This window comes from Methyloprofundus sedimenti (assembly GCF_002072955.1).
In the GTDB taxonomy this organism is placed as follows: Bacteria; Pseudomonadota; Gammaproteobacteria; order Methylococcales; family Methylomonadaceae; genus Methyloprofundus; species Methyloprofundus sedimenti.
Window position 1 is genome coordinate 1248430 of the sequence record NZ_LPUF01000001.1, and the last position, 57671, is coordinate 1306100.

General features: G+C 39.3%; 54 protein-coding genes and 1 other RNA gene (1 of these 55 running past the window's edge). 41 read left to right on the forward strand and 14 right to left on the reverse strand.

Annotated elements, in window-relative coordinates; translation table 11 throughout:
* Positions 1-37 precede the first annotated feature (37 nt).
* The gene (locus AU255_RS05525; protein WP_080521943.1) at positions 38-1321 is read right to left on the reverse strand and encodes a TlpA family protein disulfide reductase; all 1284 of its coding nucleotides are present in this window, start codon (positions 1319-1321) and stop codon (positions 38-40) included.
* Positions 1322-1423: 102 nt separating this feature from the next.
* Between AU255_RS05525 and AU255_RS05530 the strand changes: the two genes are divergently transcribed.
* The 3 genes from AU255_RS05530 (at position 1424) to AU255_RS05540 (ending at position 4594) form a co-directional block, all read left to right on the forward strand.
* Entirely contained in the window at positions 1424-2959 is a 1536-nt protein-coding gene (locus AU255_RS05530; RefSeq protein WP_080521944.1) for a thymidine phosphorylase family protein, read from the forward strand.
* Positions 2960-2971: 12 nt separating this feature from the next.
* Positions 2972-3847, forward strand: a complete 876-nt coding sequence (locus tag AU255_RS05535) for a ribose-phosphate diphosphokinase (protein WP_080521945.1) — start codon at positions 2972-2974, stop codon at positions 3845-3847.
* 486 nt (positions 3848-4333) lie between these two features.
* A complete protein-coding gene (locus AU255_RS05540; RefSeq protein WP_080521946.1) occupies positions 4334-4594 on the forward strand; it encodes a hypothetical protein in 261 nt (86 codons plus the stop codon).
* A 181-nt stretch (positions 4595-4775) separates the two neighbouring features.
* On the opposite strand, the gene AU255_RS05545 is transcribed toward AU255_RS05540, so the two are convergent.
* The gene (locus AU255_RS05545) at positions 4776-5807 is read right to left on the reverse strand and encodes an AI-2E family transporter (RefSeq protein ID WP_198942538.1); all 1032 of its coding nucleotides are present in this window, start codon (positions 5805-5807) and stop codon (positions 4776-4778) included.
* A gap of 197 nt (positions 5808-6004) precedes the next feature.
* Complete coding sequence (locus tag AU255_RS05550; protein ID WP_080521948.1) at positions 6005-6553, reverse strand: DUF4136 domain-containing protein; 549 nt, start codon at positions 6551-6553, stop codon at positions 6005-6007.
* A gap of 311 nt (positions 6554-6864) precedes the next feature.
* Between AU255_RS05550 and AU255_RS05555 the strand changes: the two genes are divergently transcribed.
* From AU255_RS05555 to AU255_RS05575, 5 genes are all read left to right on the forward strand, one after another.
* Positions 6865-8040, forward strand: coding sequence for an efflux RND transporter periplasmic adaptor subunit (locus tag AU255_RS05555; protein ID WP_080521949.1), 1176 nt, complete (start codon positions 6865-6867; stop codon positions 8038-8040).
* Positions 8041-8044: 4 nt separating this feature from the next.
* The gene (locus tag AU255_RS05560; RefSeq protein ID WP_080521950.1) at positions 8045-11158 is read left to right on the forward strand and encodes an efflux RND transporter permease subunit; all 3114 of its coding nucleotides are present in this window, start codon (positions 8045-8047) and stop codon (positions 11156-11158) included.
* A 188-nt stretch (positions 11159-11346) separates the two neighbouring features.
* Positions 11347-12861, forward strand: coding sequence for a sensor histidine kinase (locus tag AU255_RS05565; RefSeq protein WP_080521951.1), 1515 nt, complete (start codon positions 11347-11349; stop codon positions 12859-12861).
* 25 nt (positions 12862-12886) lie between these two features.
* Positions 12887-13408: a hypothetical protein gene (locus AU255_RS05570; RefSeq protein WP_080521952.1), complete on the forward strand. Its 522-nt coding sequence runs from the start codon at positions 12887-12889 to the stop codon at positions 13406-13408.
* Positions 13409-13415: 7 nt separating this feature from the next.
* Entirely contained in the window at positions 13416-14792 is a 1377-nt protein-coding gene (locus AU255_RS05575; RefSeq protein WP_080521953.1) for a sigma 54-interacting transcriptional regulator, read from the forward strand.
* A gap of 233 nt (positions 14793-15025) precedes the next feature.
* Here AU255_RS05575 and AU255_RS05580 read toward each other — a convergent pair whose 3' ends face one another.
* On the reverse strand, positions 15026-15355 hold the full coding sequence (locus AU255_RS05580; RefSeq protein ID WP_080521954.1) for a hypothetical protein: 330 nt from the start codon (positions 15353-15355) through the stop codon (positions 15026-15028).
* Positions 15356-15910: 555 nt separating this feature from the next.
* Here AU255_RS05580 and AU255_RS05585 point away from each other — a divergent pair.
* Complete coding sequence (locus tag AU255_RS05585; protein ID WP_080521955.1) at positions 15911-16114, forward strand: hypothetical protein; 204 nt, start codon at positions 15911-15913, stop codon at positions 16112-16114.
* A gap of 131 nt (positions 16115-16245) precedes the next feature.
* Here AU255_RS05585 and AU255_RS05590 read toward each other — a convergent pair whose 3' ends face one another.
* A complete protein-coding gene (locus tag AU255_RS05590) occupies positions 16246-16632 on the reverse strand; it encodes a hypothetical protein (protein WP_080521956.1) in 387 nt (128 codons plus the stop codon).
* A 179-nt stretch (positions 16633-16811) separates the two neighbouring features.
* Between AU255_RS05590 and AU255_RS05595 the strand changes: the two genes are divergently transcribed.
* Entirely contained in the window at positions 16812-17168 is a 357-nt protein-coding gene (locus AU255_RS05595) for a hypothetical protein (protein WP_080521957.1), read from the forward strand.
* A 396-nt stretch (positions 17169-17564) separates the two neighbouring features.
* Here AU255_RS05595 and AU255_RS05600 read toward each other — a convergent pair whose 3' ends face one another.
* Positions 17565-18275 (reverse strand): hypothetical protein, encoded by a 711-nt coding sequence (locus tag AU255_RS05600; protein WP_080521958.1) that lies wholly within the window; start codon positions 18273-18275, stop codon positions 17565-17567.
* Positions 18276-18653: 378 nt separating this feature from the next.
* Between AU255_RS05600 and AU255_RS21055 the strand changes: the two genes are divergently transcribed.
* The 3 genes from AU255_RS21055 to lipA all read left to right on the forward strand — a co-directional run bounded on the left by AU255_RS21055 (position 18654) and on the right by lipA (position 20603).
* Entirely contained in the window at positions 18654-18776 is a 123-nt protein-coding gene (locus tag AU255_RS21055) for a hypothetical protein (protein ID WP_269844770.1), read from the forward strand.
* A gap of 297 nt (positions 18777-19073) precedes the next feature.
* Entirely contained in the window at positions 19074-19454 is a 381-nt protein-coding gene (locus AU255_RS05605) for a SpoIIAA family protein (protein ID WP_080521959.1), read from the forward strand.
* Positions 19455-19637: 183 nt separating this feature from the next.
* Positions 19638-20603, forward strand: coding sequence for a lipoyl synthase (gene lipA / locus AU255_RS05610; protein ID WP_080521960.1), 966 nt, complete (start codon positions 19638-19640; stop codon positions 20601-20603).
* A 32-nt stretch (positions 20604-20635) separates the two neighbouring features.
* Here lipA and crp read toward each other — a convergent pair whose 3' ends face one another.
* From crp to rsmI, 3 genes are all read right to left on the reverse strand, one after another.
* Complete coding sequence (gene crp / locus AU255_RS05615; protein WP_080521961.1) at positions 20636-21292, reverse strand: cAMP-activated global transcriptional regulator CRP; 657 nt, start codon at positions 21290-21292, stop codon at positions 20636-20638.
* 155 nt (positions 21293-21447) lie between these two features.
* Positions 21448-21816, reverse strand: an RNA gene (gene rnpB / locus AU255_RS05620) — RNase P RNA component class A.
* A gap of 116 nt (positions 21817-21932) precedes the next feature.
* Complete coding sequence (rsmI, locus tag AU255_RS05625) at positions 21933-22790, reverse strand: 16S rRNA (cytidine(1402)-2'-O)-methyltransferase (RefSeq protein WP_080521962.1); 858 nt, start codon at positions 22788-22790, stop codon at positions 21933-21935.
* 106 nt (positions 22791-22896) lie between these two features.
* Here rsmI and AU255_RS05630 point away from each other — a divergent pair, with 106 nt between their 5' ends.
* The 10 genes from AU255_RS05630 (at position 22897) to AU255_RS05675 (ending at position 32779) form a co-directional block, all read left to right on the forward strand.
* A complete protein-coding gene (locus AU255_RS05630) occupies positions 22897-24816 on the forward strand; it encodes a penicillin-binding protein activator (RefSeq protein ID WP_080521963.1) in 1920 nt (639 codons plus the stop codon).
* Positions 24817-24823: 7 nt separating this feature from the next.
* The gene (locus tag AU255_RS05635) at positions 24824-25177 is read left to right on the forward strand and encodes a YraN family protein (protein WP_080521964.1); all 354 of its coding nucleotides are present in this window, start codon (positions 24824-24826) and stop codon (positions 25175-25177) included.
* Between the two features lie 3 nt (positions 25178-25180).
* A complete protein-coding gene (locus AU255_RS05640) occupies positions 25181-25774 on the forward strand; it encodes an SIS domain-containing protein (protein WP_080521965.1) in 594 nt (197 codons plus the stop codon).
* Position 25775: 1 nt separating this feature from the next.
* The gene (locus tag AU255_RS05645) at positions 25776-26366 is read left to right on the forward strand and encodes a BON domain-containing protein (protein WP_080521966.1); all 591 of its coding nucleotides are present in this window, start codon (positions 25776-25778) and stop codon (positions 26364-26366) included.
* Positions 26367-26657: 291 nt separating this feature from the next.
* Entirely contained in the window at positions 26658-27299 is a 642-nt protein-coding gene (gene hxlA, locus AU255_RS05650) for a 3-hexulose-6-phosphate synthase (RefSeq protein ID WP_080521967.1), read from the forward strand.
* 11 nt (positions 27300-27310) lie between these two features.
* Positions 27311-27844 carry a 6-phospho-3-hexuloisomerase gene (gene hxlB / locus AU255_RS05655; RefSeq protein WP_080521968.1) on the forward strand — a complete coding sequence of 178 codons (534 nt, stop codon included), beginning with the start codon at positions 27311-27313 and terminating at the stop codon, positions 27842-27844.
* Positions 27845-27965: 121 nt separating this feature from the next.
* Complete coding sequence (gene tkt / locus AU255_RS05660) at positions 27966-29951, forward strand: transketolase (RefSeq protein ID WP_080521969.1); 1986 nt, start codon at positions 27966-27968, stop codon at positions 29949-29951.
* Between the two features lie 105 nt (positions 29952-30056).
* Positions 30057-30758, forward strand: coding sequence for a hypothetical protein (locus AU255_RS20270; protein WP_198942539.1), 702 nt, complete (start codon positions 30057-30059; stop codon positions 30756-30758).
* 5 nt (positions 30759-30763) lie between these two features.
* Positions 30764-31423 (forward strand): hypothetical protein, encoded by a 660-nt coding sequence (locus tag AU255_RS05670; RefSeq protein WP_080521970.1) that lies wholly within the window; start codon positions 30764-30766, stop codon positions 31421-31423.
* Between the two features lie 372 nt (positions 31424-31795).
* Positions 31796-32779, forward strand: coding sequence for a transaldolase (locus tag AU255_RS05675; RefSeq protein ID WP_080521971.1), 984 nt, complete (start codon positions 31796-31798; stop codon positions 32777-32779).
* Between the two features lie 167 nt (positions 32780-32946).
* Here the strand turns inward: AU255_RS05675 and metG are convergent, their stop codons facing one another.
* Positions 32947-34965: a methionine--tRNA ligase gene (metG, locus tag AU255_RS05680; RefSeq protein WP_080521972.1), complete on the reverse strand. Its 2019-nt coding sequence runs from the start codon at positions 34963-34965 to the stop codon at positions 32947-32949.
* Positions 34966-35143: 178 nt separating this feature from the next.
* On the opposite strand from metG, the gene apbC reads away from it, so the two are divergent.
* Complete coding sequence (gene apbC / locus AU255_RS05685) at positions 35144-36235, forward strand: iron-sulfur cluster carrier protein ApbC (protein WP_080521973.1); 1092 nt, start codon at positions 35144-35146, stop codon at positions 36233-36235.
* Positions 36236-36298: 63 nt separating this feature from the next.
* On the opposite strand, the gene AU255_RS05690 is transcribed toward apbC, so the two are convergent.
* Together AU255_RS05690 and AU255_RS05695 are read right to left on the reverse strand one after the other, a co-directional pair.
* The gene (locus tag AU255_RS05690) at positions 36299-37081 is read right to left on the reverse strand and encodes an enoyl-ACP reductase FabI (protein WP_080521974.1); all 783 of its coding nucleotides are present in this window, start codon (positions 37079-37081) and stop codon (positions 36299-36301) included.
* A gap of 127 nt (positions 37082-37208) precedes the next feature.
* A complete protein-coding gene (locus AU255_RS05695; protein ID WP_080521975.1) occupies positions 37209-37592 on the reverse strand; it encodes a hypothetical protein in 384 nt (127 codons plus the stop codon).
* 150 nt (positions 37593-37742) lie between these two features.
* Here AU255_RS05695 and AU255_RS20275 point away from each other — a divergent pair, with 150 nt between their 5' ends.
* The 11 genes from AU255_RS20275 (at position 37743) to AU255_RS05740 (ending at position 50665) form a co-directional block, all read left to right on the forward strand.
* Positions 37743-37898: a hypothetical protein gene (locus AU255_RS20275; protein ID WP_198942540.1), complete on the forward strand. Its 156-nt coding sequence runs from the start codon at positions 37743-37745 to the stop codon at positions 37896-37898.
* A 287-nt stretch (positions 37899-38185) separates the two neighbouring features.
* The gene (locus AU255_RS05700; protein ID WP_080521976.1) at positions 38186-39112 is read left to right on the forward strand and encodes a 1-aminocyclopropane-1-carboxylate deaminase/D-cysteine desulfhydrase; all 927 of its coding nucleotides are present in this window, start codon (positions 38186-38188) and stop codon (positions 39110-39112) included.
* 22 nt (positions 39113-39134) lie between these two features.
* Entirely contained in the window at positions 39135-41234 is a 2100-nt protein-coding gene (gene ppk1, locus AU255_RS05705) for a polyphosphate kinase 1 (RefSeq protein ID WP_080521977.1), read from the forward strand.
* 368 nt (positions 41235-41602) lie between these two features.
* The gene (locus tag AU255_RS05710; RefSeq protein WP_198942541.1) at positions 41603-43744 is read left to right on the forward strand and encodes an ABC transporter substrate-binding protein; all 2142 of its coding nucleotides are present in this window, start codon (positions 41603-41605) and stop codon (positions 43742-43744) included.
* A complete protein-coding gene (locus AU255_RS05715; protein WP_080521978.1) occupies positions 43744-44721 on the forward strand; it encodes an ABC transporter permease in 978 nt (325 codons plus the stop codon). The genes AU255_RS05710 and AU255_RS05715 overlap by 1 nt, the downstream gene beginning before the upstream one ends.
* Before the next feature lie 135 nt (positions 44722-44856).
* On the forward strand, positions 44857-45336 hold the full coding sequence (locus AU255_RS05720) for a hypothetical protein (protein WP_080521979.1): 480 nt from the start codon (positions 44857-44859) through the stop codon (positions 45334-45336).
* A 146-nt stretch (positions 45337-45482) separates the two neighbouring features.
* Complete coding sequence (locus AU255_RS05725) at positions 45483-46085, forward strand: c-type cytochrome (protein WP_080521980.1); 603 nt, start codon at positions 45483-45485, stop codon at positions 46083-46085.
* 157 nt (positions 46086-46242) lie between these two features.
* Positions 46243-46527 carry a hypothetical protein gene (locus AU255_RS05730; RefSeq protein WP_080521981.1) on the forward strand — a complete coding sequence of 95 codons (285 nt, stop codon included), beginning with the start codon at positions 46243-46245 and terminating at the stop codon, positions 46525-46527.
* Between the two features lie 439 nt (positions 46528-46966).
* Positions 46967-47155, forward strand: coding sequence for a type I restriction-modification system subunit M N-terminal domain-containing protein (locus AU255_RS20670; protein ID WP_233144559.1), 189 nt, complete (start codon positions 46967-46969; stop codon positions 47153-47155).
* On the forward strand, positions 47124-49403 hold the full coding sequence (locus AU255_RS05735; protein WP_233144560.1) for a type I restriction-modification system subunit M: 2280 nt from the start codon (positions 47124-47126) through the stop codon (positions 49401-49403). Before AU255_RS20670 ends, AU255_RS05735 begins: the two co-directional genes overlap by 32 nt.
* Positions 49397-50665 (forward strand): restriction endonuclease subunit S, encoded by a 1269-nt coding sequence (locus AU255_RS05740; RefSeq protein ID WP_080521982.1) that lies wholly within the window; start codon positions 49397-49399, stop codon positions 50663-50665. Before AU255_RS05735 ends, AU255_RS05740 begins: the two co-directional genes overlap by 7 nt.
* Here the strand turns inward: AU255_RS05740 and AU255_RS05745 are convergent.
* Entirely contained in the window at positions 50654-51649 is a 996-nt protein-coding gene (locus AU255_RS05745) for an IS30 family transposase (protein ID WP_143735847.1), read from the reverse strand. The two genes, AU255_RS05740 and AU255_RS05745, sit on opposite strands and share 12 nt — an antisense overlap.
* Before the next feature lie 146 nt (positions 51650-51795).
* On the opposite strand from AU255_RS05745, the gene AU255_RS20280 reads away from it, so the two are divergent.
* The 3 genes from AU255_RS20280 (at position 51796) to AU255_RS05755 (ending at position 53398) form a co-directional block, all read left to right on the forward strand.
* A complete protein-coding gene (locus AU255_RS20280) occupies positions 51796-52071 on the forward strand; it encodes a helix-turn-helix domain-containing protein (protein WP_198942542.1) in 276 nt (91 codons plus the stop codon).
* 164 nt (positions 52072-52235) lie between these two features.
* Positions 52236-52940, forward strand: coding sequence for an ImmA/IrrE family metallo-endopeptidase (locus AU255_RS20285; RefSeq protein WP_198942543.1), 705 nt, complete (start codon positions 52236-52238; stop codon positions 52938-52940).
* A complete protein-coding gene (locus tag AU255_RS05755) occupies positions 52937-53398 on the forward strand; it encodes a DUF4411 family protein (RefSeq protein ID WP_080521983.1) in 462 nt (153 codons plus the stop codon). Before AU255_RS20285 ends, AU255_RS05755 begins: the two co-directional genes overlap by 4 nt.
* Before the next feature lie 53 nt (positions 53399-53451).
* Here the strand turns inward: AU255_RS05755 and AU255_RS20290 are convergent, their stop codons facing one another.
* Positions 53452-53610, reverse strand: coding sequence for a hypothetical protein (locus AU255_RS20290; protein WP_198942544.1), 159 nt, complete (start codon positions 53608-53610; stop codon positions 53452-53454).
* Positions 53611-53749: 139 nt separating this feature from the next.
* Between AU255_RS20290 and AU255_RS05760 the strand changes: the two genes are divergently transcribed.
* The 3 genes from AU255_RS05760 to AU255_RS05770 form a co-directional block, all read left to right on the forward strand.
* On the forward strand, positions 53750-54358 hold the full coding sequence (locus AU255_RS05760; protein ID WP_080521984.1) for a DUF6088 family protein: 609 nt from the start codon (positions 53750-53752) through the stop codon (positions 54356-54358).
* Positions 54355-55335: a nucleotidyl transferase AbiEii/AbiGii toxin family protein gene (locus AU255_RS05765; protein ID WP_080521985.1), complete on the forward strand. Its 981-nt coding sequence runs from the start codon at positions 54355-54357 to the stop codon at positions 55333-55335. The genes AU255_RS05760 and AU255_RS05765 overlap by 4 nt, the downstream gene beginning before the upstream one ends.
* Before the next feature lie 88 nt (positions 55336-55423).
* Positions 55424-57671, forward strand: the 5' portion of a protein-coding gene (locus tag AU255_RS05770) for a type I restriction endonuclease subunit R (protein ID WP_080521986.1). The gene runs 854 nt beyond the window's last position; the window shows 2248 of its 3102 coding nt (coding positions 1-2248); it begins with the start codon at positions 55424-55426; the stop codon falls past the right edge of the window.

Genomic DNA, 57671 nt, shown 5'->3' on the forward strand with positions numbered 1-57671 from the left:
GGAAAAGATGCGCATTGAAACTGAAATAAAGCTTTTTTTAGAAAACGGTTTTTAACTTCTGTATTAACGCTGCCAGCGCTGTTAGTAAAACAGCTGCTGAAATCACACCTACTGAAACCAGCATATTACTAAGCCATTCCGGTTTTAACAGTAATATCATCCCCAGACCTAACATCATGCTACCCGAGAGCAATTTTAATAAGCGCCCATTCTGTTCGGACAGTTTTTTTTGCCCCATCGTCAGGGTAAACAACAGGACAATCACTAATAAAGGAATAATGTAGACGATGTTATACAGGAGCAGATACAGGTAATATTGTGTTGTGCTGAGTTCATTCAGGGTTAGCACACGCGTATAAACCATCGGCAGGCCAGCAGTGCAGAGTAGCTCATAACTGTTGGCGGCAATTGCCAGGATAACGGTGGCAGAGATCATGGTCGTCAAACTTCCGCTCTGGGTGAGGGCGCGTATGCGGGTAAACAGCCTGGATCTGCTGGAATCTGATAATGACAGGGAAACGCCCTGTTTAAAAAAGAAATAATCCTTGATATTGATCAATCCAAAACTGATTGCAATAAGTCCAGCGGCTGCGGTAATCATAATCAGTTCTTCAGTGATCAGAAACAGGTTAAGCCAGGCGCTCATAAACAGGAAGTACATCACTCCGGAACAGAAGACAAAAATTCCGCCAATAAGCAGCATTCTACTGCGAGTGCGGTGATGTACCATTAAGCTGAGCAGAAATAACAGAATAAAAAAAGCACAGGGATTAAAAGCATCCAGTGCGGCAATAATAAAGGTAAATACAGGTAGAGAAAAGTCCTGGTAATGAATGCTGCCCAGGCCGGGAATATTGAAATTTTCTTGTATTCCTGGGGTGTTTTTTTGCTGATGACAGGCCAATAATTTTTCTTTGAGTTCCTGACCTGTGGTTTCAGCGCGGTCATAACCGACCAGCATTTGATCACAAAAAATAAATGCAGGGACTGAATTAGCGGGCTGTTGTAATTGTTCTGCCATCAGTAAATAACGTTTCTGATTTTCGCGATTATCAACTAAATCATAGCTATATACCGTTAACCAGGGGTATATTTTGGGCAGAGCGTTAATCAGGGGCTTGGCTTCTTTACAATGCGGACAATAGCGCGACCAGAAATAATGCAGGGTCACTTGCTTGCCAGTAGATGATTCTTTAATAGTTTCTGCTTTTAAAGTTGTCGCAGTCAGCAGGCTACTTAATAAAAATAACAGGCCTACAAAAATGATAAATTTGCTTGATAGGACGTGTTTATATTGGGGAATATTGAGTATGCGGGGCATTCTATTGTAATAAAAGCTGATTGGGCTAATATGCTTAGACTTGTTAGATTTGACAAGATAACATCTTTTAAGCATCATTAATAATAAAAACCCAAAAAAATTATGAGTATCGATACTTTAAAAATACGTCGCATAGGGATAGACACCTATCATGAAAATGTTGCGTATCTAAACCGCGAATGCAGTATATATCGTGCCGAAGGTTTTCAGGCTTTATCTAAAATTCAAATCAGCATTAATGGTACTCGACTACTTGCAGTACTCAATGTGGTTGATGATGATGCTATTGTTCAGCCTGGCGAACTCGGTCTTTCCCTGCAGGCATTTAATTATTTGAATGCCAGCGAAGGAACACTGGCCACTGTTGATCATGCTGAAGCCCCCAAGTCTATGGATGCCGTGCGACGCAAGATTAACGGCGAACGTCTTGATCAGGCAGATTTTGATGATATTAGCCATGATATCGTCGAAACCCGTTATTCAAAAATGGAAATGGCTGCCTTTCTGGTTGCGACCGGTCAAAATAATCTTGATCGTGACGAACTGTTATATTTGACGCGTTCTATGTTGAATTCAGGTGAGCGGATGGATTGGCACGAACCCCTGGTAGCTGATAAGCATTGTATCGGCGGGATTCCCGGCAACCGGACTTCGATGTTAGTTGTGCCTATTGTTGCCGCGCATGGCATGTTAATTCCAAAAACCTCCAGTCGCGCGATTACCTCCCCATCCGGCACGGCTGATACCATGGAGATACTCAGTAAAGTCAATCTCACGCCTGATCAGATGTCTGATATTGTGCGTCAGGAGCGGGGTTGCCTGGTTTGGGGCGGGACAGCTAAACTGGCTCCCGTTGATGATATATTGATTGCAGTGGAAAGGCCCTTGGGCATTGATTCGCAAGGCCAGATGGTCGCCTCGATTTTGTCAAAAAAACTGGCAGCTGGTTCTACGCATTTGATTATTGATATACCGGTAGGTCCCACAGCAAAAGTGAGACATATGCGTCAGGCCCTGGCCTTACGTAAACTATTTGAGTTTGTTGGCGACCGGCTTAATATACACCTGGAAGTCATGATTACAGATGGCCGGCAACCAATAGGCCTGGGTATAGGGCCGGTTCTTGAAGTACGGGATGTAATGCAGGTACTCAATAATGATCCTGAGGCACCTGCTGATTTACGCCAGAAATCTCTCCAGCTAGCCGGTAGAATTATTGAGTTTGATCCTGATGTGCGTGGCGGGCAGGGCTATGCCATTGCCAGAGATATCCTGGAATCAGGACGGGCGTGTGCAAAAATGAAAAACATTATCAAGGCACAGGGTGCCAATGAAATAGACTTACAGCCCGGGAAACTGAGTTATCCTGTATGTGCTGACCGGGATGGCGTCGTAACCCATATTGACAACTTTCAAACAGCTAAAATTGCCCGTATTGCTGGCGCTCCGATGGATAAAAAAGCAGGTGTAGATTTATTTAAAAAACTGGGCGATAAAGTAACAAAAGGTGAAGCATTGTTTCAAATTTATGCAGAATTTCCTGCGGATTTCAAGTTTGCCACAAAACTGGCACAACAGAACAGCGGTTATAGTATTGGTGAAAAGGAACAAATTCTACAACCATTAATTGCCTTTTAGGAGAAAGAGACTATGTTGATACTGGCTTTTCCAGATTATCTGCCTCAGGCGAAAAGATTAGCATTAGCACTTGGTGCGCCATTGCAGAAAGTGGATTTGCACCAATTTCCTGACGGCGAAAGTCTTTTGCGATTACCCGTAGACTTGCCCAAACATATCATTATTTGTCGCAGCCTGAATCAGCCTAATGATAAATTGATCGAATTGCTATTGTGTGCAAAAACCGCGCGGCAGCAAGGCGTGCAAAGAATCACACTTGTCGCACCGTATTTATGTTATATGCGCCAGGATATTGCTAACCAACCTGGTGAAGCTGTCAGCCAGCGTATTATTGGACAAATGCTGGCGGAACTGTTCGATGACGTAATTACTGTAGATCCTCACTTGCACCGTATATCCAGATTAAATCAGGCAATCCCGATTGATAATGCGATTAGCCTCTCGGCAACGGATGAAATTGGTCTTTTTCTCCTGCAACATTTTAAGCATGCGGTATTGCTAGGGCCAGATAGTGAATCTGTACAATGGGTTGTCGCGATTGCCAAAAAAACAGGTTTTGAGTATTCTATAGCGGAAAAAGTACGCCAGGGCGATACACAAGTTAGCATGTGCCTGGCTGAATTTGATTTCCACAATAAACCCGTCGTCATTATTGATGATATGGCCAGTACCGGTCGAACATTGGCAAAAGCCACGGGCTTATTATTAGCAGCCGGCGCACAACGCGTTTATGCAGTCATTACCCACCCTTTATTTTGTCAGGATGCCGAAGCTCATATTATGCAGGCTGGTGTACAACAAATCTGGAGTACTGACAGTATTAGCCACACCAGTGCCTGTATTCATCTGGATAAATTACTGGCACAGGCGATAAAAGAAATATTATAGATGCTGACTTCGAATTATTCCGAAATTACTCAGGGGAATAGTTGCACCTAAAAACCGCAGTTGACCGCAATAAAACACTATAAGTGACTGAGTATAAAATATAATGATCGTAAATGCTTGTCACCTGTTGGGTGACTCTACTCAGCTTCACGGTTTTGTGCATAAATCCGAGCACGAAATACTGCGTTTCAGCTCTTGCCAAGGGCTACGGCCATTGCCTGCGAGCTGTGCCTTGTCTTTTATACTCAGATTTCCCGCAATATCTGTGCTCAACTGCGGTTTCTAGGTTGCAGCAAACACATCAAAAGAGGCGAAAGCAAATTATCAATAAGCTAAAATCCGGGATATTTCTCAACTTATTGGCACCATCCTTCAACATAAGTTGCATTCTCAAAATTTAGAGCTTATTATCAAACCAGATGATGATATCTACGATGTAATTTAGTTTTCTCATACCCACTCAAGATCTTATAAAGGAAAAATAAAATGTTTAAAAAATCGATTGCGTTATTTTTTACGGGGATTCTTATCATTGGCATTTCTGCTTGCGAAAAAGAAGAGGGTCCAATGGAAAAAGCGGGTAAAAGCATGGATAAAGCTGCTGCAAGCGTTCAAGAATCTACGGATAAAGCAGCTGAAAGCGTTAGGAAATCTTATGAAGAGACCAAAGATGCCATATTAGACAAAGGTCCTGCAGAAAAGGCGGGCGAAAGCATTGATGATGCAGTTGAAAATATTAATAAATAAGACTATGGCATCTGGCGCAGCAAGGTTATCAGCAGCTTCTGTTGAAGGCGCTTAATTCAAGACTCAAATATGCCGCTCCACAGCAATATATCGTTTACAAACCGGGTTTAATTTTTTAATGCACCGCATAAAAAATTAAACCCGACCTGTAGAATTTTTTAAAACAAGCATTCCTGGCGGGCTACAATCCGGCCTGAGTAGGCACTTCGCTATCTATTTCTGGCAAATCATTCTCTGAGCCTAATAATATCGAAATCCAGCGGGTATCCGTGTTCTTTTCTAAAACAATTTTAGCAATCATGGTAAACGGTACTGATAATAACATGCCGACACTACCAAAAACCCAGCCCCAGAAGGTTAACGATAAAAAAACCACGAGCGTTGACAAGCCTAGACCTCGCCCCATAATCCGCGGTTCCCATATATTACCTACCAGCATATTGACCAGAAAATAGCCTAAGGCTACTAATAATGAGCTATCGACACCCAATTGTACCAGGCTGAGTAACACGGTCGGAATGGCAGCAATAATTGAACCAATGGTAGGTACAAAATTAAACATAAAGGCAATTACACCCCAGAGTATAGGGAAATCAATACCTAATATTGATAACCAGATAGTAATTAGCAAACCGGTTACCAGACTCGTGATTGCTTTTATAGCAAGGTATTGGTTTATTCTGGCAACTATTTCTCGGGAATGATTGATAAAGTTAGAGTCATCAAAAGCAACCTGAATCTTTTGCGGTAATGAATAACTTTCAAATAATATAAAGATAACTGTCAGCTGGATCAGGAATATATCTGCAAAAACAGCCCCTAAACCGGTAATCAGTCCACCAATAAATTTCATGACTTTACTGGCATTAAACTCTTTAAATGAGTCAATATTAACCGCGTGCTCTATACCATGGCTATTCAGCCACTGAGTCAACGTGTCTGTTTGTAGTTTTAAATTATTCTGGTAATAGGGTAATTGCTGGGAAAATTCATTGACTGAACTAATGATATAGATACCCAAGGTACCAATTATTATAAATAAAGCTAATATTACCAGTAATATAGCCAAAGTAGATGAGAGACCTTTTTTATCTAGCCATGCCAGTGATGGCAGGCAAATAACAGCAATAAAAATCGATAGGAATAAGGGATTTAAAATCGGTGCTGCCGCCTTCATGCCGGCAATAATAATACAAATTGCGGCTAAGGACATAAGGATAGGAGTACGTTTAGTAGGCATATTCAACTTTTAGTGTGCAATTTGAGTCTAAACTGAGGGATTTAATAACACCTGAAACGAGACGCATAAGATGTGCTGAATAAAGTAGTGAGGCACTAGAGGGTATCCTGACTATCATACTTGTAACTTAATGTGTAGGGTACTGATTCAGCACCCTACTTGACTACGTATTATTTAAACCAGGAATCATAAAAGCGGGGATTAAACATTTTATTAATCGCATAAGCTATACGAGCCTTGGATTGTTTAACTGTGGCGCCCTCTTTGACATCACCAGTAGCCAGCCCCATCCAGATTACATAACCAGTATTTACATCTAGTGCTACAACGATTAACGCTGCTTTAGGAACATTTTCAGGGATTTCAACATCTTTTGCCGGGTCAGCTTTTAACTGTTGGGCTTCCATGTCTACGCCAGTAAAGAAACTTATTGCGACTTCTGCATCCTGATCGGCTACTTCTGTTAGACCTTTTGCGCGTAATTCACTGTCTATCAGAAATTTAATATCGCTGGAAACATCAAATTTTGGTGGTTGCCATTTTCCTTCGGGGTCGTTTAATACTTCTGCAGAGCCTAACCAGGCATATGTTGTATAAGCCTTTAAATTCACTTTAGGATCAGATGCTGTTTCAATTTCTATATCTTTAGTTGTAGAGGCACAAGAAGATAATAGTATAGATAGAATTAATAATATTAAAGGCGAGTAAAGTTTTTTCATGAGTTTTTAATTATATAAATTAACGAAACATCACTTTACCTTAAAAAGTATGCTGATTCCATTGCAATATCACCAAAGCAAACAATAATTAACTAGAATGAATTATAGACTTTTATACCTTATAAGCCGTATTTTGCATTAAAACTGAGAGTTTTTAAGTTTAAGGAAACACAAAGATTGCATAACTTGAGTTGCCTTAAGCGAATAGCCGGAGTTGAGTATTAAGAACTCAAATAAAACATTCTACTTGTCATGGGCTTGTGATTTAATAAGACTGTTATGCCTATTAGTTCACATTATAAGAGTTTATTATGCGTCTTTTTTTACACCGTTGGTATTGTCAGTTTCTGGTTGGTTTGTTTGCATTATTTTTGCTTGCCTGTGAGCCTAAAAATGAATATATCACCCCGCCGGCTCCAGAAGTGACTGTTAGCCTACCCATTCAGAAAAGTGTCACAAAATATTTAGAGTTTACCGGCACCACGCAATCAGTCGGGTTTGTCGAAGTTAGAGCTCAAGCAACAGGTATTTTAAAAAGCATGCACTTTGAAGCTGGAACAAACGTCAAGCAAGGCGACTTATTATTTATTATCGATCCCGAACCATACCAGGCGTCTCTAGCTGCGGCACAGGCCGGATTAATCAGCGCTCAAGCACAGCTAAACCGTACTCAGGCAGAATTAGACCGTGCCGATGAACTGATCAAAAAAAACTATATTTCGAAAACCGAGCATCTGCAACGTAAAACAGAGCGTGATGTGGCGCAAGCGGCAATTGGATTAAGATCTGCTGAGGTAGAAAGTGCAAAAATTCAACTGAGTTATACACAGGTCACTGCCCCTATTGCCGGACGCGTTAGTCGTAATATCGTTGATATTGGCAATTTAGTGGGTGAAGGAAAAGCCACATTATTAACGACCGTAACGCAATATCAGCCTATGTATGTCTATTTTCATTTAAATGAACGGGATTTATTAAGCATAATGAAATTGCGTGGCGAGAAAGCCCGGCAAATGGGTCATGCTCCTGACAAACAACCTGATCAGGGATTAAACATTCCTCTGTTTTTGGGTTTAGCAGATGAAGACGGTTTCCCTCATGAAGGGAAATTAGATTTTGCAGAGTCTGCATTGAATACCAATACCGGCACTATCGAATTACGCGGGGTATTTTCCAATACAGAGGTCCCAGAGCGTCTGATTCCTGGCTTATTTACCCGTTTACGCCTGCCTATTGGAGAAACGCCTGACGCTTTACTTATTGACGAACGTGCAGTAGGGGCTGATCAAAGTGGACACTATCTTTTAGTCGTCAATCTGGAAAATAAAGTTGAAAAACGCCTTGTCACCTTAGGTCAAAATATTGACGGCATGGTGGTTATTAGTAAAGGTATCAAAGCAAACGATCAAGTCATCATTAATGGTTTACAAAAAGCCAGTTCGGGTAGCATCGTAAATCCAATAACCGCTTCTATCACAGCAGGATAAACGCATGTTTTCTAAGTTTTTTATAGAACGTCCCATTTTTGCCGCTGTTATTTCCATTGTCTTGTTAATCGCGGGGACAGTCTCTGTGTTAACTTTGCCCAGTGCGCAATACCCTGAAATCACCCCTCCTACAGTTGAAGTTAAAGCAAGCTATCCGGGAGCAAATGCTCAGGTTATTGCTGAAACAGTCGCCGCACCGATTGAACAGCAGGTTAACGGTGTAGAAAACATGCTGTATATGTCCTCCACTAGCGCAGGAGATGGTTCCTATACCTTAACCGTCACTTTTGACGTCGGTACGGATTTAGATATTGCTCAGGTCATGGTGCAAAACCGTGTTGCTTTAGCCGCACCCAACTTACCCGAAGAAGTTAACCGCCAGGGCGTTAGTACCAAAAAGAAATCAGCCAATATTATTTTATTTATTGCTCTGACATCGCCGGATAGTACTTTTGATGAACTCTATTTAAGTAATTACGCTACCTTAAATATACGCGACCAATTAGCCCGTATTAATGGGGTGGGTGATGTTGTGATTTTCCCCCCTAGTGATTACAGTATGCGGGTATGGCTCAACCCACACAAAATGAAATCACGCGGCATTACCACACAAGACATAGTGAACGCTATGCGTGAGCAAAACGTACAAGTTGCTGCCGGCCAAATTGGTCAACCGCCTGTGCCACCAGGTACTAATTTCCAGTACACCATTAATGTATTGGGGCGCTTAACGGATGTTGCCCAGTTTGAAGATATTATTATTAAAACAGGCGATGATGGCAGCATGACGCGTTTAGCAGATGTTGCTCGTATCGATTTAGGCGGCAAAACTTACAACATTAGCGCCAATGTAAATGGCGTACCAGCAGCGAGTATTAGTATTTATCAATTACCCGGTGCTAATGCCTTAGACGTTGCAGATCAAGTACGCAAGACCATGGATGAGCTGGCGCAAAACTTTCCCCAAGGGCTAGAATATAAAATTCCTTATGACACGACACTTTTTGTTAGTGCATCAATTCATGAAGTCTTTGTTACCTTGTTTCAAGCCGGTGCTTTAGTATTCATTGTTCTGTTTATTTTCTTACAGGATTGGCGCTCTACACTGATTCCAGCGATAACAATCCCGGTATCCTTGATTGCTACCTTTATCGTTATGTCCATGATGGGCTTTTCCTTGAATATGCTCACACTGTTCGGCCTGGTACTCGCCATCGGCATTGTAGTCGATGATTCGATTGTTGTGGTTGAGGCAACCACGGCTTATATTGAAAAAGGATTCTCATCAAGAGAGGCTGCAATTCAGGCGATGAGTGACGTATCAGGCCCGGTTATCGCAACTACGCTGGTATTATTAGCGGTCTTTATACCCACCGCTTTTTTACCAGGCATTACTGGGCAAATGTATAGTCAATTTTCTTTAACCATTGCTGTCTCTACAGTGTTTAGTTCTATCAATGCTTTAACGTTAAGTCCAGCCTTGGCGGGTTTATTATTACGCCCTGCGCCAAAAGATAAAAATGCTTTTTTTCGTAGTTTTGATAAATTTTTTGAAACCAGCTCTAATGGCTATGCAAATTTTTTGAAAGTCGTCGTCCGCCGTGGATTGTTAATGATGCTATTAGCCTTAGGTATTGCCGTTATCAGTGGCTGGCAGTTTGGTCAAATTCCTGCAGCTTTTTTACCGGTAGAAGATCAGGGTTATGTGATCACTGCGGTGCAATTACCGGACGCTGCCTCTAAGCAACGTACAGAGGAAGTGCTAAAGAAGATTAATATCATCTTAAAAGAAACCCCAGGAATCCAGGACTGGATATCGTTAGGTGGCTTTTCTGCTATCGACGGTACTAACGCCTCAAATGCCGCAACAATTTATGTAGTCATGAACCCGTGGGATGAGCGTACTGCTGAAAATGAAACGCAAGCCGCTATTCTACAGCACTTGAATTCAAAGTTTCGTCAGATTCAAGAAGCCATTGTTGTTACCTTTATTCCTCCGGCTATTCCTGGCTTAGGGGTTTCTGGCGGCTTTCAAATGCAGATTCAGGACAAAGCTAACGTCGGTTTAGATGAGCTGCAGCGCATAACCACTAAAATGATTTCGGATAGTCGCAGTCAATCAGGCTTAGCAGGAGTCAACTCAACTTTTAGAGCCAGTGTTCCGCAAATATTTGCTGAAGTGGATCGCACCAAAGCAAAAACCTTAAAAATTCCTTTAGATGATGTTTTTAACACCTTACAGGCGTATTTAGGCTCGGCTTATGTGAATGACTTTAATCGATTTGGTCGAACCTGGCAGGTCAAAGTCCAGGCGGATGCGGAATTTCGCTTAAAAGCTGAAGATATACGCCAATTAGAAGTCCGTAATATAAAAGGTGAAATGATTCCGCTAGGTACAATAATTAGAGTTGATGACACAGTAGGGCCGCAAACCATTTTACGCTATAACCTCTATCCAGCCGCATCTATTACTGGTAGTGCTGCCCCCGGCTTTAGTTCAGGCGAAGCTTTAAGTTTAATGGAACAAATGGCGCAGACAAATTTCCCTGATTCTATTGGCTTTGAGTGGACGGGTATGTCTTACCAGGAAAAGCGGGTAGGCAATGAAGCCGTTATTGTTTTTGCTTTGGCAATTGTTTTGGTATTTTTGGTTTTAGCAGCTCAATATGAAAGCTGGAGTTTACCTATGGCGGTGATACTGGTAGTTCCCTTAGCCTTATTAGGCACAGTTGCCGCCTTAATGATGCGCGAATTCGATAACAATGTTTACACTCAGATTGGTATCGTACTCATTATTGGTATGGCCAGTAAAAATGCTATTTTGATTGTTGAATTAGCCTCAGAACTACGCGCTAAAGGCACCAGTATTTTTGAATCCGCAGTTGAAGCCTCAAGACTGCGTTTCCGTGCCATTTTAATGACGGCTCTTTCCTCGGTCTTAGGTTTTATGCCATTAATGGTCGCTAGCGGTGCTGGAGCGGCAAGTCGTCAAGCGATTGGTACTGCCGTGGTCGGCGGCATGGTTGCCGCTATCTGTATGTCGTTAATTTTTACGCCGATGTTTTATGTTGTGATGCAAAGATTCACTGAATGGTTTAGTCAGCCAAAAGCCCGTTAATACGAGTTTAACTTTATTATTTGTGAAAAAACTATCCTGGTAGACTTGTAACTCAATTTAACAAAGCTGCAGGGCGGTACTTTAGCTCACTAATATTACCCAGGCAACGGAGATCATTTACAACTTAATGAATCACGATAATAGTGCCGAAGATTTTTCCTTAGCAAGTTTCTTGATAGTTGATTTCTATGCAAGCAAATAACTCCGCAGCATCTGAGCAGCCTTTACGGGATTGTCGTAAACGAAATCGGTGGCAATTGCGTCACCTGTTTCAGGTAGGTTCTATCTTTCAATGGACAATTATTATCTTTTTTGCGGTAACATTGCCTTTGATTTTAACGCTAGTTTACAGTGTCAAAAGTATTCAGAATTATACTGATCAAAGTCATACGACATTGTTTCAAACAGTGCGTGTCTCTGAGAACAGTGAGGCTCTGCTCAAACATTTATTAGATATGGATCGAGGTATCCGTCAATATCAAATCCTTGAAGACCTTGCAATATTTACTGCCTTTCAAAATAATCATCAGGAATTTGTTGAAATTGCAGCAAGGACAAATCACTTTCAGCTCCCTCCACAGATAAAGAAACTATTAGTTAAGCTTACTGAAGATGAACTTAAATTGTATGATCAACTCTTGCGTATAAAAGGTTCAGGTACAGGTCAGTTGTCGAAAGAAGATATTAAGGAATATGTACAATTGCGTGCGGATGTACGTGAATTAGTGGCCCAGGGTAATAGGCAAATTTATATAGAAACCGAGTCATTATCAGTCTTAGCAATATTAGTCAGAAATCAGGTAACCAATTCAGCATTGATTTCTGTCATACTCGCTCTTTTGCTGGGCTTGTTATTATTGTATCTAATTAATAAACCCATTAAGAGTATTGCGCAGGCTATACACAAACTGGGAAATGCGCACTTTAATCAGCGCATTTATATTGAAGGGCCACGTGACTTACGTGAAATAGGGCTGCACCTGGAGTGGCTTAGACAAAAACTTAATCAACTTGAAAACAGCAAGCAGTTCTTTATCAAAAGCATATCGCATGAACTAAAAACGCCATTAGCAACATTAATGGAAGGTGCAGATCTGCTTCAAGATGAAATTGTTGGCGAGTTAAATGCGGAACAGCACAAGATTATCCAATTGTTACAAATGGCTAATATTAGATTACACAGCTTGATTGAGAACTTAATTGAATATCAACAAACGACTTCTAAATTGGCCGCAATGAATTATTCGCAATTCAATTTTAACCAGTTAGTACAGTATGTTTGTGCGGAGCATCAGTTACTACTTGATATTAAAAAAGTTAGTGTTGAATATCAAGACAAATCCGTTAATATTGTGGCTGATCGTGATAAAATCAGAGTTGTGATGAGTAACCTGTTTTCTAATGCGCTTAGGTTTTCACCTCAAGGTGGTCAAATTCTGATTAAGCTTGATGTTATAAATGATAGGCTACAATTATTAATTGCAGACCAGGGACCAGGTATTGCAAAAAGCCTTCAAGCGCATATTTTTACTGAATTTTATAAACAACCTGTGCCGGAAAACTGGAAAATAAAAGGTTCAGGTATAGGGCTTAGTCTTGTTAGAGCTTATGTCGAGGCTCATCAAGGTCAGATCAAAATAATGGCATCTGATAAACACTATTGTGGTGCTCACTTTTTAGTTATATTACCTTTAGCGCCCTAAGAATCTACACCAAAAATATATCAATATGAAGTGCGCTATATTTATACTCGCTGCTTTGTCAGTCAGTTTGACCGCTTGTCAGCCCGTTTCACGAGTTTACTCAGTTGAAAAAGCACCAGAAACATCTTTTAATTTTAAACAACTTTCTGAATATGGCGTGAAATTTGATTCTGAATATAAGGCTGCAGCAACAGAAGCCTGTACAAATTATACAAAGCTATATCAACAGGGTGACTGGCGTGCAGGCTGGATTTTAGCATTACAGGTTACCGAGCCCATTAAGAAAAGCTGTGTGAATAGTGAAGAAGCAATACAAATTTTAACAACGCTAGAAAATCAAAATAATATCAATCCTGAATTATTATGGTTATTGCGTGTGCATTTGAGCTGGCTAGAAGAACTGAAACTGCAAAGTAAAAACGTCAATCAGCTAAAACGCGCTATTAGCCGAAAGCAGTCTCAAATGCATGAGTTGGAACAAGAAAACCAGGATTTAGTGGAAAAACTTGAAGCGCTGAAAGCAATTGAAACCAGTATAAATCTATGATTAAACAATGAGTAACAATTTCCCTGATCAATTTAATAAACAAAGCATACTCTTAGTAGATGATGATTCAAGTTTATTGGAACTACTCTCTTTACGTCTAAAGGCTGTCGGATTGAAAGTTAAAACAGCAGTCAGCGGTATTGAAGCCTTGAGTCTTATTCCGCAGTGTCATCCTGATCTTGTTATCACTGATTTACGTATGGATGATATGGATGGGATGCAACTTCGCAAGTTGATTCAACAAGACTATCCTACCTTGCCCATTATTATTATTACTGCGCATGGCACTATTAAAGAGGCAGTTGAGGCTACCAGTGAAGGGGTGTTTGGCTTTATTACCAAACCGATAGATAGCAGCGAACTTCTGGATAAAATTGCTAAAGCTTTAACGCTTGGTTCGGGTAACCCGCACAGTAAGAAAGTGGAAGACTGGCGCGCTAATATATTGACGCGCAGCCAATTAATGGAAAACCTGTTAAGTGAAGTTAAACGCCTTGCTCAAGGTGATGCCAGCTTGTTTATTCATGGAGAAAGTGGTACCGGTAAAGAGTTAATTGCCCAGGCTATTCATAAAGCAAGTCCACGTCATCATGCTCCCTTTATTGCTGTAAATTGTAGTGCCATTCCAGAAGACCTGCTTGAGTCTGAATTATTTGGCCATTGTAAAGGCGCTTTTTCAGGGGCTTTTGAGCATCGACAAGGTTTATTCCAGGCGGCAGATACAGGAACTTTATTTCTGGATGAAATAGGGGATATGTCCGCTGCTTTTCAGGTCAAGCTATTGCGGGCTCTACAGGAACGGCAAATTCGGCCTGTCGGTTCCAATATTAGTATAGCTGTTGATGTACGTATTGTTTCGGCTAGTCACCATGATCTGGAAAAAAAAGCGCATGATGGTGATTTTAGAATAGATTTGTATTATCGCTTGAATGTCGCGAAACTGACTTTACCTAAGTTATCTGATCGACGTGAAGATATTTCCCTGTTAGCTAATTATTTTATTACTCATTCTGAGAGTACTTACAGTTATGTTGCTAAAGGCTTTTCGAACCAGGCAATGGAGCTTTTACTTAGCTATGATTGGCCAGGTAATGTCCGGCAGTTACAAAATGTAGTTGAGCATGTGTCTGCTCTTGCAACTACCCCTATCGTTCCAGCTAATCTGGTTGAAAAGGTTTTGCAGGAAAAGAACACTACTTTACAAGGCTTGAAAGAGGCTAAAACTCAATTTGAAAAAGACTATCTTGTCAGGTTGCTAAGATCGGTTGATGGAAATGTCAGCCAGGCGGCGCGGCTAGCAAAGCGTAACCGTACTGAGTTTTATAAGTTACTGGATCGGCATCAATTAAAGCCAACGGCATTTAAACAAATAAATGTCGAGTAAGCTTTCTATGTTAGGTTATGACCTCATGTCGTAAAAAGGCGACGCTGTATACGCTAAATTAGTAATAGGCGATGTTCTCGTTTGAGGGATTTTAAGGTATTGTTGTTACTGTTCAGAGACCTTAAGAATGTGAGTTGAAAAGTAGTACGCTGATATTAATTATCTGCAGATTAGTAAAACAATGAAAACCTGGATTTTTAAATGAATCCAGGTTTTCATTTTAGAGGGCAAAATTAAAATTTATTTAATCCAGCTTTTGCTCCATCAATTGCACCATTAGTGCCTTCTTCAACGATAGAGTCAGTTGCAGCACCGCTTACTGCGCCATTAACGCCATCAGTGGCACTATCTGTTGCTACTTGTTTAGCCATATCTGTAACAGATTGCTCTTCTACAGCGCTTGTTTGCTCAGAAACTTGTTCTGCTGTATCAGTTAGTTCTTGAGCGGAATCAGATGCAGCATCAATACTACTAGAGGCGTTATTAGCATCCTCTAAGTCATATGCCATTGCATTTTGAAAGCTAAAAATGAATAAACTTGCGAAGATAATTTTTTTTAACATTGTCTTTCCTTTAAGTAATTAATTGTCACTCTTGACAGAGGGCTGTTAAGTATATTAATAAAAATCAATATCAGCTGCGCAACTTGTTTCAATTCCTGTATTTACGCTGCACCAGGAATCCACGACTGGGTATTAATTAATATTATTTCTAGTAAGGCAGTTTTGATGCCAATTTATTTTCTATAAAATTATAGGCCTTTAGTATTGCATCAGAGGGGAGTTTAAACACTATAAATAAAAAATAGTTGTACTATTGTGAAGCTTATTTTTTACAGAACTGATTTTTTATTGGGCTTATAGCGTCGTGATATAGCGACGACCAACTTAATTTTAAGAAATAGTTGTCAGTATATGGCGTAGTGAAATAGGTATTTCATTGCTGAGGCCTTTTTAATAGTCTCCCAAAAAAACTGGATAATGATGCAGGTGGTCGTATTTGAGAGACATACGCTATTTGGAGAATGTAAACCATAGAAGAATTTATTAGCTTGGCTTGTCATCTTTATTTAACATTAGCAACGCATAATGTTCTTTTTTATAAAAATGAGAATGTAGATGAAAGCAAACCATTATTTACAAAAACTGATTGTGGAAAGAATCTCAAATGATGATGAATATCTTGGTATAGGTGCCGATTTGGGTCCGGAGGTTATTGATTTAATGAGTTTAAAAAAACAAACTATCGGTGATCATAATGCTTGTTGTTCAGACAAACATGCGATAAAACTAGATGAGTATGAGTTGGCTATGGCCAGTTGAATTAGTGCTTAAATATTTCGCGGCGGCACTTGCTAAAAAGGGCGCGTAGTCAGGATGTGGAGTTGCGTTCTGTGCCCTGGGCTTAAGTATTGTTAATTAAGCCCAGGGCACATTTCTGATGATGTAAAAGCCTATCTTTTGAGAAAATAATAAAGATAGTTACAATGTAAGATCATTTCATTACCTTCCAACTTTACGGCTTTACAGCGTTCAGTTTTTGATCTTCCTGGCTGGATTTGTTTTATGATCGCTCCACCTTCGACAGAGTATGTAACATCTACAGCTTTTATTCCATCGAGTCTTGGGTCAAATGCTGTAGACGTCAAGATGCCGTTATCGCGAAAGTTCCACTTATTTTGCACCATTTTCTTTTCTTTGTGTAAAGCAGGGGTTTCAGCATAAAGCTTCCATTCGCCTAGTATGACCGAGTTATCTTCCAGTGGAATTGTTTTTTCTGCGTAGGCCGACGAAACAAATAACACGCTAGCCAGAGTTAAGAGTTTTATTGTTTTTTTCAATTTTTGTCTCCAGACTGAGTTGATAATATTAGGAATTTCTATAATAGCACGATAGAAATATCGGTCGAGTTTATTTTAAGTTCAGTAAACCTTATATTAGTTGTCTTGAATATTCCATTTTTACAACTAGGGTGGTAAAATAATAAGCTTAAAAATAATAATGAAAAGAGGTGGAAACTATGAAATTTAATGTATTTTTTTTATTTGCTTTGCTATTTGTTTTTTCTAATCAATTGCTTGCGGCAAGTGAGGGTTCATGGGTTACCGAAAATGTGACAGGCGACTTGAAGCCAACTGCTGGTTGTAAAGATATAGAACTGGCAAAAAAACAGACTGCCCCAGGTAGTTACCGCTTCAATAAATATACAACTGAACTTTGTAATGGTAAAGGCTATGGTTGGGGAAAAATGAAAGTTGAAGATAATGGTGAAATGGTTTGCGAAGCTTGTGAAGGTGAATATGAAGGCATGGAAAAATACCGTTGTTTTATGAAGGATGTTACTGTGCAATGCAAGATAGTTAAGCGCGGTTTCTAACTGTCCTGATGTTTATCACAGTTTATTGACTACCAGTTTTTAAACGAGTTGGTAGTCAATTTTCTTCTTCAGAAGAACTATTAAACCACTATTCTGAACAAAAAATTGATAGAAAACAGGCTTGTCATGTCAGAGAGCGTATAGATAAAAAGTGAGGTAAATGAGGACAGAGACAACTTACATGTTATCCACTTACATTTTGAAAAAACTGTTTTAAGACAATGATAATTTTGTCATGGACATCAAGTTAAAATCACTCAACTGACCAAGGACGTCGTGGCAATTTAGCGATAAAACAGGCTACCCCTTGGGTTTATTAATAATATATAGGGAAATGAGAATAGACTGCCCGGTCTTTTATAGGAGCTGGCAGTCTAATGAGCAATTATCAGTACATTAACCCTCAGACCCATCCGTAGGTGATGATTCTTTTTTATTAGCTCTGGACATGAAGGCCATGACCGAGAGAATCATGACTATGATAATAAAAGGAATCAGTATTTTATACGGGATGGCGCTTTCTTCTGATTCTAAACCTACAGAAAAAGGCAAGTGCGAATCGATAGTCTCTCCCTCGTTAAGTACGGTGACATGGAGTAGGTAATTGCCCACTCCATGTTGTCTAAAGTCAACTTTTGCATTAATTGTACCTTTTTTAATTTGCTCAGGGCTGTGGTAATACACCCGGGTTCCTTCCGGTTCTTTGGTAACCTCAAATTCAACTGTAGTTTGTCGCAGTTTCGACCCTTCATAATCAATTACCAAATCTGTTAATCCTGCTTCCGGGATGATATGACAAAAGCTTCTACCACCTGATAATGCAGGTGTGTAGGCTGAAAAATGGATGACTTCTTTACCTACAGATATTCGACAGGTATCTATTTCACCTTTTGCACCTCTATGCGCATTTGCAGTCAATGGTATTATCAGAATTAAACATAAAATAGATAATAATATGCGTGAGTTGTATCTAATTATGCCGGATATATCAGAAAAAAAACCAGAGCTATTTTTGTACCCTGTTGCATTATTGCATTGTACTCTTATTAAGTGAATAGCATTATTGCTATTATGATAAATCATTGAAGTTAAAGCTGATTTTTTCATGTCATATCCTCTTAAAATACAGGCATTCGTATTCTAAACAATAGAACACTGTCTGCGTTTAATGAAATTGAATTTCTATTCAATATTTATTTGGCCGGATGGTTATTTTACTGACAGGATTTAATGTCGGTGTTGTGCCCTCCAGCTCTTATTATGCCGAAGCTGTTGATTTATAAGCCTGAACTATTGTCAGGCTAGTGTGATCATAGGTTACAAAGCAATCACCAGTCAAATACTTAAGAAATTTTAGCGCTCTGAATTGTTTCTTATGCTAATATGCCGTAGGCTGAAATAAGGTGTCGAAGAGCACTGTTTGTAGGGCCTAACTATAGCGTATAGCTATTTCTAAGTTCATTAAAAGTATTTACGAGGATTAACATGACTGAACTAATTTATATACTGACTATTCTTTATGCTCTCTATGTTATTGATAATGTAGTTGGAGATAAGTTGGTTTTATTCTTTGCTCTTTCAGCATTAGTTATTGGTATAGTTCATTAATGCCCGTTACTTTTGTTTAAAATGACGAGTGTATTTTCTTTTGTATAATAATCTAGCTACCGCATCGTTGTCTTGCAAAAGCATAATTTACAATTTTTACTTAAGTAGATTTGACTATTCGTTCAATTTTTTTGCACAGGCGCATTTAATACTCGTTCATAATGAACTAGAACAAAAGCTTGAGCCAAGAGTTTCCATGGATATCGCTAATTTAGCAGGTATTTCATCTGCTTCCGAAATGCAGGTCAGATATGTTTACTTTAATCGGGGATTATCGGTTCAAAAAAAGGAGTTAATTTGAGTTTAGTAAGACATGGTGTATCAATTGGCATAGCAAGAATAGATAATGAGTTTTTTCTATCCATAAAAGCATTTGGTAAACTCAAGCATGAGGATTATTTGACAATTAATCCAATGATAGACTCAGCACTGGAAGGCGTTAAACATCCTTATATTAATGCATTAATTGACGGTTCTGAGTTTCAAGGCTGGGAATTAAGAGCTGCATGGGATGATTCAAAGCTAGACTTAAAGCATAGTCATAAATTTAGCAAGATTGCTATTTTTGGTAATAAGAAATGGCAAAAGTATGCAGCAAAAATTGGTATCTGGTTTGTTTCAGGTGAAATTAAATACTTCGAAGATTCTGAGCAGGCAATAGCTTGGTTGCAGGAGTAAATCTATGTGACTGTACTTATCTGTACTTATCCTTTGTTGTAATAGTCAACTATTCCGGCATATATCCTGCAGTGGTAATTTAGCAGGTTAGTTATTAGTCGCTAAATGATTTGCCTGGCGCATGGAGCATTACTATTAATGCACTCAAAAAAATTTAAGTCCTATTTTATCAATTAATTATTTATGTCTACAATTCAGGCTCCATCACGTACTACTCCCAGCACGCACCAGCGTAATGCCGAAAAATTATCTAGAATTCCAGTAAAAGTAGTGCCCAGCAATACAGTTTTACGTAAACCAGACTGGATTCGAATTAAATTAACGGGCAATGAAGATGTGGTACGTATCAAAAAAACTTTGCGTGAAAACAAATTGCACAGTGTTTGTGAAGAAGCGGCTTGCCCAAATTTAAATGAATGTTTTAGTTTAGGCACAGCAACTTTTATGATTATGGGTGATCTATGTACCAGGCGCTGTCCTTTTTGTGATGTAGCGCATGGAAAGCCCGAACCTTTAGATGTAAATGAACCTATAAATCTTGCTAAAACGGTCAAAGAATTAGCGCTTAATTATGTGGTGATCACTTCGGTTGATAGAGATGATTTAAGAGATGGTGGGGCAGGGCATTTTGTTGCATGTGTAAAAGCGATCCGAGAGCAATCACCCGAAACTAAAATAGAAGTTTTGGTGCCTGATTTCAGAGGACGTGTCGTTGTTGCGTTAGAGCTGTTGCAGACTAGTCCTGTAGATGTGTTTAATCATAATCTGGAAACTATTCCTCGTTTATATAAGCAGGCTCGGCCGGGTTCTAATTATCAACAATCTCTTGATTTGTTAAAAGCGCATCATGAAATATTGCCGGAAATACCCACAAAATCTGGACTGATGTTAGGTATAGGTGAAACTCAGGAAGAAGTGCTTGACGTAATGCGTGACTTGAGAGAGCATCATTGTTCAATTTTAACTTTGGGACAGTATCTGCAGCCGAGCACTGATCATTTAGCAGTTCAGCGCTATTTAACGCCGGAAGAATTTGATGAGTATGCCATGTTGGCTAAGCAAATGGGATTTAAGCAAGTTGCAAGCGGTCCGATGGTACGTTCGTCTTATCATGCCGATGAGCAGGCGCGTGCGTTGCTAGCTAAATAACTTCAATGGAGAGTCTGTGCTTCGTTATAGGGTTAACGAGATCCAAAGACAACGATAGTTTTACCGTGGGCTGAAATTAATTGTTTGTCTTCCATTTCTTTTAAAATGCGCCCGACCATTTCTCTTGAGCAACCTACGATCCGACTGATTTCCTGGCGTGTTGTATGTAACTGCATGCCGTCAGGGTGGGTGATAGCATCAGGTTCTTTAGTTAAGTCCAGTAATGCACGGGCTACTCGTCCTTCAACATCTATAAATGCCAGGTCACAATATTTTCTACTTGTTATCAGCAGTCTGCAGGCGAGTTGTTCACCAAATAAAGTGAGTAAGTAGACTGCATGTTTGGCAAGTTCATTATGCATGGCTTGGTGTAGGCGAACATAACTGATTTCAGCGAGTTTACATGCTACGCGTGTTTTAACAGTGACCTGTCGATCGCCAGGAGGTTTAAAGACTCCAATCTCACCAATAAAGTCATTTTTATTAAGATATGCCAGAATAAGCTCATGCCCCTCTTCATCTTCAGCACACACACTGGTAGAGCCTTCGACTATATAGTGTAAGATATCACCTTTATCACCCGGTCGAATGATAGTAGTCTTAGCAGGATAGCTATGTAAATGACACAGCGTAAGTAATTTGGAAATAGCGACAATTTCTTCAGGACTTCTTGAGGAGTTGCTTATCATAAATAAATAAATTTGTTTTCAAACTTTGAAAAAGTACTTCCTCTAAATTTTAGTGTAACTGCATCAAAACTCCCTCACCCAAAAAAAGGGGATAATAGAAATGTTAAAATTAACAAATACATTTGCATATGATTAATTTTATCCTGATGCTAGAAAGTTAGAGTTGGTCGATAAGCCGGGTTTTGTCTTGGACAGTCATTCATCTAGGCCATAAGTCACCTTATAACTCAAGCGATCTACCCAGGAGCCGCGCGGGCCGCGCGTCTGCCCCTCTATTTGATCTTGCTCCAGGTAGGGTTTACCATGCCGCTTCTGTTACCAGTCACGCGGTGCGCTCTTACCGCACCATTTCACCCTTACCCAGCCCATGAAACTTGGTTTCATGGGCTGGGCGGTTTATTTTCTGCTGCACTTTCCGTAGACTTGCGCCTCCCAGATGTTATCTGGTACCTTGCCCTGTGGAGCCCGGACTTTCCTCTGTATTACTAAAGTTCAAGTAATACAGCGACTGTCTGACCAACTCTGTAAAATATTATAGCTGAATTTGACAGATAAAAAAGTATTAGTAATATTTTATGGATTGATTTGCTTGGGGTTGGTATGGATGGCTCTCGAATTATCAAGCATCATAATAAGAGAGTTATTCTTGAATTTCTGCTAACTCTAAAGCCGTTTGATAGAGTAGTTTTTTACGTGCGCCTGTAATCTCTACGGCTAATCTCACGGCTGTTTTAATTGAGCATTCAGTTAATAGCACTTGCAGTGTTTTTAATTGCTGGTCGCTTAATGAATCAGGTTTTTTTTCTATTTTGGAGCCGGAAACCATGATCACTAATTCCCCACGCTGCATGTTACTGTCTTGTGCAAACAGTTTAAGCATCTCTTGTATGCTAGTTTTTATAATAGTTTCGTGTAATTTTGTTATTTCGCGGGCAATTGCTATGTCATGATCTGCTGGTAATACACTAGCAAGGTCCTTTAGGCAGGCATCTATGCGATGGCAAGACTCATAGAATACCCATGTTGCAGTATTATTTTTCTGTTCTTCAAATAGACTGATTCGTGCGCTAGAGGTGCGAGGTAAAAAGCCTAGAAATGAAAATTGGGTAACAGCGAGCCCTGATGCAGATAAAGCGGCTATTAAGGCGCATGCTCCAGGTATTGGAGATACTTGAATGCCAGCCGTTTGTGCCAGAGCAACAACAGGCATACCAGGATCACTGATTAAAGGCGTCCCCGCATCTGAAATAATGGCAATTGAGGTGCCTTGAAGAATTTGCTGAATTAAACTCTCTGCCTTTTGTTGTTCGTTGTGTTGATGAAGTGCGATGCAATGTGTTGTAATGCCATGGTGTTGTAGTAAGGTGCGTGCATGTCTGGTATCCTCGGCGCAGATAAGATCGACCTGCTGTAATATTTCGATTGCCCTGATGCTAAAGTCGGCTAAATTGCCGATAGGTGTTGCTACAACATATAATTTGCCATGCTGATTAGGCATACTAGAGTCCTGAAGTGAAAGTAATGGCTTAATAGTATACTTCGAGCAATTGAGACTGAGTAAAGAATTTTTCCAGGTTTAAGAAATGTAACTGATTGTGGTGTTTATGAAACGATTTGCAGAGCTAATATTGAAAAGCCTGGCTATTAAAAAATTTTCGTTGCTTAGTGTGTTACTGCTAATCTCAGGTTGTGCTTTGCACACTGGCGAACAAGATCCAATCGCTGTGATAGAGAGCGCTGAGGAACGCAAAGCTGGTCAGTTATTTGAGCAAGGTAATTATAGTGACGCAGCCTTGTTATATCAGCGTCTTGCACAAAAAACATCTGCGCGACAAAATATTTTACGGCTACAGGCTGCGCAGGCCTTTTTAAAAATACCGTTGAATAATAAGGCAAAAATAACTCTTGAGTTAATTGCACCAGAAAAATTAAATAGCGGGCAGCGTAATCAATTTTATTTGATGTATGCACAATTAAGCATAAATTCAGGCGATATTGAACGGGCTTTAGATTATTTAATGCGTATTTCTGTGCCTTCATTAAGTCGTACTCAAAAAACTGTTTATTTTAAAATGACCGCCTTTACATATGCATTAACCGGGCAGATTGTTAAGAGTGTGCATGAAAGGATTGCATTAGATCTATACTTGTACACGGAGCAGGAGAAAGAGAGTAATAACAGTGCTATTTTAGAACTATTAAGTTTAATGCCAGAACACGTGCTGCAGGAGCAGCGTCAACAACAGCAGAAATCCATTGTTTATTCTGGATGGTTAGGTTTAGAGCAGACTAGGCGGGAATTTCCGGGTGGTACGCAACGGAAGCAAGCATTTAATGATTGGGGAGTTCGATACCCTGGACATCCAGCGCAAGTATTAATTTCTTCTGGGTATTTTCTGGTTTCTGGTTTTCAATTGGCCAATGTGAGTGTTATAGCTGTATTATTACCAGAATCAGGTCCTTATAGTCCTTATGCAGCAGCCTTGAAAGCAGGTTTTATCGAGGCGTATAAACGGCAAGAAAATATAGGCATGAGGCCAGATGTGCGTTTTTATGATACCCTGCAAACTGATATTTCAGTAATATATAGAAAAGCAGTTGCAGACGGAGCGCAATTGGTTATAGGCCCGCTTAATAAAAAGTTTATTAAGGAACTGGCGGAGCGCAATGACTTTAGTGTGCCTGTAATGGCGCTCAATTATGTAGAAGGGCTGGTAAAATCTAATTTGTATCAATTTGCATTAAGTCCTATTGATGAAGTTCAGCAGGCGGTGAAGCAGGCAAGCAAAGCTGGGCATCGTAACGCAATAATTCTTGCCCCCAAAAATACTGAAGGCAAGCGCATGGAGCAGTATTTTCAGAATGCATGGGAAGTCTCGAGTGGGCATGTATTACAAATACAGCGGTTTAACCCGGGGGTGAAAGACTTTAGCTTTCCAGTGAGGGAAATGTTAGGTATTAATGAAAGTCAATATAGATTTCAACGATTACAAAAAGTAATTGGCAATATTGAATATGAACCTAGACGAAGGCAGGATGTTGATGTGATATTTCTAGCCGCTAGTGAAAAAAATGCGCGATTAATTAATCCGCAGTTTTATCATAATCGTGCTGGCTCTGTTGCTGTCTACGGCTTATCAAAGGTGTATCAAGGTCGTATGGATAAGAATAAGGACATAGATCTTGAAGGTGTTACTTTCTGTACTATTCCCTGGTTATTTGATGAAACTTATCAGGGGAATTTAAGTATGTCATCTCTACAAGATATCTGGGCAAAGTTTCCAGAAAAGTATTTGAGCCTTTTTGCTTTTGGTATAGATGCATATGCAGTGGTTGCACACCTTAATGATTTGGCAACAATGCCATATTATGGTGCAACAGGTGGTTTGTTATTGAATGATCATAATCGTATTGAACGCCATTTGGCATGCGCCAAATTTAAAGGCGGGGAAGCCCTGGTAGTTGAATCAGCTGAAAAATATGATACAGAACTTCCTGCAGAAGCTATTTCGACGGTTAACTGATTATAGGATGCAAACTAAATTTACGAATAGTATTCAGCAGGGTCGGTACTATGAAGACCAAGCTTTAAGCTATCTTCTCGACCAAGGCCTGGAATTGGTAGCTCGAAATTACAGATGCAAATGGGGTGAGCTGGATTTGTTGATGCTAGAGCGGGGCGCGTTAATTATTGTAGAAGTGCGCTATAGAAAAAACAATCATTATGGCAGTGCTGTTGAAAGTGTGACAGCAAATAAGCAGGAGCGTATTGTCGCGGCGGCTAAACACTATATAATGACCTATAAAATAAATCAGCCGATTCGTTTTGATGTTCTAGCGATAACAGGAGATACTCAGACTGATTGGATTAAAAACGCATTTTAAGCTATGAGTTTGAAGAATAATATCAAGCAGCAAATCACTGAGAGTATACAGACGCAACAATTGGTTCTGGATGAGGTAAGTGAATATATCGAGTGCGCTGCACAACAAATTGTGAATGCGCTATTGGCGGATAAAAAGATTTTAAGTTGTGGCAACGCTGCTTCAGTATCCAATGTGCAGTATTTTACTTCCATTATGATTAATCGATATGAACGTGTGCGTCCATCTTTGCCAGCAATATCATTGGTAAATGATGTGCAAATGATCACCTCAATAGCGAATACACAGCACTATGATGATGTTTTTTCTAAACAATTGCGTGCATTAGGTCAGGCGGAGGATGTGTTATTAATCTATAGTGTGGAAGGTAGCGCTCTAAATCTAGTAAGGCTAATAAATGCTGCACATGAAAAACAAATAGCAGTGATTTTATTGGTAGGCGAAAATGAAACGACACTGCCCGCATTGCTTCATGAGGAAGACGTTTGTGTTAGTGTTCCTAGCCAGTCTGCGCAAAGAATTCATGAAGTGCACCTTTTGATTACCCATTGTTTGTGTGATTTAGTAGATAGTCAACTATTTGGTAATACTTTTTAATATGAAACAAGGCTTGATATTTATTTTGATTTTTATGCTTACAGCATGTAGTAGTTTTGGGCATGGGTTGGCTGAGTTAACCGGACTTTCTTTTTTGCATGATAGGCGAGATAGTAAAGCTATAATGCTTGATGAACAAATTGAAGATAGTGCTGTTATGAATTTGCACGGACTGGATGAGATAAAAGATAAATCACACTTTAATATTACTTCTTATAATGGTAAAGTACTCGTCACAGGTGAGGCAGAAACAGAAGATGTGCGTGAAATAATCATTGCTAATGTCAGGATTGTTTCGGGTGTAAAATTAGTTCATAACGAAATGATTGTCGGTCCGATTTCTAGTATGCAATCGCGTGGTGAAGATTCATTACTGACCATTAAGGTCAAAGATGCTTTAGCTGAAATACAAGATAAACCAGGCTTTGACGCAACTCGGGTAAAAGTCATAACCGAAAATAAGGTAGTCTATCTGATGGGACTCGTTCATGAAGGAGAGGGGGTGACTGCAGCAGAAAAGGTACAAAATGTTGCAGGGGTGAAGAAAATTGTAACCGTTTTTGAATATATAGACTACCCCAGTAAAAAATAAACAAAGAAATTTGGAATGTTTCTTTACAGGCTAATTTTTTAATAGAGATTTCAATATTTATCATTAGGTAAATAGTGTGACTTACTGTTTATAAAGAAGAAGAATAAAATTATACAGTGAGAAAAAGGCTTAAGCTAAGCTTAAAAGGTGTGTGAATAGAGCGATTGGAGGTTAGTTAAAACTTTAATGCAGGCATTAGAGTTTGACATTAGACTGCTTTCTGTTTTAAAGTTCTGTCCGCATAAAAATAAAAGTATGTAACAAAATTATAACTAAATCGGAGTACATAACATGGCAACACCATTAATTCAAATGGCATTAGATTCACTAGATTTCGACGCAACTGTTGCACTTGCTGAGCAAGTAGCTGATTCTGTTGATATCTTCGAGATCGGTACACCATGTATCAAACACAATGGTGTTAACTTAGTAAAAGAATTAAGAGCTAGATTTCCAAATCATTTACTTTTAGTTGACCTTAAAACAATGGATGCCGGAGAGTATGAGGCAACTCCTTTCTATGCGGCAGGTGCTGATATCTGTACGGTATTAGGTGTTTCAGGTTTAGCGACATGCACGGGTGTTATTAAAGCTGCAAACGCACATGGCGCAGAGGCACAAATTGATTTAATTAATGTTGACGATAAAGCCGCTTGTGCAAGAGCATGTGCAGAAGCTGGCGCACAAATCGTTGGTGTGCATACTGGTCTTGATGCACAAGCTGCTGGTCATACACCTTTCAATGACTTGGCATTAATTGCGGACCTAGGCTTAAGTGTTCGTGTTTCAGTTGCAGGTGGTATTAACCAGTCTACAGTTCAAGACGTAGTACGTGCAGGCGCAGACATTATTGTTGTTGGTGCAGCTATCTACGGTGCAGCATCTCCAGCAGAAGCGGCTCGCGAAATTCGTGAATTAGTTGACGCTGCATAAGGGTTAATATTATGCATCAACAACTTGTCGTAGATAAACTAACAAGCATTCTTTCAGCAACTGATGATTCTTATGATGAAAAGTTGACGACAATGCTTGATAAAGCAAATCGTATTTTTCTTGCGGGAGCTGGTCGTTCTAAACTTGTGGGTAACTTTTTCGCCATGAGATTGGTGCACAGCGGTTACGACGTTAGTGTTGTAGGTGAAATTGTCACGCCAAGCATTAAACAAGGTGATTTATTAATCATTATTTCGGGCTCAGGTGAAACTGAACAATTGATTGCCTTTACAAAGAAAGCGAAAGGTGTTGGCGCTGATATTATGTTGATCTCAGCAAAAGGCGATTCGACTATCGGTGATTTAGCTGATGGCGTGTTCCAGATTGGTACTCCGGAGATGTATTCCAAAGTTAAGGGTATGCCAATGGGAACTGTATTTGAATTGTCAACATTATTATTTTTGGAAGCGACTATTTCCCATATCATTCATGATAAGGGTATTCCTGAAGAAATAATGAGAGAAAGACACGCTAACATGGAATAACAAAAAAACGAGTGGCAAAGCCACTCGTTTTTTTATTGCTAGACAAAATCACACAAATAGACATGAAGAAATCTCATGTCTATTTTTCGTTTAATAATTAAAAAAAACTCTGGAGAACAATATGTCTTCGCGTAGAGAACTTGCGAACGCCATACGCGCTTTAAGCATGGATGCTGTTCAAAAAGCAAAATCAGGTCATCCTGGTGCACCTATGGGTATGGCGGATATCGCCGAAGTATTGTGGAATGATCATTTAAAACATAACCCGACGAATCCTGAATGGGCTGATCGCGACCGTTTTGTTTTATCAAATGGTCATGGTTCAATGTTAATTTATTCGTTACTACATTTGACAGGCTATGACCTGCCTATGGATGAATTGAAAACATTCCGTCAATTACACTCAAAATGTGCGGGTCACCCTGAGTATGGATATGCACCTGGTATTGAAACAACAACAGGTCCTCTAGGCCAAGGCGTCACAAACGGAGTTGGTTTCGCAATGGCTGAGAAGCTCATGGCGAATCAATTCAATAAACCGGGTCATGACATTGTTGATCATAATACCTATGTTTTTTTGGGTGATGGATGTTTAATGGAAGGTGTTTCGCATGAGGCATGTTCATTAGCCGGTACCTGGGGCTTAGGTAAATTAATTGCTTTTTGGGATGATAACAACATCTCAATCGATGGTCATATTGATGCCTGGTATACTGATGACACGGTTAAACGTTTTGAAGCGTATCAATGGCATGTACAATCGATAGATGGGCATGACTCAGATGCAATCAATGCGGCTATTGAAGCCGCTAAAAAAGTAACTGATAAGCCTTCTCTAATTTGTTGTAAAACAATTATTGGTTTCGGTTCACCTAATAAGAGCGGTAGCCATGATTGTCATGGTGCGGCTTTGGGTGATGAAGAGGTTGCACTTACTCGTAAAGAGTTAGGCTGGGAGTCAGCTCCGTTTGAAATTCCTGCGGATATTTATGCAGGTTGGGATGGCAAAGAAAAAGGTAAGGCGGCTGAAAAAAGCTGGGATGCTAAATTTGCAGCCTATGCAAAAGAATTTCCAGAGTTAGCGGCAGAATTCAAACGTCGTATGGAGAAACAATTACCTGCAAACTGGAAAGCAGCAACTGATGCAATGATTGCTGATACTAACGAAAAAGCAGAATCATTAGCTTCTCGTCAAGCATCGCAAAAAATTATCGCTGCATTAGCACCTGTATTACCAGAATTCTTGGGTGGTTCTGCAGATTTAACAGGTTCAAATCTAACCAGTTGTGCAAGTTTTACGCATGTCGATGGTAAGAAACCAGGTAACTACATCTCTTATGGTGTACGTGAATTTGGTATGTACGGGATCATGAACGGTATGGCACTGCACGGTGGTTTAATGCCATTCGGTGGTACTTTTCATATGTTCTCTGACTATGCAAAAAGCGCGTTCCGCATGGCTGCATTGATGAAAATCCGTACGGTTGCTGTTTTAACTCATGACTCTATCGGTCAAGGTGAAGACGGTCCTACTCATCAACCTATTGAAAATACATCTGCAATGCGTTACATTCCTAATATGGATGTATGGCGCCCTGCAGATTCTGTTGAAGTTGCTGTTGCCTGGACTGCGGCTGTTGAGCGTTTAGATGGCCCATCTAGCTTAGTATTAAGTCGTCAAGGTATTCCTGGTCGTAAACATGATGTTGCTGATTTTGCAGCTATGCGCAAAGGTGCATATGTGTTATCAGAAGCTAAAGGTAATGCACAGGTTATCTTAATTGCAACAGGTTCTGAAGTTGATTTGGCCGCTAAGGCTCAAGAAGCTTTGGCAGCTGAGGGAATCCATGCACGTGTTGTTTCTATGCCATCCACTAACGTGTTTGATCGTCAAGATCAAGCGTACAAAGATAGCGTCTTAACTCCAGGCGTTAAACGTGTTGCAATTGAAGCGGGTGTAACTGACTTCTGGCGTAAATATGTTGGCCTGGAAGGTGGTGTTGTTGGTATCGATACATTTGGTGAATCTGCACCAGGTGGGGTATTGATGGAATACTTCGGCTTTACAGTTGAAAACGTTGTTAAGACTGTAAAAGAAGTTTTATAATCTAAATACGTATTGAAGTAGTTTTACCTCATTTACGAATAGCCACTGATTAGTTATACTTGATCAGTGGCTTGATTCGTTTCTTACTACCTATAGGTGAATTGCGTGAAAAAAAATAATATAAAGAAAGGCATATTTACTGCCTTGTTACTTGCCAGTCCTTTCGTGACGGCAGGTACTCAATATCCGGCAGCTGATTTTCAACCCAAGGTTGTCTATCAAGATGAAAGTTATCAACATCAAAGTTCTGAATCATCTAACGCTACCAGTAATTCTTCAAGTAGTGAAAAATCAAAAGCAGATGCAAATTATCCTGCAGCGACTTTTCAACCTGAAGTGTTATATATCGATAAAGATTACAAGCATAATGCTGGATCAATACCAAGTAAATCGGTTCCACTAAAAAAGTCTACCGAAAAAGTGGCTTATGCTGCAGAAGAAAATAAGGCGGTAGCAGAGGAATCATCAATGAATCCATTGTTTGCTATTGTTGTCTTGGGCGTTGCTTTTTTCCTTTATAGTAAACAATCCAAAGGGACTGCTAAACCTAAAAAAACTGTTGTATCAAGAAGACAGACTCATTCAGGAAATTTTCGTAATGCTAATGGTGACAGTGGCGTAGCTAAATACTTGCAGAATAAGGTACCCAAACTTTCTAGTGTTGATAAATATTTACAAGCAAACCAGTCTGCACCTAAATCAGGCGTTGCAAAATACGTTGCAAGAAGAGTTGTAGCCGCAAAACAAGCAGCTTCTGAAAAAGTAACTGGTGTAGAAAAATACATGCGCAACCAAAATCGGGGATAATTAATATGGGATTTTTATCAGGTATTTTTTCCAGCAAACAAACTAGACAAGATATCTATCGTGATGATTTAGAAGAATCATCAAATGAAGGATTAACTAGTGTAGCTAAATATATACAAACTCAAACCAGTAAACCTGTTGAGCATGGTAGCTATTCGAAAAAGTTAAGTGGCGTTGGTGAGTATATAAATACTCATAATGCTAGATCGGTAGAACTTACTAGAGCTGAAAAGGACGTGATAAATGCCCGCATTAATGAGACGATAGAACTAAGAAAAATAGAGGAGAGCTTGATGAGTGCAGAAAATGAAAAATTAAGTGGTGTGGCTAGGTATGTTGAGAGTCAGGCACAAGCCATAAGAGAGGCTCAAGAAGCAGCTGGAACTGTAACCGGTGTTGCAAAATATGTATCAAATTTAATTGAAAATAAACCTGTTATTACTGGTGTTTCAAGATATTTGTTTAATCGTGTTGATGCGCAGGTAAGTAGTGTTGATAGATATGTGATTAATAAGTCTCTAGCGGATAAAAATAAGCCAGTGAAGGTCATTATTCCACCGTCAAGTGTGACGAGATATTTAGAAAGCAGACCTACAATGTTGACTAGCAGTGTTGCAAAGTATATTGCAAAACAAATAGTTGCAGGAAAACAGGCAGTTGCCTAATTAGTTTATCCTGTAAGTTCCTTACAGGATAAATTGCTTTGTATAAATTACTTTCGGCTACCAGGCCGAAAGTAACAAATACAATGTATAGCTTTATCTCATGCCATATTAAAATCTGTTTTCCTTAATTTCGTCGTATATTAAGGAAAACAGATTTAACCTCTGCGACAGCTTTTTTATTGCTTGTATGTCTCTAAGATACAATTTCATTATGAATAGTACAATTTTTGTGAAGAGGCAGCCGTCCCGGGTGGAATTTTTACAAATTTGGTAAATAGCAAAGATTTCAAAGCTAATCAGTATCCGTTAACGCAGTTTTAAAATGTGTTGACTTATTTTAACTATAATTACAATATTTAAAGGTATCTAACAATGGCTAATTACTTAGACCAACTTAAAGCAGTAACTGTTGCTGTCGCTGACACAGGCGATATCGGTGCAATTGAAAAATTTACACCACGTGATGCTACGACGAATCCTTCATTGATTACTGCTGCTGCACAAATGCCACAATATCAAGGTATTGTTGATGATACTTTGAAAGCAGCTCGTACGACGCTTGGTGCCTCCGCTTCTGCATCTGAAGTTGTAGGATTGGCATTTGACCGTTTAGCAGTATCTTTCGGTTTAAAAATTCTTGAAATCGTTCCGGGTCGAGTTTCTACAGAAGTTGACGCTCGTTTATCTTATGACACAGATGCTACGATTGCTAAAGGTCGTGATTTAATTGCGCAATACGAAGCTGCTGGTATAGATCGTAAGCGTATCCTGATTAAAGTTGCAGCTACATGGGAAGGGATTCAGGCAGCTAAAGTGCTGGAAAAAGAAGGAATCCATACTAATTTAACATTGGTATTCGGCTTACATCAGGCAATCGCATGTGCTGAAAATGGCATTACTTTGATTTCTCCTTTTGTTGGACGTATTCTAGACTGGTATAAAAAAGATACTGGTCGTGATTCATACGAGCCAGCTGAAGATCCTGGTGTGGTTTCAGTAACTGAAATTTTCAACTATTACAAAAAATTCGGTTTTAAAACTGAAGTTATGGGTGCAAGCTTCCGTAATATTGGTGAAATTACTGAATTAGCTGGATGTGATTTATTAACGATTTCTCCAGGATTACTGGATGAATTGCAATCAACTGAAGGTGTATTGCCTATCAAGCTAGATGCTGTTAAAGCACAAGCTATGAATATTGCAGAAATCAATGTTGATAAAGCGACATTTGATAAAATGCATGCTGAAAACCGTATGGCAACAGAAAAACTTAAAGAAGGTATTACAGGCTTTGAAAAAGCACTTATACTTTTAGAAGAGGTATTGGCAGCTCGTCTTGCTGAATTAGAAGCTTAATAGTTTAATTAAGTCATCTAGGAAAAGGCCTACAACGTAGGCCTTTTTTATGTCTGAAAGAAAAGTGTAGATTTCCAGTAGATGGCTAACAGTAGTGCAGATAGAGATTTATTGGTTTACATTTTTATTGCTGCATAGCAAAATTTAACTCAAGCTTTACTATATGCTTACTTAACTCTCATTCCGGCAATGGCTCCATCATCCGGGTGGAGCACCCATAATTCTTCGCCACCTGGTCCTGCAGCAAGAACCATACCTTCAGACAGACCAAACTTCATTTTACGTGGCTTTAAATTGGCGACGACTACCGTTAATTTGCCTTCTAGATCTTCGGGTTGATAGGCCGATTTAATGCCCGCAAAAACATTTCTGGTTTCATCGCCAATATCAACAGTTAATTGTAATAACTTGTTGGCACCTTTTACGTGTTCAGCTTTAATGATTTTAGCGATGCGCAAATCAATTTTTGCAAAATCATCAAATTCGATTTCATCCGCAATCGGATCAAACTTGTTTGCTACTGGTTCAGCTATTTTTTGCAGGTTTTCTTTGGAGTCTTCTACTATGGCAGCAATTTTTGTTTCGTCTACCCTTGTCATTAAAGCTTTAAAAGTCTTTATTTTATGGTCTAGTAAAGGCTCAGCTGCACTGGGCCAGGACTGTTCAGGGATATTTAAAAAATCTTCACTTTCAATTGCTAATACTGGAAGTACTGGTTTTAAATAAGCGACTAATAAGCGGAACAGGTTAATACCCATAGAGCAAATATCGTGTAATTCCCGATCTTTTCCATCCTCTTTGGCAACTAGCCAAGGTTTTTTCTCATCTATGTATTGATTAGCTTTATCGGCGAGAGCCATAATTTCACGCATCGCTTTTCCGTATTCGCGTGATTCATATAAAGCAGCGATTTCTTCACTTGCAAGAGTGAATTGTTGGAATAATTCAGGTTCTGAACAATGAGCAGATAATTGATCATCAAAACGTTTTTTGATAAATCCACTACAGCGGCTAGCTATGTTAACGACTTTGCCCACTAGGTCGGAATTTACTCGCTGAGTAAAGTCTTCAAAACTCAAATCAATATCATCAACACCTGAACTGAGTTTAGCTGCAAAATAATAACGTAAATATTCAGGATTCAAGTGGTCTAAATAAGTACGAGCTTTGATAAAAGTACCGCGCGATTTAGACATTTTTTCACCGTTAACGGTTAGAAATCCATGTGCAAAGACTGCGCTAGGGGTTCTAAAATTTGCCCCTGCTAGCATTGCCGGCCAAAATAAGGCATGGAAGTAGATAATATCTTTACCAATAAAATGATATAACTCTGCTTTGCTATCCTTTCCCCAAAACTCATCAAAATCGAGATTTTGTTTAGAGCAGAAGTTTTTAAAACTAGCCATATACCCGATTGGAGCATCTAGCCAGACATAAAAATATTTGCCTGGAGCATCAGGGATTTCAAAGCCAAAATAAGGAGCATCGCGCGATATGTCCCATTCCTGTAGACCACTTTCTAGCCATTCAGCTAGTTTATTACTGACTTCTGCCTGTAAATGGCCCTCAGTAGTCGTCCATGTTTTGAGCATTTCATTAAAATCAGCGAGTTTGAAAAAATAATGTATTGAGTCTTTTTCTATAGGTTTTTCACCTGAGACTGCAGAAATCGCGTTTTTTAGTTCGTTAGGTGAGTATGTGGCTCCACAAGACTCGCAATTATCACCGTATTGATCTTTAGCATTACATTTTGGACAATCGCCTTTAATAAAACGATCAGGTAAAAACATTTTTTTAACTGGATCGTAAGCCTGGGTAATATTCCGTGAAGTAATATGACCATCATCGCGAAGGCGTTCATAAATTAAACTGGAAAAATACTTGTTTTCTTCTGAATGAGTGCTGTGATAGTTATCAAACTGAATGCCAAATTCTATAAAGTCACTTAAATGTTCTATACCAACTTGGGCAATTAATTCTTCAGGTTTAATGCCTTCACGGTCAGCTTTTAGCATAATAGGCGTGCCATGGGCATCATCAGCACACACGTAGTAGCATTGATTGCCACGTTGTTTTTGAAAACGAGACCAGATGTCAGTCTGTATATATTCGACTAAATGGCCTAAGTGGATAGGTCCATTGGCATAGGGCAGTGCACTGGTGATAAGAATTTTTCGATGTGGCATAACGAATTAAGTCTGTTTAGGATTTGTGGCAAAATAATCAGTTATTATGGCATAAATTAGTTTATTATTTCGAGCTGAAATCTGATATTGAACAGGAAAACTAGAAAGTTACACAATAACCTAGTAAAATACTAGGTTATTAACTTATTTATAACACTGCTGCGATGGAGTAGCTAAAATGTCGATGATTGAAAAAGCAGATATAGAAGACTTATTAAAAAATATTATTGATCCAAATGTTGAAACTGACTTAATGAGTGCGCATTCAGTAAAATCAATTGATGTCCATGGTGGGCATGTGCTGGTTAATATAGAATTAGGCTATCCAGCAAAAAGTTTTATTGATGGGTTCAAGCTGCAAATTACCGACCAAATTTTAGCACTCGAAGGTGTCAGTTCAGCGGATGTCAATATTATTGTTAATATTGTTACACATGGTGTACAGAATAATCTTAAACCTATTGCCAATATAAAAAACATTATCGCTATTGCATCGGGTAAAGGTGGCGTTGGTAAATCTACAACTTCAGTAAACCTTGCTTTGGCTCTGGCGGCAGAGGGGGCTAATGTGGGTATTCTGGATGCTGATATTTATGGTCCAAGTATCCCAACTATGCTCGGTTTATCGGGTTACCCTGAAAGTCAGGATAATAAAACCATGATGCCAAAAGTTTCTTATGGTATCCAGACTATTTCAATTGGCTATTTAATCGAGCCAGACCAGCCAATGATCTGGAGAGGCCCTATGGTAACTAATGCCTTGCAGCAATTATTAAATGATACCAACTGGTCGAATGTAGATTATCTGATTGTTGATTTACCACCAGGGACTGGAGATATTCAGCTGACACTGTCACAGCAAATTCCAGTCAGTGGCGCTGTTATCGTGACTACGCCCCAGGATATAGCGCTAATCGATGCGCAGCGTGGTTTAGGGATGTTTGAAAAAGTCAATGTTCCTGTTTTAGGTATTGTGGAAAATATGAGTATGCATATCTGCAGCGAATGTGGCCATGAAGAAGCTATTTTTGGCTCGGGTGGCGGGATGGCGATGGCTGAGAAAAATAATTTAGAGTTGTTAGGCTCTCTACCACTGGATATACATATACGCCAGTTTGCTGACAGTGGAAGGCCCACGGTTGTAGCTGATCCTAATGGCCGAGCAACTGAAATCTATAAAGAAATTGCGCGCAAAATGTCTGCTAAATTAGCACTGAAAAGTAAAGATTATAGTAGTAAATTCCCTAATATTGTTGTGCAGAATACTTAAAGACTGGATAGTCTTATACTTCGCGCGATGAGCGTGCGAAGTATAAGTCAAAAGGGATATCTATCAGGATGCGGCAATCCCTGCAATATTGTAACCACAGTCTACATAAGTGATTTCGCCTGTGACACCTGAAGCTAAATCAGAGCAGAGAAACGCAGCTACATTGCCGACTTCTTCAATGGTGACATTTTTCTTTAAAGGTGCAGTATCGGCGGCTTTGCTTAACATTGACTTGAAATTGTTAATACCGGCAGAAGCTAATGTTTTAATAGGCCCCGCAGAAACAGCGTTAACTCTTGTTCCTTCAGCGCCTAAGGCAACGGCCATATAACGTACATTGGCTTCCAGACTTGCTTTAGCAACTCCCATGACATTGTAGTTAGGAATTGCACGTTCAGCGCCCAGATAGCTAAGAGTCAGTAGTGAACCATTACGCCCCGCCATCATTTCTCGTCCTGCACTCGCTAAAGCGGTAAAGCTGTATGAGCTTATATCGTGGGCAATCCTAAAGTTTTCGCGTGTTGTCGCAGAGACAAAATCACCATCCAGTGCTTCACGAGGTGCAAAAGCGACAGAATGCACAATACAATCCAGTCCATCCCATTGTTTACCCAATTCGGTGAATACCTTGTCAATTTGCTCGTCACTACTGACATCACATTCAATAGTGATATTAGAATCACATTCTGCAGCCATCTTCTCTACGCGGCCCTGTAATTTATCATTTTGAAACGTAAAGGCGAGTTCGGCACCTTCGCGGTACATCGCTTGAGCAATGCCCCAAGCAATTGAGCGGTTGCTGGCCAAACCAACAATTAATACGCGTTTGCCTTGCATAAATCCCATTTTTATTTCTCCAGTGAGTGTTAAAAAGTGTTGTTTGTTAAGTATCTATGAGCAGTGTTCAGAAATCCAGTTTTAGTCAAAGCATTTAAGTGCCTGGAAAAAGACATCGCTGCAAGTAAATCGGTCTTTAATCAATTTTATCCTCAGTGACTACAATTTCATCATCACTGTGATGAGTAGAAGGCAAGTTTAGATTGCGTCGCACTTCTAAAATGAACTCTAAACCGATGGGTGAAAAGACGTTTTTTCCGATAGACTGTAAGCTAAGCGCTGTCATCATCGTGGCCTTTTGAAAATCAGAGCATTTGCGCATCATAACAGAGAAAATATAGAGAGCACTTTCTGCAGTTATTTCTTCGCTGTTAATCATATATTGCGCTATTTCGGTAAGTTGTATATAGGCCTTTATTCTTTTTTTGCGATTAATAAAACCTATAGAAGGCATATTATCGATAAGTTTCTCGTAGGCATCCGTCGTTCTTTCTTCTAAGCTGATATCTTCTTCTAACATAGAGGGGAATAAAATTCTTTTGTTCTAAAATTGGAAACAATAAGTTTGAAAATGAGTATATTGTTGTTTAATTTATTGCAGCGTAAAATAGCTAGCAAATGAAAGGTCAACATTTAGCCTTTTCACAGCGTATTTTAACAGGATATTAACATGACAAACCTTAATAGAGACATAACAACTGCTACTTTATTTGTTGCCGGACTGTGGGGCTTCATTACAGGCCAGTTTATTATATCAACGGTATTATTTGCTAGTGCAACTGTTTTGAGCAATATCACCACAAAAGCTGAGTTATCTAAGTTATAGAATTTATTTAAGCTGAAACCCTATAGCAGCCTTGAACTTAGGCAGAAATATGATTTAGCACTTTAGTTTTTTAGCCTTCCTCGTGTGAAAAAGTATTCAATGCTCTTTATCTTGCCCTCTTTACCTTTTGGTATAGGGGGCTTTTTTTTGCTTGAGAAAAAACTGTCTTGATGACGTGATTAAGTTAAAATCTCGTTGTTAACTGGCTCATGGCTTTATTCATATGGGTTATTAAATTTTCCATGTTAATATATTCATTTGTATGGACTTAAGGTATCAAGTGCTTAATGAATCAACAACTTATTGAGCTAGAGTACAAATTGGGTGTGTCAAGGTTAGACAAAATTGACGAACCATTTATACAAGAGCGAGGAATAGAGCTTTGGTTAAAGCGAGATGATTTATTACATCCTGTTATTTCGGGTAATAAATGGCGTAAATTAAAATATATTCTGGATCACGCCTTATCATTAAATACGCGAAAGATAATTTCTATGGGAGGAGCTTATTCTAATCATTTGCATGCCCTGGCTTATGTTGGCAACAAATTAGGTATAGAAACGCAAGGAAAAATTCGTGGTGAGCGACCTGAGGTTTTGAATCCAAGTTTATTAGATATGTCTGAATGGGGCATGTCTTTGGAGTTTGTCTCGCGTAGTGAGTATCGTCAACTCAGAACGTATAAGCAAAATAGATTTTTGCCATCATTAATACCTGCTGAGTATTGGCTGCCTGAAGGGGGATCTATAGAGTTGGCATTACAAGGTGTTGCTGAATTAGTCGATGAAATTGATATAGCTTATGATGTGCTTTGTGTGCCCTGTGGTACTGCAACTACCCTGGCCGGACTTATCAGTGCAGTGCCCGCAAATAAAAGAGTACATGGCTTTGCTGCCTTAAAGGGAGCAGATTTTCTAGCTGATGAGGTAAAAACGTTATTAAAGCACACTGACTGTCATGATGTTGACTGGTTGATTCATTTACAATATCACTTTGGTGGTTTCGCAAAAATAACACCTGCTCTAGGTTTTTTTATACAACAGTTTGAGCAAACGCATAGTATAAAATTAGAGCCTGTGTATACGGGGAAAATGCTCTATGGGATTTATGATTTAATAAGACAAGGCTACTTTACATCCGGACAAAAAATTATTGCACTCCATACAGGGGGATTGCAAGGTAATAGAGGTTTTACAACTAAATATTCAGGCTAAAAGGAAACGGGTATATAAAACAATGGCAGAAAATACAGAAAATACTGAAGTGCTAGATGAAATTAATTTAAGTGATCCGTCACTATATTTTAATCGTGAATTGAGTCTTTTGGAGTTTAATGTCCGTGTTTTGGCGCAAGCAAAAAATGAAGACTTGCCTTTACTGGAGCGTTTAAATTATTTATGTATTTCTTGCTCTAATTTAGATGAGTTTTATGAGGTCAGAGTCGCTAGTGTTATTCAATTAGCTAGCATAGATCCGTGTGCAACCATGAGTGATGGCTTGAATGCACAAGAGCAACTGGATGCAATTGCACCAAAAGCACATGAATTTGTGAGTGAGCAATATCGAGTACTAAATGAATTACTTATCCCGCAGTTAGCCAAGGAAAACATTCGTTTTATTCGTCGGCATAAGTGGACGGATAAACAAAGGGAATGGTTGAAAATATTTTTTCACGAAGAGTTATTGCCCATTTTAACGCCAGTTGGCCTGGATTCAGCGCACCCGTTTCCCCGGATATTAAATAAAAGTTTAAATTTCATTATTTCTTTAACCGGAAAAGATGCCTTTGGGCGTAATAGTGGACGTGCGATTTTACAAGCTCCAAGAGCTTTACCGAGAATTATCCAGCTACCGAGCGAAGAAACAGGTAGCGGTCAATATGACTTTGTATTTTTATCATCTATTATTCATGCTTTTGTTGATGAATTATTCAATGGCATGACGGTTAAATGTTGCCATCAGTTTAGAGTGACACGAAATAGCGATCTTTTTGTCGATGATGATGCTATTGATGATTTACTGAATGCTGTAGAAGGTGAATTAGCCATGCGTAATTACGGTGATGAAGTGCGTTTGGAAATTGATGCTGACTGTACTGAAGGGACGGTTGAATTTCTAGCAAAACGCTTTGGCATTACTGAAGATCAAGTTTTTTTAGTGAATGGCCCGGTTAATTTAAGCCGCGTACAAGAAATATCAAGTCTGGTAGACCGTCCTGAATTAAAATTTCCACCTTATACACCGTCAACGCCTAGTCAGCTAGGGCGTAATAAGAACTATTTTGATGCGATTAAAAATCAGGATATTTTGTTGCATCATCCCTATGAGTCTTTTGCACCAGTAGTTGAATTTATCCGCCAGGCCGCTCAAGACCCTGATGTTTTGGCAATTAAACAAACACTGTATCGAACCAGTACTGATTCACCTATAGTGAATGCTTTGTTAAAAGCAGCACAGGCAGGTAAAGAAGTCACGGTGGTTATTGAGTTACGCGCGCGCTTTGATGAGAAGGCTAATATTACCCTGGCTGCAAAATTACAAGATGCAGCAGTCCATGTGGTGTATGGTGTAGTCGGGTATAAGACCCACGCTAAGATGTGTTTAGTAGTGCGTAAAGAAGGTAAGCAATTTAAGGATTATGTGCACTTGGGAACCGGTAATTATCACCCTAATACCGCACGATTTTACACAGATTACGGCTTGTTTTCGAATAATCATGAGTTAGGCGAGGATGTAAGAAAAATATTTGTCCAGTTGACTAGCCTGGGAAAGGTGACTAAGTTAAATAAATTGTTGCAGTCTCCATTTACTTTACATAAGGGTTTATTGGAAAAAATTGAAAGAGAGATTGGAATTGCCAAAAAAGGTAAGCCTGCAAAAATTATTTTTAAAGTAAATTCGGTTGTTGAAGATAAACTAATTCAGGCTTTATACCGGGCTTCTCAGTCAGGAGTTGAGGTTAAATTAATTGTGCGTGGTATTTGTTCATTAAGACCGGGTATTAAAGGCGTTTCTGAAAATATAGAAGTACGTTCCATTATAGGAAGGTTTTTAGAGCATACTCGCGTCTATATGTTTGAGAATGGTGGAGATCCAGAGGTTTATTGCGCTAGTGCGGATGTCATGAGTCGTAATATGTTCAATCGAGTCGAGGCCTGTTTTCCGATCGAAAAAAAGCAATTAAAAACTCGGATCCTGGATGATCTGGCTGCATATTTAAAAGATAATGCGAGTTCATGGATAATGCAAAGTGATGGCAGTTATATACAGAGCGTAGCTGAGGGAGACGTTTATCAAGTTCAAAAGGCATTGATGGAACAGTACTCTGCTAACTAAATTTCTGCGTGCAGGGTTGAGCTATCAGTTTTTTGCTTATAGAAAGTATCTTATTAATTTCTTCAGAGCTTAAGTTTTTACACAAGCATCCTGAAAATAAGTCCTCACAAAGTAGAGCTGATAAATTTTCACTGTATGATATTGGAACTATTTGGTAAAGTTCTTTCTATCTTAGATGTATACTTCGCGCGGTGACGGTTGCGGATTTTATAACGAGTCGATTTTTGTTGAGAGCAAGGCGCTGAAACAGGCGCATAGCTAGCTACGCAATTGTTTCAGTAACGCAGCTATCTGCAAAAAGCGGCCGATAGGAAACCGCAACCGTGGCCGTGCGAAGTATACATATTACAAATAAAAATTCCTTTACAGTGACTTACCTATTTAAAATCGTCTTTTTTATTTTAAGCTTCTCAAGTTTATCTGCCTGTAATGATCTGGTACTTAACAGCCCTTATCCGGCATCTGCAGAAAAAAATCAGTCTGTTTTGTATTCGTCATTTTCAGAACGCCCACGGCATTTAGATCCTGCAAAGTCCTATAGTTCCAATGAATATACATTTATAGGTCAAATCTATGAACCACCTTTTCAGTATCATTATTTGAAACGCCCTTATGAGCTTGAGCCGTTAACAGCCACTCAAATGCCTGAGGTTACTTATATGGATAGTTCGGAAAAGGAATTAGCCATGGACGCACCCGCAGATGAAATCGCTTTTTCCGATTATATTATTGAGATCAAGCCGGGTATTAAATTTCAACCTCATGCTGCCCTGGCCAGAAATCAAAAGGGCGAGTACTTATATCATAAGTTAAAGCAAACGCAACTGTCTGATATCAATGTGCTCAGCGATTTTACCCGGACTGGAACACGCGAATTAACTGCTGCAGACTACGTACATCAGATTAAACGACTGGTGCACCCTCAAATTTCCTCACCTATTAACGAGCTAATGAAGCAATATATTGCCGGTTTGGATGATTATGCAGTAACGATAAAAGATAAACCACTTCTAGCGCTAGAAGATTATGCGATTAGTGGTGTACAAGTGTTAGATAAATACCGTTATAAAATACGTATTAAAGGTAAATATCCGCAATTTATTTATTGGCTGGCGATGCCATTTTTTGCGCCTATGCCTTGGGAGGCGGATGCCTTTTACAGTCAGCAAGGCTTGATTGATAAAAATATAACGCTGGATTGGCAGCCGTTGGGTACCGGTCCTTTTATGCTTGAGGAAAATAACCCAAATCTGCGCATGGTTATGCTTAAAAATCCAAATTATCATGCCGCTTTTTATCCGCAAGAAGGTGAGCCAGGTGACAAAGAAAAAGGTCTGTTACAAGATGCTGGAAAGCGCTTGCCTTTAATTGATAAGGCTGTTTATCAATTGGAAAAGGAAACGATTCCTTACTGGAATAAGTTTCTCCAGGGTTATTACGACGCCTCGGGTATCGCATCAGATAGTTTTGATCAGGCTGTGCAATTTACAGGAGGTGGCGAGCTTGGTTTGACACCTTCAATGCAGGATAAAGGCATACAATTACAAACCGTAGTTACCAGTTCAATTTTTTATATGGGCTTTAATATGCTCGACTCGGTCGTTGGCGGCGATAGCGAACAGGCGCGTAAGTTACGCCTCGCTATTTCTATTGCTATAGATTATGAAGAATATATTTCTATTTTTATGAATGGGCGTGGTGTCGCGGCGCACGGTGTGATTCCACCTGAAATTTTTGGTTTTCATGCTGGAGAGCAGGGTATTAATCCTTACGTCTATGACTGGGATGGTAAGCAGGCACGGCGCAAACCTTTGCAGACGGCCATGCAGTTAATGCAGGAAGCGGGTTATGCGGAGGGTATTGATAAAAAAACCGGTGAAGCCCTGATTTTATATTTAGATACAGCAGCCAGTGGCCCTGATGATAGAGCGCGTCTGAACTGGTATCGTAAGCAATTTTCTAAATTAGGCATACAATTAGTTATTAGAGCAACCGACTACAATCGTTTCCAGCAGAAAATGCTCAATGGTAATGCGCAAATTTTTATGTGGGGCTGGAATGCGGATTACCCTGATCCGGAAAACTTCTTTTTCCTTTTATATGGTCCGAATGGCAAAGTTACGCATGGTGGAGAAAATGCGGTAAATTATCAAAACAGGGATTTTGATCGTTTATTTAAGCAAATGAGTTATATGGAAAATACCCCGGAACGTTTAGCTATGGTCAAAGAAATGCAGGAAATAATTCGCCATGATGCACCGTGGGTTTATGGGTTTCATCCCAAAAGTTTTTCCTTATCTCATAACTGGTACTACAATTTAAAGCCTAATTTAATGGCTAATAATAAATTAAAATATCAGCGTATAGATCCGAAACAACGTGAAATTTTGCGCAAACAGTGGAATCAGCCAGTTTTATGGCCGATTGTGTTGGTAGTTTTTTTAATAGTCCTGTTAGTTCTACCTGCGGTTCGAAGTTTTCAACGACGTGCCAAGGAGACTATTAAATAATGTTTAACTATATTCTGCGGCGTTTTTTATATGCTTTTCCTTTATTATTGGGGGTTAATATCCTGACCTTTGTTTTGTTCTTTATTGTAAATAGTCCTGATGATATGGCGAGAATGCAATTGGGCCAGAAGCATGTCACAGCAAAGGCGATAGATAACTGGAAGCAGCAACGGGGTTATAATTTGCCTCTACTGATCAATCAAAATGAAGCGGGAGTGGATAAAATTACAAACACTATTTTTTATCAAAAATCTTTGCGCTTATTCGCTTTTGATTTTGGTATTTCGGATAGTGGCAGAAATATAGGCAAGGATATACAGCAACGAATGTGGCCCAGCTTAGCTGTTGCTTTACCCACTCTAGTGGTCGGTTTATTGATTAATATCAGTGTTGCTTTAATGATGGTTATGTTTCGGCAAAGCTATCTGGAGTTTAGCATCATCGTGCTGTGTATCATTATTATGTCGATCTCCTCTTTATTTTATATTATCGGTGGCCAGTTTGTAGTCGGAAAACTAATGATGCTAGTACCGATTTCTGGTTATGATACCGGGATAAATGCTTATAAGTTTCTTATTTTACCGGTACTTATAAGCGTAGTGTCTGGCGTAGGAGCTGGGGCGCGCTGGTATCGCACTTTATTTTTAGAAGAAATAGAACAGGATTATGTGCGTACCGCGCGTGCAAAAGGGCTGACTGAAACACAGGTATTATTTAAACATGTATTAAAAAACGCCATGATTCCAATTTTAACGGGCGTAGTGGTCGTGCTGCCGCTATTGTTTATGGGCAGTTTGATTACCGAGTCATTCTTCAGTATTCCAGGTTTAGGCAGTTATACTATTGATGCTATAAACAGTCAGGATTTTGCTATTGTCAGAGCTATGGTTTTTCTGGGGTCTGTGCTTTATATTATTGGCTTATTGTTAACCGATATTTCTTATACCATAGTCGATCCTCGCGTGCGCTTATCTTGAAAATCTGGCCTGTAGAGGACGGGGCTGTTCACGGTGAATCGTGATAGACTTGTCATTTTCTACTAATACCCTACTTGATATACAACCGCATCCGTGGCTGCGCGAAGTATATACATTAACCATGCGAGATATCAAATGGATAGTCGAGATAAATTCGAACAGCTAGCGCGAGAATTTGATTTAAAACCAGTGGACTTTTACTTTCTGGATCTTATTCCATTAATCGAAGTGATGTGGATAGATGGAAAAAATCAGCAGAGCGAGTTAAATATTCTGTATCAGTTTGTACTTGAACATATCGCATATTTAGATAGGGCAGCAGGTGCTTATATTCTCACTGTTGAGGATGCCAATGATTTTCTGGATCGTTTTGCTCACCACCACCCCCCGCAAAAACTATTAACAGAGTTACATGATATTATTGCTAAAGAAACGGGCATTGTAGAGCACCGTAAAAAGAATATACTTGAGTATTGTCTTGATATTTCAGCCGCCTGTGTCCTTCATTATCCCTATGGTATCCGTGAAAGAATTCGGCATGACGAAAAAGAATTTTTGTTGAAGTTATTTGCTGAATTTAATATTTCTCCAAAAAAATCCGTTGAATTTTTGTAATGTTCTTAGCTGCAACGATTGATTTATCAGAGTAGATGCCCCCATGTATTTTTATGTAGCATGGCATTTGGAGTATGTACTGTTAATAAGTATTTGTTTTGCGTAAAATACCTTTAAATTTTTTAATATTAGGAAATAGATTTATTATGAATAACAAAGCAATGGCATTGGCTATAGGTCTCACCGCATTATCAAATATCCAGCATACAGCACAGGCTGCTAATATTGATGCAGGAAAAGATGCTTTTGAAAGCTGCAGAGGCTGTCATAGCGCACCGGGGTATAGCAATGTTTACCCTACTTATTATGTACCTAAAATAGGAGGACAGGTTGCCGCATATACTGTCGCAGCTTTAACCGCTTATAAAGAATCAAATCGTCCGCACGGCACAATGAAGGCAAACAGCTATGGTCTATCAGAGCAAAAGATAGAAAATATTGCGGCATATTTGGCAACCATAACGGATGGCTCAACAAAAGCCAATGCAAACGGCGGTGATGCAGCGAACGGTGAAAAATTAGCCGCTTCTTGCCTGGCTTGCCACAATGACGATACTAAAGCAGGCGCGACTAACCCACGATTAGCTGGACAGCATGCAAATTACATGGAAAGAGCGATGCGGCAATATCAATCTGGTGAACGTAAAAATGCGCTAATGCAATCAATGGTGCAAGGACTATCTCCTGATGAGATAAAAGATATCGCTGCATATTTCACTAGCTTAAAAGGTTTAACTGCTACAAAATAAGTGCGTCTAAAACGGGCAGATAGTGTTAATCTGCCTGTTTGACATTCCCATATAGCACAGGGCATTAATGTTGCAGCGATCATGCTAATACAACAGCTAATGCTCCTAGCAAAGCTATATATTCAATAGTCTGAAACAATATTAAGAGAAACGATAAATGGCAGAGACAGTAGAAGAGCTAACAGTGACCTATGAAGATGATGGTATAGAAACCGTCAAAGAACTAGACAAAAAAGTATTAACAAAAGGCGCATGGGCAACCGTTATCTATCGTTATAAAGACTGGAATCGAAGTAAAGAAGAATACAGTCCGGATAAGTTTACTATACGTCGATATCAAAAGAGGGATGGGGAGTACCAACAAAAATCAAAATTCAATATCTCCAGCGAAAAGCAGGCCAGAGAGATTATTACAGCTTTACAAGACTGGTTAGCAGAGTAACAATTCGCCTGCTAGCCACGAAAAATCAGTTGTTTTTCTGTTTTCATCCTTCGTCAAGCGCCTGGGATGAAATAGCATGTCCACAACACGCTTCTTCTTTTTCGGCTATCGTTTTAACACGCGCCCTACAAGTCTATTGAATGTCCCGTCTTAAGTTTGTAGCCAATTTTGTTTGGGCTTCCCCATTTTTACCAATGCTGTATATTAATTTCCCCGAAATTTTTCGCGTCCTGTTTCCTTCTCCAAAGGAAGAATGCATGGATGTAGAAAAAATGTATTACAAGAACGTAAGGAACGATTAATACTTATATTAATTACCTCATTCACTATTTGTGGTGACTTCACCATATCCGTTTTTTGAAGGTAAAATAACCTTCAATAGACGATTTAGGACTACTTTTTAAAAGTAGTGCACACAGAAAATGGACTCACCACTTTAATGGCAATAAAAAAGAACCAACTTTACTCTTCACTCTGGGCGAGCTGCGATGAACTGCGTGGCGGTATGGATGCTTCTCAATACAAGGATTATGTACTGACACTGCTATTTATGAAGTATGTGTCCGATAAATATGCGGGTGATCCACATGGCATGATTGAGGTGCCAGAAGGGGGGGGCTTACACTGACTTAATCGCATTAAAAAACGATAAAGAAATTGGCGATAAAATTAACAAAATTATCGGTAAATTAGTAGAAGTCAATGACCTCAAAGGTGTCATTGATGTGGCTGACTTTAATGATGAAGATAAACTCGGTAAAGGTAAGGATATGGTGGACCGCCTTACCAAGTTGGTGGGCATCTTTCAGAGCTTAAATTTTACAGCTAATCGTGTTGAAGGTGATGATCTGCTGGGTGATGCTTACGAATACTTAATGCGCCATTTCGCAACGGATTCAGGAAAAAGTAAGGGGCAGTTTTACACGCCTTCTGAAGTTTCTCGTATTCTTGCTAAAGTCGTGGGTATTACGGATAAAACGAATCAGAATCAAACTGTCTATGATCCCACTTGTGGTTCAGGTTCATTATTATTGAAAGCGGCTGATGAAGCACCGCGTGGTCTGACGATTTATGGTCAGGAAATGGATAATGCGACGGCTGCCTTAGCACGCATGAACATGATTTTGCATGATAATGTGTCGGCCAAAATTTGGCAGGACAATACTTTAGCCAGCCCACAGTGGAAAGATGCTAACGGTAATCTAAAAACCTTTGATTTTGCTGTCGCTAATCCGCCATTCTCGTTTAAATCATGGAGTAGTGGTATTAATCTCATTAATGATGAATTTAAGCGTTTTGAATACGGTGTGCCACCTGATAAAAACGGTGATTTTGCTTTCTTATTGCATATTCTTAAATCACTTAAAAGCACCGGTAAAGGCGCAGTTATTTTACCGCATGGGGTTTTATTCCGAGGCAATGCCGAAGCGCGTATTCGTGAGAAATTAATTCATCAAGGTTATATCAAAGGCATTATTGGCTTACCTGCTAATCTCTTTTACGGGACAGGTATACCCGCGTGTATTATCGTCATGGATAAAGAGTATGCCAGTGCAAGAGCCTTCAGCCAAGATAAAAAGCAATGCATTTTTATGATCGATGCCAGCAAAGGGTTTATTAAGGACGGTAATAAAAATAGGTTACGCAGTCAGGATATTCATAAAGTAGTCGATGTTTTTACCAAACAACTCGAACTCCCACGTTTCAGCCGCATGGTTAGTTTTAGTGAAATTGCCACTAACGACTATAACTTAAATATTCCGCGCTATATTGATTCCAGTGAACCTGAAGACCTGCATGATTTAAGTGCTCATTTATCAGGTGGTATACCTAATCGTGATATTGATGCGCTGGATAGCTATTGGCAAGTCTTTCCCAGTATTAGAGCTTCGCTATTCAAGCCAGCTCGTGAAGGCTATAGTGATTCGCTTATTGAGGCGAGTCAGGTCAAAACCAGCATTCTCAATCACCCTGAATTTAAAGCGTTTGCAGAGACGTCATTAGCCATTTTTACCCAATGGAAAAAAAACGCCCAGCTTAAAGATATTACCCAAGGCGATAAACCCAAAGCATTGATAGAGCGTATTTCTGAAAGTTTGTTAAATGATTATGTGGCTGCCGATTTACTCAGTAAATACGACATCTATCAAATCTTAATGAATTACTGGGAAGAAGTCATGCAGGATGATGTTTATGTGTTAACTCAGGATGGCTGGGCCGCAGCTAAACAATTGCGTGAATTGGTGGCTAAAAAAGGTGAGAAATTAAAAGAAACCCCTGACCTGATTATTAATAAAGCCAAATACAAAGCTGAATTAATTTCCCCTGCGTTAATTGTTAAGCGTTATTTTCAGACCGAACAAACCGCACTTGAAAAACTACAAACCAAATTAGACACCGCGACTCAAACGCTGGAAAGTTTTATAGAAGAACATAATGGCGAAGAGGGTTTATTAGTCGATGCACAAACTGATGCAGGGAAAATAACTAAAGCCAGTGTCGCCACGCGATTAAAACTAGCGATAGATGCCGATGAGATTAAGGTTTTAAATCAGTGTAAACAATGGATTGAGGCAGAGGCCAAAGCCAAGCAAGCCGTTAAAGACGCACAGGAAAAACTGGATAAGCAGGTTTTTACTAAATATCCTGAGTTGACGGAAGAAGACATTAAAACGCTGGTGGTTGATGATAAATGGCTCGCTACTTTAGAATCCAATATTCAGGCAGAGATTGAACGCGTTACCCAGCAGTTAGCTAATCGAGTGAAAACACTGGAAGAGCGCTATGCAGAACCAATGCCGCAAATTACTGAAGAAGTGAGCGAGTTGTCGGCTAAAGTGGCTGAGCATTTGCAGCGGATGGGGTTGGCGTGGTGATAAATGAGGCGCAGGCTAAATATTTAAATACTGGCGAATCGAAAAATCCAATATTAGAAAAGATTGTTTGCCCTAAAGGTTATAAGCTGACTGAGGTTGGGGTGATTCCAAGTGATTGGAATACATATAGGATATCAGATGTTGTAGATAAAATTGTTGGTGGGGGGACTCCAAGCAGGAATATTCCAGAATATTGGGGAAATGCAATCCCGTGGGTTACGGTTAAAGATTTTACTACTTTTAATCCAAATCAGGCGCAGGAGTATATATCAAAAAAAGGACTGTTAAATAGCTCAAGTAACCTCATACCAAAAGGTGTATTAATTACATCAACAAGAATGGCTCTTGGAAAAGCTGTTATTTATGATGTTGATGTTTCTATAAACCAAGACTTAAAAGCAGTTTTCCCCAAAAAAATATTGGACACCAAGTTTTTATATTATTGGTTCCAAAAAAATGCTGATTTAATTGAAGAGCTTGGAAGTGGAAGCACTGTCAAAGGTATATCTTTATCTGATTTAAGAGGAATGATTTTTGTTACACCTCTAGTGGCTGAGCAAGCAACCATAGCCAAAGCCTTATCTGATATAGATGCCTTAATCATCTCATTAGAAAAGCTCATAGCAAAAAAACAAGCGATCAAAACCGCCACTATGCAACAACTGCTAACAGGCAAAAAACGCTTGCCAGGCTTTGGTGAAGGAAAAGTCTATAAACAGACTGAGCTGGGTGAGATTCCTGAGGATTGGGAAATAAAACCGCTTGGAGAAATATTAAAAATTAGGCATGGTAAAAGTCAAAAAGAAGTAATTGACGATAATGGTGTGTATCCGATTCTTGCAACTGGTGGAGAAATTGGTCGAACGAATATAGCTTTATATTCAAAGCCTTCTGTTTTAATTGGTAGAAAGGGAACAATAGACGTACCTAGATATATGAATTCACCCTTTTGGACTGTTGATACTTTGTTTTATTCTGAAATAAATAACAACTCTGATGCTAAATATATATTTTATAAATTTGGATTTATTGATTGGTATTCGTATAGCGAAGCTTCTGGAGTTCCTAGTTTAAATGCTGCAACAATTGAAAAAATTCTTCAAGTATTACCATCTAGTAAAGATGAACAAATAGCAATTTCAGATGTAATAACAAATTTTGATGAAGACATTAAGCTGTTGCAAGTTCAATTGGTTAAAACACAACAAATCAAACAAGGCATGATGCAAGAATTACTAACAGGCGCGAATTCAAGCAATTAATGCAACACCCTGTGATTTATTTATATCAACCCCCGTTATTTGGCAAAATACTTCCCATGGAGTTCTGTAATTTAACCCTTTTCTTGGACGATGATTAAGTGCTGTAATGGCACTATCAACCTCATCTTGAGTTACCTTATCCAAAGGTTCTTTTTTAGGGAAGTATTGCCTTAATAAGCCATTGTGGTTTTCATTTAAACCTCGTTGCCACGAATGATACGGTTTGGCAAAATAAGTGCCGCAGTCAAGTGTTTTTGCAATGGCTTCATGCCCACAAAACTCACGTCCATTATCAAAGGTAATCGTGTGAACCCAACGTTTAAAAGGCTCAAGAGCATTGATAATCGCCTCTTTCGTTAATTCAGATTCTTTACGCTCAATTGAGATGGCGAAGTTGAGCTTTGAGACCCGTTCAGTCAGCGTCACCAATACGCCTTTATGTCCTTTACCGATAACAGTATCTGCTTCCCAATCACCTAAACGCGTTTTATCATCAACCACTTGTGGTCGCTCATCAATATCAACACGGCTGGGTATCGTTCCGCGATAATCATTTTTTCCATATCGCTTACGATAAGGTTTGGCTTGATGCCTCAAATAAGTATACAAATCGCCACCGGCTGCTTTGTTAGCTAAAATATAACGGTAAATAGTCTCATGACTGACGGAGTCCTTACCTTGTTGTTTTAAGCGTCCTGAAATACAGTCAGGGCTCCATTTCTCTTTGATTAAAGGCGTTATTATCTGTTGTAACTCAGCCGTCATCTTGATGTTTTTGGGCTTATCAATATGGCGTTGTTTAGCTATTCTCTCAGCTTGCTTGTAACGATAACCACACTGACCTGTATTACGCGTAATTTCACGTCCAATAGTCGATTTATGACGCCCCAATGTGATGGCTATTTGATTCTTAGAAACGCCTTGTTTTAGTTGCGTATAAATGTAAAATCTTTCCTCTTGGGTTAGATGGTTAAACGTGTTCATTGAGCACCTCTTTTTAGTTTCAGGTTTTAGTCGACGGAAACTATACCATCTAACCCTTTAAAGAGGTGTTGCAGTTATTATATGAATTCGGGAGGTAAAACACGTTTAATTTAGCCGTTTTAAGTAAAAATGCTAGAATTTCACTTATGGCTACTGAATATGCACAGATTAAACCCGAAAATATTCGTTGGGCGCGTGAACGCGCTCAGTTGAGTATTGCTGTGCTTGCAAAAAAACTGCATGTAGCAGAAGAAAAATTACTGGATTGGGAAAGTGGCGAACAAAAAATCACCTTTAAGCAAGCTCAAAAATTAGCCGATCAGTTGCTTATTCCTTTTGCCTATTTGTTTCTAAATCACTTCCATGAAGAGCCATACCTATTCCTGATTTACGCACTCTGGAAAACCAAGGCGTTAATGTAGCAAGTATTGAGTTACGCAAAATCATTGCTAATGTTCAGGAGCAACAGCAATGGTATAAGGATTATTGTATTGCTCAAGGCGTTACGCAACACAATATTGGTAAACGGTTTGACTTTGAAAGTCCTGTTGCCGATATTGTTGCAGATATGCGTAGCCAACTTAACATGCAGAAAAGTCAACGCAAAGGAAGCTGGGAAGACTTTTTAAGATTGCTGATTAAGAAAATAGAGGCGCTCGGTATTTTAGTGATGCGGCAAGGCGATTTAGGCCATCATAGCAAACCTTTATCTGTTGATGAGTTTCGTGGTTTTGCCATTTTTGATGAGATAGCCCCTGTTATTTTTATTAATCAGGCTGATGTGCCAAGTGCCCGGCTTTTTACATTAATTCATGAACTGGCACATATCTGGATTGGCATGAGTGGCGTTTCTGATGCCGCTGTGCAAACGGATCAAAAAGTAGAGGTTTTGTGTAATGCCATTGCTGCTGAGTTTCTTGTTCCTGCCGGTGAAATTTTAGGCTTATGGCATGAATACGATAACTGGACTGATAACTTGCCTACGTTAAAATCTCATTTCCATGTTAGTGAATGGGTATTAGTACGACGCGCATTAACACTGAAGTTGATTGAGTACACTGAGTATATTCGTTACATCAATAAACTGAAGCAAGATTATATAAATCGCTCTAAACAGGAGAGTGGCGGTCCCACTTATTATCTCACCAAAAAAAGCCAATTGAGTGAGCGTTTTTCTCGTGCCATTGTCGCGGAAGCATTAAGTGGGCGTGTTTTGTTACGAGATGCGGGGCATATCTTAAAAATGAAGCCAAATAATATCGTTAAGTTTGCTAAGGAGCTGGGCGTTTGAAGTATCTTTTAGATTCTAATACTTATATTCAGGCGAAAAATTTTTATTACGATATGACATTTTGCCCTGCCTATTGGCACTGGCTGGATTTACAGTATTCTGAAGGATTTATAGCAAGTATTAAGAGTGTTTACGATGAATTGGCAGACTATGGTGATGATTTGACTGATTGGGTAAAGGATAGGAAAGATCAATTTGTCTCGATTGCTGATAACGCAACACAAGAAAAGTATATTGAAATCGTTCAATATGTTTATGATTTAGAAAACAAGAATCCTGTTAAAGTTGGTAACTTTTTAAATAAAGCGGATCCCTGGTTAATCGCCAAAGCGTGTACTACAGGTGTAGAGTTAGTGACGCATGAAAGGAGAGTGCCTGAAAATAGTAAGGATATAAAAATACCTAATATTTGCGATGTATTTGGTGTGAGCTATCTTTCAACTTTCCAGTTATTATAAGAACTTCAAGCTCAGTTTGTATTAAAGGCTGATTAATGTTGTATAGCTGAAAGTCATTTTGCCAGTGACAGATTCTGAAACTTACTGTTTTTAGATTTTAAGGTGGTTTCGAGTTCTTTGATAGATTGCCCTGTTTCTATTGCGGTAGAACTTGCAACTGCACGAATGATGCGATCTATTAGTTGTTTGTCAGCTGAAACTTTTGTTTTCATAGCAAACTCTAAAAAGAATGAAAGTTGTCTATTATACGCTGGAAAAGCGCTGTCATATACAAACAAATCATATTGCTTATATTGCTATTTTGTCAGAAAAAGACTATTATTTTTCTGACAAAATTATTTATTTATAATAATGCAAGCCATTGAAGATAAAGTTATAAATCGTATTTATGGTAAAGGAAGGGGTTGGGCATTCTTCAAGAATGACTTTGTTGACCTTGGTAGTGCCGATGCCATTGATAAGGCATTAAGCCGTTTAACTAAAAGCCAGCGCATACGCAGAGTTATGAGGGGTATTTATGATTATCCAAAATACAGTCGTTTGTTAGAGCAACAGTTAAGCCCTGATATAGATAAAGTTGCTCAGGCATTGGCCCGTAAATTTGGCTGGACTATACAGGTATCAGGCAATGCAGCATTAAATATACTGGGTTTATCAACACAGGTGCCAACTCGATATCTTTATCTTTCTGATGGTCAGAGTAAAACTTATCAAGTTGATGGTGTTGAATTGAGCTTTAAGAAAACAGCACTTAAAGACATGGGACTGAAATTGTCTGAAAGCGCTTTATTGGTACAAGCTTTAAAAACAAGAGGGCAACAAAGTATCAACTTGTCTGAAAAGCAAAAAATATTAGCTTATTTTCCTAAAGAAAAACATTCAACTATTCTAAAAGATACCCAGTACATGACCAGTTGGGTATATGAACAGATTAAACAGATTTTTGAGGTAAAGGGATGAAAGGGGTTGCTGATTTAACTGCTCAGGAGCGTAGTGAGTTATTTAATGAAACGGCTATAAGAAAGGGAATAATACCCGCAGCGGCAGAAAAGGATTTTTGGATATGCTGGGTGTTGATGAAAATTTATACTCACCCTCGTTTATCAGAGCTATTACGATTTAAAGGTGGTACATCACTTTCTAAATGTTTTGGTGTGATTGAGCGATTTTCTGAAGATATTGATTTGATATTGGATTGGACTGAATTGACGCGTACAGACCCAACTCAGGAACGTAGTAAAACTCAACAATCTAAAATAAACCTGGAAATAAACAGTCAGGCACAGAGTTTTATTAAGCATGAGTTGCTGCCCTTAATTCAAGCGGAAGTGGAAGGTTATTGTCAGGCAGAAATAGATGAGAATGATCCACATACTATTAATGTTAGTTATCAGCCTTCTTTTTCAACTCATTATTTACGTGATCAAATTCGGTTAGAGATAGGTCCATTGGCAGAAATGGTACCGTTTGGTCATTATTCGGTAAAGCCTTATGCGGCGGAAGAATTCCCTGTATTGTTTAAACAGCCCTGTGTGGAATTAGATGCCATTAAACCTGAAAGGACATTTTGGGAAAAAGTAACTATTTTACATGCTGAAGCACATCGCCCAGCTAACAAACCACAACCTTGCCGTTATTCTCGGCATTATTATGATGTTTACAGGATGTTAGGGACAGAAATTGAACAGGTTGCTTTGGAAAATATTGAGTTATTGGAAGATGTTGTAAAGTTTAAGAAGAGGTTTTATTACAGTGCCTGGGCAAATTATGATCTTGCGGTTTTATCAACAATAAGATTAGTTCCAGAAGATAAAGTTATGGCGAGCCTGAAAGCTGATTATGCAGACATGCGAGAGATGATCTTTGGCGATTATCCTTCGTTGGAAGTTATTATGACGGCAATCAGCGTATTTGAAACACGTTTAAATCAGTTGTAATACGAATAAATATTGAAATGTTTAATGGATTTTTGATTTTTTAGGGGATTTACCATGCTGTTAATATCTTTATTGAAAGGTCGCTAATATGAGTGATGTCGGCCAGCGTGAACGCATAACCCAGAATCGAGTTGTTAGACTGTTTCAGGATGACTTAGGATATGATTATCTTGGTGATTGGAAGGATCGAGAAAATAACCGCAATGTAGAGCCTGAATTATTGACAGCTTGGTTGCGTAAGCAAGGCGTGAACGATGCTTTAATTGGTAAGGCGCTACGCCAACTGGATACTGAATCTGCCTTAGGTGAAGGTAAAAAACTTTATTATGCTAATAAAGAGGTGTATCGCTTATTGCGTTATGGCATAAAAGATAAACAAGGGGCGGGATTACAAAATGAAACTATCTGGTTAATTGACTGGAAACACCCTGAAAATAACGATTTTGCCATTGCAGAAGAAGTTTCTGTTAAAGGTGAAAATAAAAAACGCCCTGATATTGTTCTGTATGTAAATGGTATTGCCTTAGGAGTCATCGAGCTTAAGCGTTCCAGTGTTTCCATCGGTGAAGGCATTAGGCAAAACCTTGATAATCAGAATAAGGGTTTTATCCGTAACTTTTTCACGACTATGCAGTTGGTCATGGCTGGCAATGATACTCAGGGTATTCGCTATGGCACGATTGAAACACCCGAAAAATATTATCTTACCTGGAAAGAAGACGTAGAAAATCGTTACGATAATCCGCTTGATTTTGATATTAGCCGACTGTGTAATAAATCGCGATTCTTAGAAATTATTCATGATTTTATTGTTTTTGATGCGGGAGTAAAAAAGACCTGCCGCCATAATCAATATTTTGGAGTACAGGCAGCCCAACAGCATGTATTTAATCGGGAGGGTGGAATTATCTGGCATACGCAAGGATCAGGTAAAAGCTTAACGATGGTATGGCTGGCAAAGTGGATACGCGAAAATGTCAGTGATGGACGGGTATTAATTATTACGGATCGATCCGAGCTTGATGAACAAATAGAAAAAGTGTTTAAAGGCGTGGATGAAGCTATTTATCGGACTGAAAGTGGTGCTGATTTGCTGGCGACACTGAATGAAAACGATGAATGGCTGATGTGTTCCTTAGTGCATAAATTTGGTCGCCAGGGAGAGAGTGACGAAGATGATAATGAATCAACCAGGTCATTTATTGAGGAGTTAAAGGCAAAGCTACCTACAAATTTTAAGCCAAAAGGTGAATTGTTTGTATTTGTCGATGAATGCCATCGAACCCAGTCAGGTAAGCTGCATGAGGCAATGAAAGCCATATTGCCAAACGCTTTGTTTATTGGTTACACAGGTACGCCGCTGCTAAAGAAAGACAAAAAGAAATCGATAGAAGTCTTTGGTGGGTATATCCATACCTATAAGTTTAATGAAGCAGTCAAGGATGGTGTGGTTCTTGACTTGCGGTATGAAGCGCGCGATATAGATCAGAACCTAACCTCTGAGAAGAAAGTAGATGAGTGGTTTGAGGCTAAAACACGCGGTCTGTCTAATCTTGCGAAGATTCAGCTTAAGCAGAAATGGGGCACGATGCAAAAAGTGCTTTCGAGTAAATCGCGTTTAGAGCAGATTGTTAGTGATATTTTATTGGATATGGAAATTAGACCTCGATTAATGGATGGTCGAGGCAATGCAATGCTGGTTTGCACCAGTATTTATCAGGCCTGTAAAGTGTACGAGATGTTTTGTCACTCAGGTTTGGCAGGCAAATGTGCGATTGTCACCAGTTATAAGCCGTCTGCTGTGGATATTAAAGGTGAGGAGACGGGTGAAGGCCTTACTGAAAAATTACACCAATACGCGATATATCGGAAAATGTTGGCTGATTATTTTGAACAGCCAGAAGATAAAGCCGTTAACCTCATTGAGAAATTTGAAAAAGAAGTAAAACAAAAATTTATTGATGAACCAGGACAAATGCGCTTGCTTATCGTAGTCGATAAATTGTTAACAGGATTTGATGCGCCATCAGCGACTTATTTATATATCGACAAACAGATGCAAGACCATAGCCTGTTTCAGGCCATTTGTCGTGTCAATCGCCTGGATGGGAATGATAAAGAGTACGGTTATATTATTGATTATAAAGACCTGTTTAATCAATTAAAAAACACGATTGATGACTATACGACGGGGGCATTAGACGGTTACGATGCGGATGATGTTGCGGGTTTATTGACGGATCGATTGGAAAAAGCGAAAGAAAAACTAGATCAAGCATTAGAAACGGTTAAAGCCTTATGTGAATCGGTCATGGAGCCGCGAGGTACTGCTGATT

What these genes read in the sequence shown, in the direction of transcription:
- AU255_RS05525 (WP_080521943.1), bottom strand. Translation starts at nt 1,321, where the DNA reads ATGCCCCGCATACTCAATATTCCCCAATATAAACACGTCCTATCAAGC.
- AU255_RS05530 (WP_080521944.1), top strand. Translation starts at nt 1,424, where the DNA reads ATGAGTATCGATACTTTAAAAATACGTCGCATAGGGATAGACACCTAT.
- AU255_RS05535 (WP_080521945.1), top strand. Translation starts at nt 2,972, where the DNA reads ATGTTGATACTGGCTTTTCCAGATTATCTGCCTCAGGCGAAAAGATTA.
- AU255_RS05540 (WP_080521946.1), top strand. Translation starts at nt 4,334, where the DNA reads ATGTTTAAAAAATCGATTGCGTTATTTTTTACGGGGATTCTTATCATT.
- AU255_RS05545 (WP_198942538.1), bottom strand. Translation starts at nt 5,807, where the DNA reads ATGTCCTTAGCCGCAATTTGTATTATTATTGCCGGCATGAAGGCGGCA.
- AU255_RS05550 (WP_080521948.1), bottom strand. Translation starts at nt 6,553, where the DNA reads ATGAAAAAACTTTACTCGCCTTTAATATTATTAATTCTATCTATACTA.
- AU255_RS05555 (WP_080521949.1), top strand. Translation starts at nt 6,865, where the DNA reads ATGCGTCTTTTTTTACACCGTTGGTATTGTCAGTTTCTGGTTGGTTTG.
- AU255_RS05560 (WP_080521950.1), top strand. Translation starts at nt 8,045, where the DNA reads ATGTTTTCTAAGTTTTTTATAGAACGTCCCATTTTTGCCGCTGTTATT.
- AU255_RS05565 (WP_080521951.1), top strand. Translation starts at nt 11,347, where the DNA reads ATGCAAGCAAATAACTCCGCAGCATCTGAGCAGCCTTTACGGGATTGT.
- AU255_RS05570 (WP_080521952.1), top strand. Translation starts at nt 12,887, where the DNA reads ATGAAGTGCGCTATATTTATACTCGCTGCTTTGTCAGTCAGTTTGACC.
- AU255_RS05575 (WP_080521953.1), top strand. Translation starts at nt 13,416, where the DNA reads ATGAGTAACAATTTCCCTGATCAATTTAATAAACAAAGCATACTCTTA.
- AU255_RS05580 (WP_080521954.1), bottom strand. Translation starts at nt 15,355, where the DNA reads ATGTTAAAAAAAATTATCTTCGCAAGTTTATTCATTTTTAGCTTTCAA.
- AU255_RS05585 (WP_080521955.1), top strand. Translation starts at nt 15,911, where the DNA reads ATGAAAGCAAACCATTATTTACAAAAACTGATTGTGGAAAGAATCTCA.
- AU255_RS05595 (WP_080521957.1), top strand. Translation starts at nt 16,812, where the DNA reads ATGAAATTTAATGTATTTTTTTTATTTGCTTTGCTATTTGTTTTTTCT.
- AU255_RS05600 (WP_080521958.1), bottom strand. Translation starts at nt 18,275, where the DNA reads ATGAAAAAATCAGCTTTAACTTCAATGATTTATCATAATAGCAATAAT.
- AU255_RS21055 (WP_269844770.1), top strand. Translation starts at nt 18,654, where the DNA reads ATGACTGAACTAATTTATATACTGACTATTCTTTATGCTCTCTATGTT.
- lipA (WP_080521960.1), top strand. Translation starts at nt 19,638, where the DNA reads ATGTCTACAATTCAGGCTCCATCACGTACTACTCCCAGCACGCACCAG.
- crp (WP_080521961.1), bottom strand. Translation starts at nt 21,292, where the DNA reads ATGATAAGCAACTCCTCAAGAAGTCCTGAAGAAATTGTCGCTATTTCC.
- rsmI (WP_080521962.1), bottom strand. Translation starts at nt 22,790, where the DNA reads ATGCCTAATCAGCATGGCAAATTATATGTTGTAGCAACACCTATCGGC.
- AU255_RS05630 (WP_080521963.1), top strand. Translation starts at nt 22,897, where the DNA reads ATGAAACGATTTGCAGAGCTAATATTGAAAAGCCTGGCTATTAAAAAA.
- AU255_RS05635 (WP_080521964.1), top strand. Translation starts at nt 24,824, where the DNA reads ATGCAAACTAAATTTACGAATAGTATTCAGCAGGGTCGGTACTATGAA.
- AU255_RS05640 (WP_080521965.1), top strand. Translation starts at nt 25,181, where the DNA reads ATGAGTTTGAAGAATAATATCAAGCAGCAAATCACTGAGAGTATACAG.
- AU255_RS05645 (WP_080521966.1), top strand. Translation starts at nt 25,776, where the DNA reads ATGAAACAAGGCTTGATATTTATTTTGATTTTTATGCTTACAGCATGT.
- hxlA (WP_080521967.1), top strand. Translation starts at nt 26,658, where the DNA reads ATGGCAACACCATTAATTCAAATGGCATTAGATTCACTAGATTTCGAC.
- hxlB (WP_080521968.1), top strand. Translation starts at nt 27,311, where the DNA reads ATGCATCAACAACTTGTCGTAGATAAACTAACAAGCATTCTTTCAGCA.
- tkt (WP_080521969.1), top strand. Translation starts at nt 27,966, where the DNA reads ATGTCTTCGCGTAGAGAACTTGCGAACGCCATACGCGCTTTAAGCATG.
- AU255_RS05670 (WP_080521970.1), top strand. Translation starts at nt 30,764, where the DNA reads ATGGGATTTTTATCAGGTATTTTTTCCAGCAAACAAACTAGACAAGAT.
- AU255_RS05675 (WP_080521971.1), top strand. Translation starts at nt 31,796, where the DNA reads ATGGCTAATTACTTAGACCAACTTAAAGCAGTAACTGTTGCTGTCGCT.
- metG (WP_080521972.1), bottom strand. Translation starts at nt 34,965, where the DNA reads ATGCCACATCGAAAAATTCTTATCACCAGTGCACTGCCCTATGCCAAT.
- apbC (WP_080521973.1), top strand. Translation starts at nt 35,144, where the DNA reads ATGTCGATGATTGAAAAAGCAGATATAGAAGACTTATTAAAAAATATT.
- AU255_RS05690 (WP_080521974.1), bottom strand. Translation starts at nt 37,081, where the DNA reads ATGGGATTTATGCAAGGCAAACGCGTATTAATTGTTGGTTTGGCCAGC.
- AU255_RS05695 (WP_080521975.1), bottom strand. Translation starts at nt 37,592, where the DNA reads ATGTTAGAAGAAGATATCAGCTTAGAAGAAAGAACGACGGATGCCTAC.
- AU255_RS20275 (WP_198942540.1), top strand. Translation starts at nt 37,743, where the DNA reads ATGACAAACCTTAATAGAGACATAACAACTGCTACTTTATTTGTTGCC.
- AU255_RS05700 (WP_080521976.1), top strand. Translation starts at nt 38,186, where the DNA reads ATGAATCAACAACTTATTGAGCTAGAGTACAAATTGGGTGTGTCAAGG.
- ppk1 (WP_080521977.1), top strand. Translation starts at nt 39,135, where the DNA reads ATGGCAGAAAATACAGAAAATACTGAAGTGCTAGATGAAATTAATTTA.
- AU255_RS05715 (WP_080521978.1), top strand. Translation starts at nt 43,744, where the DNA reads ATGTTTAACTATATTCTGCGGCGTTTTTTATATGCTTTTCCTTTATTA.
- AU255_RS05720 (WP_080521979.1), top strand. Translation starts at nt 44,857, where the DNA reads ATGGATAGTCGAGATAAATTCGAACAGCTAGCGCGAGAATTTGATTTA.
- AU255_RS05725 (WP_080521980.1), top strand. Translation starts at nt 45,483, where the DNA reads ATGAATAACAAAGCAATGGCATTGGCTATAGGTCTCACCGCATTATCA.
- AU255_RS05730 (WP_080521981.1), top strand. Translation starts at nt 46,243, where the DNA reads ATGGCAGAGACAGTAGAAGAGCTAACAGTGACCTATGAAGATGATGGT.
- AU255_RS20670 (WP_233144559.1), top strand. Translation starts at nt 46,967, where the DNA reads ATGGCAATAAAAAAGAACCAACTTTACTCTTCACTCTGGGCGAGCTGC.
- AU255_RS05745 (WP_143735847.1), bottom strand. Translation starts at nt 51,649, where the DNA reads ATGAACACGTTTAACCATCTAACCCAAGAGGAAAGATTTTACATTTAT.
- AU255_RS20280 (WP_198942542.1), top strand. Translation starts at nt 51,796, where the DNA reads ATGGCTACTGAATATGCACAGATTAAACCCGAAAATATTCGTTGGGCG.
- AU255_RS20285 (WP_198942543.1), top strand. Translation starts at nt 52,236, where the DNA reads ATGCAGAAAAGTCAACGCAAAGGAAGCTGGGAAGACTTTTTAAGATTG.
- AU255_RS20290 (WP_198942544.1), bottom strand. Translation starts at nt 53,610, where the DNA reads ATGAAAACAAAAGTTTCAGCTGACAAACAACTAATAGATCGCATCATT.
- AU255_RS05760 (WP_080521984.1), top strand. Translation starts at nt 53,750, where the DNA reads ATGCAAGCCATTGAAGATAAAGTTATAAATCGTATTTATGGTAAAGGA.
- AU255_RS05765 (WP_080521985.1), top strand. Translation starts at nt 54,355, where the DNA reads ATGAAAGGGGTTGCTGATTTAACTGCTCAGGAGCGTAGTGAGTTATTT.